General features: G+C 71.7%; 43 protein-coding genes and 1 tRNA gene (1 of these 44 cut by a window edge). 25 read left to right on the top strand and 19 right to left on the bottom strand.

The genetic code is table 11. The features are described from left to right. The first annotated feature begins 168 nt into the window (after positions 1–168). The gene (locus J2S58_RS17160; RefSeq protein ID WP_205256978.1) at positions 169–1,587 is read left to right on the top strand and encodes a flippase; all 1,419 of its coding nucleotides are present in this window, start codon (positions 169–171) and stop codon (positions 1,585–1,587) included. Next, positions 1,584–2,540, top strand: coding sequence for a hypothetical protein (locus J2S58_RS17155; RefSeq protein WP_205256977.1), 957 nt, complete (start codon positions 1,584–1,586; stop codon positions 2,538–2,540). Before J2S58_RS17160 ends, J2S58_RS17155 begins: the two co-directional genes overlap by 4 nt. 25 nt (positions 2,541–2,565) lie before the next feature. On the opposite strand, the gene J2S58_RS17150 is transcribed toward J2S58_RS17155, so the two are convergent. The 4 genes from J2S58_RS17150 to J2S58_RS17135 all read right to left on the bottom strand — a co-directional run bounded on the left by J2S58_RS17150 (position 2,566) and on the right by J2S58_RS17135 (position 9,762). Continuing rightward, complete coding sequence (locus tag J2S58_RS17150; protein WP_306829038.1) at positions 2,566–3,573, bottom strand: glycosyltransferase family 2 protein; 1,008 nt, start codon at positions 3,571–3,573, stop codon at positions 2,566–2,568. A gap of 368 nt (positions 3,574–3,941) precedes the next feature. After that, on the bottom strand, positions 3,942–8,708 hold the full coding sequence (locus J2S58_RS17145) for a PKD domain-containing protein (protein ID WP_240189116.1): 4,767 nt from the start codon (positions 8,706–8,708) through the stop codon (positions 3,942–3,944). Between the two features lie 17 nt (positions 8,709–8,725). Then, on the bottom strand, positions 8,726–9,511 hold the full coding sequence (locus J2S58_RS17140; protein ID WP_205257454.1) for a hypothetical protein: 786 nt from the start codon (positions 9,509–9,511) through the stop codon (positions 8,726–8,728). Then, the gene (locus J2S58_RS17135; RefSeq protein WP_205257453.1) at positions 9,508–9,762 is read right to left on the bottom strand and encodes a hypothetical protein; all 255 of its coding nucleotides are present in this window, start codon (positions 9,760–9,762) and stop codon (positions 9,508–9,510) included. Before J2S58_RS17135 ends, J2S58_RS17140 begins: the two co-directional genes overlap by 4 nt. A 464-nt stretch (positions 9,763–10,226) precedes the next feature. On the opposite strand from J2S58_RS17135, the gene ppc reads away from it, so the two are divergent. The 3 genes from ppc (at position 10,227) to J2S58_RS17120 (ending at position 14,988) form a co-directional block, all read left to right on the top strand. Then, positions 10,227–13,079: a phosphoenolpyruvate carboxylase gene (gene ppc / locus J2S58_RS17130; RefSeq protein ID WP_240189115.1), complete on the top strand. Its 2,853-nt coding sequence runs from the start codon at positions 10,227–10,229 to the stop codon at positions 13,077–13,079. Between the two features lie 92 nt (positions 13,080–13,171). Then, positions 13,172–14,488 (top strand): UDP-glucose dehydrogenase family protein, encoded by a 1,317-nt coding sequence (locus J2S58_RS17125; RefSeq protein ID WP_205257452.1) that lies wholly within the window; start codon positions 13,172–13,174, stop codon positions 14,486–14,488. A gap of 206 nt (positions 14,489–14,694) precedes the next feature. Continuing rightward, on the top strand, positions 14,695–14,988 hold the full coding sequence (locus J2S58_RS17120) for a hypothetical protein (protein WP_205257451.1): 294 nt from the start codon (positions 14,695–14,697) through the stop codon (positions 14,986–14,988). A gap of 147 nt (positions 14,989–15,135) precedes the next feature. Here the strand turns inward: J2S58_RS17120 and mfd are convergent, their stop codons facing one another. The 3 genes from mfd to J2S58_RS17105 form a co-directional block, all read right to left on the bottom strand. Then, a complete protein-coding gene (gene mfd, locus J2S58_RS17115; RefSeq protein WP_205257450.1) occupies positions 15,136–18,747 on the bottom strand; it encodes a transcription-repair coupling factor in 3,612 nt (1,203 codons plus the stop codon). A gap of 174 nt (positions 18,748–18,921) precedes the next feature. After that, complete coding sequence (locus J2S58_RS17110; protein ID WP_205257449.1) at positions 18,922–20,607, bottom strand: right-handed parallel beta-helix repeat-containing protein; 1,686 nt, start codon at positions 20,605–20,607, stop codon at positions 18,922–18,924. 141 nt (positions 20,608–20,748) lie between these two features. Continuing rightward, positions 20,749–20,925, bottom strand: a complete 177-nt coding sequence (locus J2S58_RS17105) for a hypothetical protein (protein ID WP_205257448.1) — start codon at positions 20,923–20,925, stop codon at positions 20,749–20,751. Between the two features lie 406 nt (positions 20,926–21,331). Between J2S58_RS17105 and J2S58_RS17100 the strand changes: the two genes are divergently transcribed. Then, positions 21,332–21,402, top strand: a tRNA-Gln gene (locus tag J2S58_RS17100). Positions 21,403–21,505: 103 nt separating this feature from the next. On the opposite strand, the gene J2S58_RS17095 is transcribed toward J2S58_RS17100, so the two are convergent. Beyond that, complete coding sequence (locus J2S58_RS17095; protein WP_205257447.1) at positions 21,506–23,461, bottom strand: right-handed parallel beta-helix repeat-containing protein; 1,956 nt, start codon at positions 23,459–23,461, stop codon at positions 21,506–21,508. 879 nt (positions 23,462–24,340) lie between these two features. Here J2S58_RS17095 and glmU point away from each other — a divergent pair. Then, positions 24,341–25,846, top strand: coding sequence for a bifunctional UDP-N-acetylglucosamine diphosphorylase/glucosamine-1-phosphate N-acetyltransferase GlmU (gene glmU / locus J2S58_RS17090; protein ID WP_306829028.1), 1,506 nt, complete (start codon positions 24,341–24,343; stop codon positions 25,844–25,846). Beyond that, positions 25,843–26,817, top strand: a complete 975-nt coding sequence (locus J2S58_RS17085; protein ID WP_205257446.1) for a ribose-phosphate diphosphokinase — start codon at positions 25,843–25,845, stop codon at positions 26,815–26,817. Before glmU ends, J2S58_RS17085 begins: the two co-directional genes overlap by 4 nt. A gap of 55 nt (positions 26,818–26,872) precedes the next feature. Here J2S58_RS17085 and J2S58_RS17080 read toward each other — a convergent pair whose 3' ends face one another. Continuing rightward, positions 26,873–28,225: a hypothetical protein gene (locus J2S58_RS17080; protein WP_205257445.1), complete on the bottom strand. Its 1,353-nt coding sequence runs from the start codon at positions 28,223–28,225 to the stop codon at positions 26,873–26,875. A gap of 460 nt (positions 28,226–28,685) precedes the next feature. Here J2S58_RS17080 and J2S58_RS17075 point away from each other — a divergent pair, with 460 nt between their 5' ends. From J2S58_RS17075 to J2S58_RS17050, 6 genes are all read left to right on the top strand, one after another. After that, on the top strand, positions 28,686–30,179 hold the full coding sequence (locus J2S58_RS17075; protein ID WP_306829024.1) for a phytoene desaturase family protein: 1,494 nt from the start codon (positions 28,686–28,688) through the stop codon (positions 30,177–30,179). Beyond that, positions 30,176–30,667, top strand: coding sequence for a hypothetical protein (locus J2S58_RS17070; RefSeq protein ID WP_205257444.1), 492 nt, complete (start codon positions 30,176–30,178; stop codon positions 30,665–30,667). Before J2S58_RS17075 ends, J2S58_RS17070 begins: the two co-directional genes overlap by 4 nt. Continuing rightward, positions 30,664–31,782 carry an HTTM domain-containing protein gene (locus tag J2S58_RS17065; protein WP_205257443.1) on the top strand — a complete coding sequence of 373 codons (1,119 nt, stop codon included), beginning with the start codon at positions 30,664–30,666 and terminating at the stop codon, positions 31,780–31,782. Before J2S58_RS17070 ends, J2S58_RS17065 begins: the two co-directional genes overlap by 4 nt. A 188-nt stretch (positions 31,783–31,970) precedes the next feature. Further along, positions 31,971–33,110 carry a DUF1972 domain-containing protein gene (locus J2S58_RS17060; protein WP_205257442.1) on the top strand — a complete coding sequence of 380 codons (1,140 nt, stop codon included), beginning with the start codon at positions 31,971–31,973 and terminating at the stop codon, positions 33,108–33,110. An 85-nt stretch (positions 33,111–33,195) separates the two neighbouring features. Further along, on the top strand, positions 33,196–34,368 hold the full coding sequence (locus tag J2S58_RS17055) for a Gfo/Idh/MocA family protein (RefSeq protein ID WP_205257441.1): 1,173 nt from the start codon (positions 33,196–33,198) through the stop codon (positions 34,366–34,368). 34 nt (positions 34,369–34,402) lie between these two features. After that, positions 34,403–35,272 (top strand): hypothetical protein, encoded by an 870-nt coding sequence (locus tag J2S58_RS17050; protein WP_205257440.1) that lies wholly within the window; start codon positions 34,403–34,405, stop codon positions 35,270–35,272. Between the two features lie 99 nt (positions 35,273–35,371). Here J2S58_RS17050 and J2S58_RS17045 read toward each other — a convergent pair whose 3' ends face one another. Next, positions 35,372–36,535 carry a glycosyltransferase family 4 protein gene (locus J2S58_RS17045; RefSeq protein WP_205257439.1) on the bottom strand — a complete coding sequence of 388 codons (1,164 nt, stop codon included), beginning with the start codon at positions 36,533–36,535 and terminating at the stop codon, positions 35,372–35,374. Then, positions 36,532–37,272 (bottom strand): CDP-alcohol phosphatidyltransferase family protein, encoded by a 741-nt coding sequence (locus J2S58_RS17040; protein ID WP_205257438.1) that lies wholly within the window; start codon positions 37,270–37,272, stop codon positions 36,532–36,534. Before J2S58_RS17040 ends, J2S58_RS17045 begins: the two co-directional genes overlap by 4 nt. Before the next feature lie 220 nt (positions 37,273–37,492). Between J2S58_RS17040 and J2S58_RS17035 the strand changes: the two genes are divergently transcribed. The 4 genes from J2S58_RS17035 to J2S58_RS17020 all read left to right on the top strand — a co-directional run bounded on the left by J2S58_RS17035 (position 37,493) and on the right by J2S58_RS17020 (position 42,425). After that, positions 37,493–38,857, top strand: coding sequence for a DUF6421 family protein (locus tag J2S58_RS17035; RefSeq protein WP_205257437.1), 1,365 nt, complete (start codon positions 37,493–37,495; stop codon positions 38,855–38,857). Further along, a complete protein-coding gene (locus J2S58_RS17030) occupies positions 38,854–39,576 on the top strand; it encodes an SDR family oxidoreductase (protein WP_205257436.1) in 723 nt (240 codons plus the stop codon). Before J2S58_RS17035 ends, J2S58_RS17030 begins: the two co-directional genes overlap by 4 nt. 59 nt (positions 39,577–39,635) lie before the next feature. Continuing rightward, entirely contained in the window at positions 39,636–40,691 is a 1,056-nt protein-coding gene (locus tag J2S58_RS17025) for a threonine aldolase family protein (protein WP_240189141.1), read from the top strand. Positions 40,692–40,874: 183 nt separating this feature from the next. Beyond that, positions 40,875–42,425: a metallophosphoesterase gene (locus J2S58_RS17020; RefSeq protein ID WP_205257434.1), complete on the top strand. Its 1,551-nt coding sequence runs from the start codon at positions 40,875–40,877 to the stop codon at positions 42,423–42,425. Positions 42,426–42,519: 94 nt separating this feature from the next. Here the strand turns inward: J2S58_RS17020 and J2S58_RS17015 are convergent, their stop codons facing one another. Next, positions 42,520–43,080, bottom strand: a complete 561-nt coding sequence (locus J2S58_RS17015) for a hypothetical protein (protein ID WP_205257433.1) — start codon at positions 43,078–43,080, stop codon at positions 42,520–42,522. A 204-nt stretch (positions 43,081–43,284) separates the two neighbouring features. On the opposite strand from J2S58_RS17015, the gene J2S58_RS17010 reads away from it, so the two are divergent. Continuing rightward, complete coding sequence (locus J2S58_RS17010; protein WP_240189140.1) at positions 43,285–43,731, top strand: acyl-CoA thioesterase; 447 nt, start codon at positions 43,285–43,287, stop codon at positions 43,729–43,731. A 69-nt stretch (positions 43,732–43,800) separates the two neighbouring features. On the opposite strand, the gene J2S58_RS17005 is transcribed toward J2S58_RS17010, so the two are convergent. After that, a complete protein-coding gene (locus J2S58_RS17005; RefSeq protein ID WP_205257432.1) occupies positions 43,801–44,802 on the bottom strand; it encodes a sugar phosphate isomerase/epimerase family protein in 1,002 nt (333 codons plus the stop codon). Then, positions 44,799–45,998 carry a Gfo/Idh/MocA family protein gene (locus J2S58_RS17000; RefSeq protein WP_205257431.1) on the bottom strand — a complete coding sequence of 400 codons (1,200 nt, stop codon included), beginning with the start codon at positions 45,996–45,998 and terminating at the stop codon, positions 44,799–44,801. Before J2S58_RS17000 ends, J2S58_RS17005 begins: the two co-directional genes overlap by 4 nt. Before the next feature lie 100 nt (positions 45,999–46,098). Here J2S58_RS17000 and J2S58_RS16995 point away from each other — a divergent pair, with 100 nt between their 5' ends. Beyond that, a complete protein-coding gene (locus tag J2S58_RS16995) occupies positions 46,099–47,127 on the top strand; it encodes a LacI family DNA-binding transcriptional regulator (protein ID WP_205257430.1) in 1,029 nt (342 codons plus the stop codon). Positions 47,128–47,146: 19 nt separating this feature from the next. Here J2S58_RS16995 and J2S58_RS16990 read toward each other — a convergent pair whose 3' ends face one another. Both J2S58_RS16990 and J2S58_RS16985 read right to left on the bottom strand, forming a co-directional pair. Then, positions 47,147–48,154: a LacI family DNA-binding transcriptional regulator gene (locus J2S58_RS16990; protein ID WP_205257429.1), complete on the bottom strand. Its 1,008-nt coding sequence runs from the start codon at positions 48,152–48,154 to the stop codon at positions 47,147–47,149. A 91-nt stretch (positions 48,155–48,245) separates the two neighbouring features. After that, complete coding sequence (locus tag J2S58_RS16985) at positions 48,246–49,259, bottom strand: LacI family DNA-binding transcriptional regulator (protein ID WP_205257428.1); 1,014 nt, start codon at positions 49,257–49,259, stop codon at positions 48,246–48,248. A 135-nt stretch (positions 49,260–49,394) separates the two neighbouring features. Between J2S58_RS16985 and J2S58_RS16980 the strand changes: the two genes are divergently transcribed. Further along, on the top strand, positions 49,395–50,423 hold the full coding sequence (locus J2S58_RS16980) for a Gfo/Idh/MocA family oxidoreductase (RefSeq protein WP_205257427.1): 1,029 nt from the start codon (positions 49,395–49,397) through the stop codon (positions 50,421–50,423). Then, a complete protein-coding gene (locus J2S58_RS16975; RefSeq protein WP_205257426.1) occupies positions 50,420–51,205 on the top strand; it encodes a TIM barrel protein in 786 nt (261 codons plus the stop codon). The genes J2S58_RS16980 and J2S58_RS16975 overlap by 4 nt, the downstream gene beginning before the upstream one ends. Before the next feature lie 18 nt (positions 51,206–51,223). Here J2S58_RS16975 and J2S58_RS16970 read toward each other — a convergent pair whose 3' ends face one another. After that, positions 51,224–52,201, bottom strand: coding sequence for a LacI family DNA-binding transcriptional regulator (locus tag J2S58_RS16970; RefSeq protein ID WP_205257425.1), 978 nt, complete (start codon positions 52,199–52,201; stop codon positions 51,224–51,226). A gap of 181 nt (positions 52,202–52,382) precedes the next feature. Here J2S58_RS16970 and J2S58_RS16965 point away from each other — a divergent pair, with 181 nt between their 5' ends. From J2S58_RS16965 to J2S58_RS16955, 3 genes are all read left to right on the top strand, one after another. Continuing rightward, complete coding sequence (locus J2S58_RS16965) at positions 52,383–53,561, top strand: Gfo/Idh/MocA family protein (RefSeq protein WP_205257424.1); 1,179 nt, start codon at positions 52,383–52,385, stop codon at positions 53,559–53,561. Position 53,562: 1 nt separating this feature from the next. Further along, complete coding sequence (locus tag J2S58_RS16960; protein WP_205257423.1) at positions 53,563–54,561, top strand: Gfo/Idh/MocA family oxidoreductase; 999 nt, start codon at positions 53,563–53,565, stop codon at positions 54,559–54,561. A gap of 64 nt (positions 54,562–54,625) precedes the next feature. Continuing rightward, on the top strand, positions 54,626–56,041 hold the full coding sequence (locus J2S58_RS16955; protein WP_205257422.1) for a sugar porter family MFS transporter: 1,416 nt from the start codon (positions 54,626–54,628) through the stop codon (positions 56,039–56,041). Positions 56,042–56,219: 178 nt separating this feature from the next. On the opposite strand, the gene J2S58_RS16950 is transcribed toward J2S58_RS16955, so the two are convergent. Both J2S58_RS16950 and J2S58_RS16945 read right to left on the bottom strand, forming a co-directional pair. Next, a complete protein-coding gene (locus J2S58_RS16950) occupies positions 56,220–57,035 on the bottom strand; it encodes an ATP-binding cassette domain-containing protein (protein WP_205257421.1) in 816 nt (271 codons plus the stop codon). Between the two features lie 2 nt (positions 57,036–57,037). Continuing rightward, on the bottom strand, positions 57,038–57,671 hold the 3' portion of the coding sequence (locus J2S58_RS16945) for an ABC transporter permease (RefSeq protein WP_205257420.1). 443 nt of this gene lie beyond the right edge of the window; the window shows 634 of its 1,077 coding nt (coding positions 444–1,077); its start codon lies off the right edge, out of view — the gene reads right to left on this strand; the stop codon is at positions 57,038–57,040.

The raw sequence follows: 57,671 nt of genomic DNA, 5'->3' as shown, positions 1-57,671 counted from the left end.
ATCCGCTGAGCGTCAGGCCCCGAACCGGGCACCGGCGCATCAGGGATCATACCCGGGGCGGTGTAGGAACGACCGGAGACGGGAAGCCGGTCCGACGGCCGCGCCGCGAGCGAGAACGACGGAGGTGGCGGGGGCGGTGCACGACCTGATGAGAACAGGGGCGACCCGATGACGGCCCGGGGGCGCCGCGCCCGAGCCGGCGCGACCGGATCCGCCGGCGGCGAGGCCCTCCCGACGACCGCGGACCCGATCGGCGCGGGTCCCCCGGTCCCCGCGGCGAAGGACCGGGCCGGCGATGTCGCCGGCAACATGCTGGCCACCCTCGTCGGAAACTTCTTCCCGCCGCTGGCCATGCTGGTCACGGCCCCGATCCTGGCCCACGCCCTGGGCGTGGTCGGTCGCGGTGAGGTCGCCGCAGCCACCGCTCCCCTGCTGCTCGTGCTGACCGCCGCCACCTTCGGGGTCCCGCAGGCGGCCACCTACGTCATCGCCCGGTCCCCGGCGGCCACCCGCCGGGCCACCCGGATGTCCCTGCTGCTCATCCTGCTGGCCGGTGCCGTCGCGACCACCGCGGTGATCCTGGCCGCCGGGTGGCTCTCCGGCGGCAGCGCGTCGATCTCCCGGCTCATCGTGATCGCGTCGCTGGCCGTCATCCCCAGTCTGCTGGTGGCCGTCCTGCGCGGGGCGGCGTCCGGGCTGCACCTGTGGCGTTCGGTGGCCACCGAACGGTTCATCTCCGCGATGTCCCGGGTCGCCGCCCTGGTCCCGCTGGCCATCACCGGCCACCTGAACCCGTTCACCGCCACCCTGGTCATCGCGGTCGGCCCACTGCTCGGCGCGCTGGCCTACATCCGGATCTTCCGCCACGCCGACTCCCTGCCCGACGACGGCAACGTGGCCACCGACGCCCGCACGATCCTGAGCTACGGCCTGCGCACCTGGATCGGCGCCATCTCCGGCATCCTGCTGTCCCGGTTGGACCAGACGCTGATGACCCCGCTGGCCGGGGCCTACGCCCTGGGCCTGTACGTGGTCGCGGCCACCATCGCCGACATCCCGCTGATCATCAACAGCGCGGTTCGCGACGTCACCTTCTCCGCCGACGCGGCCCACGCCACCGACAAGCGCCTGGGTCAGTCCGCCCGGATCTCCAGCACCGCCTGCTTCGTGGTCGGGCTCATCACCGCCGTCTCCATGCCGTGGTGGCTCCCGTGGCTGTTCGGGCACGAGTTCGCCCCCGCCATCCCCGTCGCCATCGTGCTCATCATCGCCGCCGTCCAGGGCACCCCGGGCTCCATCGCCGGCGCCGGCCTCGCCGCCCGCGGCCGCCCCGGCCTGCGCAGCATCTCCCTGGTCGTGGCCTGCGTCATCAACGTCGGCCTGCTCTTCGTGCTGGTCCCCGACCACGGGGCGATGGGCGCGGCCATCGCCACCCTGATCGGGTCGTTCATCGCCGCCAACAGCAACATCGTGTTCCTGTGGAAGCTCTACGGCGTCCCCCCGAAGGAGTTCTACGGCTTCCGCCGCGACGACTTCCACACCGCCCTGCGCTTCGCACGGCGCATGCTGCGAAAGGCCCGCCCGTGACCGGCACCTCCCGCCGTCCCCTGACGGCCCTGCCCGCCCGGATCGTGCTGGGTCTGGCCCAGGGGGTGGACCGGCTCACCGGCGTCCCCTTCACCGAGCCCTCCGGGCGGATCCGGCGCACGGCCAGCTGGTACGGCCGGCGGCTGGTGTCCCGGGCCACGGTGCCCCTGCTCGCGCTGGTGAACCGCAGGTCCACCCGCAGCGTGCTCGGGGACGGCCCGCCGGTCTCCCTGACCTCGCACGGCGCCCGGACCGCGGGGGCCTGGGCCACCGTCGAGAGCATCGGGGCGGGTCGGCTCCGGCCCTCCCGGTTGGTGCTGTGGTTGAACAGCCAGGGCGAGATCGACGCCCTGGACATCCGATTGCGCCGTCTGCAGCGTCGCGGGCTCACCGTCGCCCTGGCGCCGAACTTCGGGCCGCACACCAAGTACCACCCGTACGTGACGACCGTCTGGGACGGTCGGTCGCCCCTGGTCACGGCGGACGACGACCTGCTCTACCCGCCGGGGTGGCTCGCCGACCTGGTCGCCGGGTCCGGCCCGGCCGACCAGATCACCTGCCACCGGGCCCACGAGATGGGGATGTCGGCCGGAGCGATCACCCCCTACGGCTCGTGGCAGCCCTGCACGACCGACGCGCCGGGCGTGCGGCACTTCGCCACCGGCCTGTCCGGCGTGCTGTACCCCCCGGCCTTCCTGGCCCGGCTCAAGGCGCGCGGGGACGCGTTCACCGCTGTCTGCCCGCGCGCGGACGACGTGTGGCTGCACTTCGTCGCCGTGGCCGACGGGTTCGTGATCCGTCAGCTCCGACCCCGGTCCCGGCACTTCCCGGTCGTCCGGGGGTCGCAGGTGCACAAACTGCAGACGTCCAACGTGGCCGGCTCCGGCAACGACGACCAGATCGCCGCCACGTACACCGCAGCGGCCCTGGACCGGCTCGTCGCCGCTCGCTGACCGCCGGGGAACCCCCGGGACCAGCTCAGCCCACGGGCGTGGACGGGGCGACCGGGGTGCGGGCGTACTCGGTGTAGGTGCTGCCCACCGCGCCGCGGACGAACCCGACTCCCTTCATCACGGTCCGCAGCCCGCGGGCGTTCAGCCGGGTCGACCGGGTCACCGCGGCGATCCCGAGCCGGATCCCGCCACCGACCACCCGGGCCGCGCCGCGGCCCACCATCCGGGCGCGGACCAACGTGCGGTCGACCGGTCCGCTGGCCAGCACCACCGAGGTGCGGCTCCACGAGTTGCCGTACCGCATCGCGCGCATCAGCACCCACCGCCGGGTCATCCGGCTGAGCGGGACGTGGTCGACCACGATCGCCTCGTCGCACCAGACCATCCGCGCACCGCTGCGGGCCAGCTGCCGGGTGAACAGGGTGTCCGAGCCGCCACTCAACCCGAAGTCGGCATCGAACCGCAGGCCCAGAGCGCGGATCTGGCGCAGGTCCAGCAGGAGGTTGTTCGTCGCGGCCACGTCGATGGCCGTCCCGGTGGGCATCCGGCGGCGTTCGAAGAACCCTCCGGCGGTGATCCACTCCGGCACCTCGTCGGCGTACTCGGACACCACCGGCCCGACCACGGCCGCCGGCCGATCGCGGGCATAGGTGCCGAGCAGGCCGGTGAGCCACCCCGGCCGGGGGGTCTCGTCGTCGTCGATGAAGATCAGCAGATCGTCGTCCGGTGCGCTGTCCAGCGCGCGGTTCCGCGCCGCGGCGATGCCCGGGCGGACCTCCTGCACGTAGGCGACCCGAACGTCCCCCAGGGCGTCGACGACCGGGCGGGCGGTGCCCTCGGGGTCGTTGTCGACCACCAGGACCCGCCCGGGCCAGGAGGCCGTCTCCAACTGCTCGAGGATTAACGGCAGGGTGTGCGCCAACTCGTCGGCCCGGCGGTAGGACGCCAGGGCGACGACCACGGCCGGGTCCCGCCCGTCGTCCCCGCGGGCTCCGGGCTCCCCCGCGCCGATGTTCCCCGTCGTCCTGTCCACCGTGATCGGCTCCCTCGTGTCGGGCCCGTCGTGGCGGGCCTCCGGTGCGCCCCCTGCGCGCCGGGTCGATCCGATCGTCCCGCCGGATCCCGTCTGCCGTCCCCCGGACGTCCGGATGGTGCTCGTGTCCGCCCGCTGCCCGACCTGTCCCGACCGGGACGATCACCGGACAGCGTGCCAGGTCGGCGGTGAGATCGGGGCTGCGCGAGGTCGGCGCGATGAGCGACGACTGCCTCGGGCTCCGGCCGGGCAGCCGGGGCGGGAACGCGGTCCGCACACGACCCGGCCGGCTCGCCTGATCAGCGAGCCGGCCGGATCGAACCCGGACGGGCCCGCCGACCCCCGAGGGGGGCGGCGGGCCCGGTTCCTCACGGAGTGGGGAGGGTGCCGATGGTCAGGTTGTCGAAGCTGGCCACGACCGGTGCGTTGGTCGCGGAACCGGCCAGGTAGGTCTGCACCCCGACGGCGCCGGGGCCCTGCAGCTCGGCCTGGGTGTCGGTGACGGTGGCCTGCCACGCGGCCGGCTCGGCCGTCCCGACCTTCCATGCCTTGGCCGAGAGGACGGTGGAACCCGCACCCTGGGCCTGGAAGGCCAGCCGCAGAGTGTCGCCCGGCGCCCAGGTCATCCCGGCGATCGTCTGGGTGCGCAGGGTGGTCTCCACGCCGTTGACGACCTTGCTGAGCTGCACCTGGACCGAGGTGGGCTGGATCCGGACCTTGAAGCGGTAGTCCGAGGTCCCCACCCGGCGGACGGCGACGCTGGTGTACGTGCCGCCGCCGGTGGCCGCCTTGTCGTAGGTGAAGTCCACCGAGCCCTTGAGGTCGGCGGCCGACACCGTGTTCAGCCAGGCCAGCGGACCGGACCCCGCGGTGTTGATCTTCAACCTGGCCTGCCCGCCGTTGACCGCGAACTGCGCGGCGGTGCCGTTCAGGGTCCAGACCCCGCCGGTGTCGGCGGAGCCCAACCCGTTGACGACGGCCCGCTCGAACAGGTCGGTGGCGTAGGCGGTCGGGGTGGCCGGGTTGGTCACCGTCACCGCCTTGCTCACCGTGTTCGTGGCGCCGGCGTTGTCCGTCACCGTCAGCGCCACGGTGTACGTCCCGGCCGCCAGGTAGGTGTGCTGGGTCGTCGCGCCGGAGCCGTTGGTGTTGTCGCCGAAGTCCCAGGCGTAGGACGCGATGGTGCCGTCCGTGTCCGTGGACGTGCTGCCGTTCAGCGCGACGCCGAGGTTGGTCACCGTCGAGGTGAAGGCGGCCGTGGGGGCCACGTTCGCCGGCGGGGGCTTGACCACGGTGATGGTGGCGGCCTTGCTGGTGCTGGCCCCGCTGTTGTCGGTCACGGTCAGGGTGACCGTGTAGGTGCCGCCGGCGGTGTAGGTGTGCACCGCGGTGGCATCGGTGGAGGTGCCGCCGTCCCCGAAAGCCCAGGCGTAGGACGCGATGGTGCCGTCGGTGTCGGTGGAACCGGTGCCGTCGACGTTGACCGTCAGCCCGGCGACCGCCGAGGTGAAGGCCGCGGTCGGCGGGACGTTCGGCGGCGGCGCGGTGACCGTCACGGACTGCGTGGTGCTGGTGGTCGCGCCCTTGTCGTCGGTCACGGTCAGGGTGACGGTGCGGGTGCCGGTGGAGCCGTAGACGTGCGAGGTGGTCCGACCGGTGCCGGTGGCACCGTCACCGAAGTCCCAGGCGTAGGACGCGATGGAGCCGTCCGGGTCGCTGGAGCCGGACGCGTCCGCGGACAGGGTCAGGCCCTCGCTGCCGGTGGTGAACGAGGCCACGGGGGCCACGTTCGCCGGCGGGGCGGTGACCGCGACCGTCTGCGTGGTGGCGGCGGTCGCGCCCTTGTCGTCGGTGACGGTGAGCGTGACCGTGTAGGTACCGGCCGCGGTGTAGGGGTGGGTCACGGTGGCGCCGGATCCGGTGGACCCGTCACCGAAGTTCCAGGCGTAGGACGCGATGGTGCCGTCCGTGTCACCGGATGCCGTGGCGTCGAAGGACGCCGTGAGCCGACCGCCGGTGGCGGCGAAGGACGCCGTCGGGGCGGAGTTGGGCAGGGCGCCGGTGGTGCCCAGCGACCAGTGGTCGGCGACCGTGCCGGCGGAGAGCACCGTCGGGTAGATGGAGACCTCGTCCAGGGTGCCGTCGAGGTAGTTGCTCGACGAGCCCCAGGTGTTGTCCCCGCCCACCTTCCAGTAACCGGTGTAGTTCTGGGCCTGGGTCTGCGGGTTGGTGCCGACCAGCTGACCGTCGACGTACAGCTTCATCCCGTCCGGGCCCTGGGTGGAGACGGCCTGGTGCCAGGTGTTGTCGTTGTAGGAGCGCGGGCTGGTGATGGTGTTGAGCTGCCCGGTGTAGGTGCCGAAGACGAGCTGCCCGTTGTCCTGCATGTAGATGTGCCGGTCGTAACCGGACGAGCTGCCGTTGGCGTTGTTCCCGAAGCCGATCAGCTTGCCGCCCCGGTTGGTCGCCGTCTTGAACCAGATCTCGTTCGAGTAGACCGTCGGGTTGTCGTAGGCCGCATCGGAGGAGACGAAACCGTCGGCTCCGTTGAAGGTGGCTGCCGTGCCGGCGTAGCCGTTCAGCGCACCGGGAGCGCCCAGGGTGTAGCCACCGTGGAAGGTGCCGGAGTTGAGATCCGGGCCGGTGTCACCGGCGGTGCTGCCCGAGGACTCGTCCAGCCGCCAGTACGAGGTGGGCTGGGCGGCGCGGACGGCGGCGCCGTAGGCGTCGGTCGGGTTCGGCGGGACCGGGGAGGTGCGGCCGGAGGCCACGTACTGGGCGATGACCTGGTCCCGGGTCAGCACGGTCGGGTAGATCGCGACCTCGTCGATCGAGCCGGCCAGGTTGTTGCTGTTGGGCTGGTAGCTCCACCCACCCAGGTTGTCCCCACCGACCTTCCAGTAGCCCTGGTAGGGGTTGCCCTTGACCACGTCGGCGCGCTGGCCGACCCGCAGGCCGTCCACGTAGAGCGCCATGCCGTCCGGCCCGAGGGTGCTGACGACCTGGTGCCACTGGCCGTCGTTGTACGCCTTGGCCGAGCTCACGGTGCGGACGCCGTTGTCGTACACACCGAAGCTGATCTGGCCGCTGTTCTGCATGTACAGGTGGCGGTCGTAGCTCGAGGACGTGCCGGCCTGCGAGTTGCCGAAGCCGATGATCTTGCCGCCGTTGGTGGACGTGGTCTTCACCCACGCGGAGGTGGTGAAGACGTCCGGCGACGTGCCGATGGTCGGGAAGGTGACCCGACCGCTGTCCGAGCCGTCGAACGTGTCGGCCAGGTTGGTGTCGCCGATCACCGCGCCGTCGGTGGCCTGGGAGACCCCGCTGCCGACGATGCCGTCGTTGTAGCCGACCCAGTCGTAGGCCGCGGTGCTGCCGGCCGGCTCACCCAGGCGCCAGTAGGTGCTGGGGGCCGCGGCGATGACCGACTTCTGGTAGTTCGACGGGCTGTAGCCGTTGGCCGGCACGGTGATCGTGGCGGTGTCGCCGGCGACCTGGTTGCCGTCCTTGTCCAGCACGTACAGCCGGTAGCGGTAGTCACCCGGGGCCAGGTTGCTGTCGGTGTACCCGAGGAACGGACGGTTCCAGTAGGTCGAATCGGCCGTGGTGGTGTAGATCGGTGCCGCCGTGTTGCTGTTGCGGACGATCTTGTAGGTCAGCGACATGTCGTCGCGGTCCCAGTTGGTCTGGAAGGCGATGCGCACCGAACCCTGCGAGAGGGAGACCAGCTTGGGCGTGAACTTCGACCCGGTGAGGACCGGCCCGGACTTGCCCGGTGCCGGCGGCTTGGTCGCGAAGCGCACGATGCCCTGCTGGCCGACACCGTTCACCTGGGGGAACTCCCCGCCGACGACGACGTACTTGTCGTTGCCGGTGACGGTCCAGCCGGCCTGGTTCTGGCCGGTGGCGGTGCCGGTCTTGAAGTCCGGGAACCAGTTGATCAGCGACGGGGAGGCGTTGCCGGCCCAGTTGAAGTAGCCGTACGGGTCGTTGCCGACGGTGCCGGTGGCGTTCTTGGAGAAGGCGAGGGCGAAGCGCTGGTTGGTCGACCACGGATCGGACTGGAAGAACCCACCGATGTTGCCGCAGTAGTGCGCGTGGCTGACGGTGTAGACGGCGGACGGGGATGCCCAGGCCGAGTAGGTGTCACCGTGGCAGTCCTCGACCCAGTTCATGGAGCCGGTGGCCAGGTCGGACTGGAAGGTGCCCTCCAGGTTGCCGCCGGGGCCGTAGACGTAGCCGGTGCCGTACAGCGAGGTGCCGTCGCTGCTCAGGCTGGTGATGGCGGCGTTGGCGCCGCTGTTCTGCACCTTGCTGCCGGTCGCGAACGGCAGCAGGTCGCCGGTGGTCGCGTCCACGGCGGCCAACCCGTAGGCCGGGGACCCGTTGATGCTGGCGAAGGCACCGCCGACGTAGACCTTGGTCTTGTCCGGGCTCAGCACCAGTGCATTGACGGTGTTGTCGGCGACGGGCGCCCAAGCGGTCAGCGCACCGTTGGCGGCTGCGTATGCGGCGAGCCGGGTCCGGGTGACGCCGTTGGCGGAGGTGAACTGCCCGCCGACGTACACGGTGTCGTTGGTGGCCACGATGGCCTTGACCCGCGAGCCGATGTTCACGTTGAAGGTCGTGATGAGGGCGCCGGTGGTGGCGTCGAAGGCAGCCACCCGGTTGCGCTTGGTGTTGTCCCCGACATTGGTGAACTCGCCGGCGGCGTAGATGCGCTTGCCGTCGGGCGATGCCGCGACGGCGAGCACCTGCCCGTTGAGGGCCGGCGGCGCGAAGGTCGTCTTGAGCACGCCCGTGGTGAGGTCGTAGGCGAGCAGGTTCGCCCGCGGGGTCAGGTTCGTCCCCGCGGCAGCACCGGCCGGCCGGGCGTTGGCGAACTTGCCACCGGCGAAGACCGTGTTGCCCACGATGGCCTGCGACCAGACGACACCGTCCACCTGCACGGTGGGCAGCGCGTCGGCGGTCGCCTGGTCGGCGGTCGGGCTGAGCACCGGGCTCAGCCCGGGCGGGACGTCGGCGGCGGCCGGGGCGGCAGCGGCGACCGTGACGACGAGGCCGGCGGCCACCACGGCCACCGCCGTGGTCAGGGACGCCAACCGGCGGCGCAACGGGGTGGGGCCAGAGCGCATGATCGTTCTCTCCTGGATCACTGTGCGTCACCCGCGAAGAGCACGATCGGTGCCGAGGCGGAGTAGGCGAGGCTGAGGGTGGCTGGTGCGGTGTAGTCGGACGGCAGGGTGAAGACATATGTGGCCGAGACGGTCTGGCCGGGGGCCAGCGTGCCGGTGAAGGGGACGGCCGGGTCGTTGTCGATCGGGCTGAACGGGGTACCCGCGGCGTCCTGCACGTTGACGCTGACCAGGCTCAGGTCCAGCGGGACCTGCGTGCCGTTGGTCAGGGAGAGCTGGTAGGACAGCGCCGGGCCCGACTGCTCGCCGGGGCCGCGACCGACGGCGTCGATGCGTTGCAGGGATTCCACGGCCGCGGTGACCCCGGTACCGAAGTCCGCGGCCTGGTCCACCGGCACGGGCGGCAGGGTGGTGACCGGCTGGTCGGCCACCGTCTGGTCGATGTTCCCCGCGGTCGGCGGCGCGACCGGCTGGGTGGCGACCGGCGGGGCCGGCGTGCTCGACTCCGGGGCGGTCGTGGTGGAGGGATCGGTGCCGCTCGCTGCCGCGCCGTCGGGTGCGGACGACGGAGTCGCGCCGGGTTCGGCGGGCTCGTACGAGCCGGTGTCGGACGCGGGCTGGTCGGTCGCGACGGCGGGCTGTCCGGACGAGGACGGCGCCACGCTCGCGGGGGTGACCGCGGACTCGGTGGTCCGGTCGCCGCCGGTGGAACACCCGACGAGGACGACCGCGGCGGCCAGCGCCCCGGCGAGCAGACCGGTGGCGCGACGGCGGGGTCGACCGGTGGATCCGGCCCGGCTCACGCGCGCGCGCCGTCGACCGGCGCGACCGCAGCGGTCGGGACGGACCGGACGGGACGGGGACGCCGCGAGGCGACCAGACCCACGCTGGCGGCGACGACACCGGCCAGCAGCCAGAGGGCCGCGGCGAGCGGCACCCCGAACAACTGCAGAGCGGGGCCGGCCGCCGCGGTGCTCACCCCGGCTCCGGTGACCTCGTACGCCGAGGAGACCGACGCCCCGACGAGGAGCGCGAGCACGACAGCGGCCCCCACCGCTGCCAACGACGACGCGGCACGAGCAGGACGCCGTGATCGGATCGGTTCCGGATGACGCATGATTCCCCCCTGAGAAATGACTGTGAGTAGCAGCCGAGCCAAGAACTCCCCCGAGTTCCCCGTGATCCACGCCGGGTGCTACGGGCCGAACAATAACAGCAGGTGACCGTTCTGGGCGAGACAGAGTGAACAAGTCGGGCCAAATCACCCAGACGTGACCCGATCGTGACTCGTCCGCATGACTCAGGGTGACGGACACCGGCAGTGCGGGCAGGCGAGAAGTCCCGGGAGGCCATCACCACCGGGTGACACGGACCCCAGGTGTCGACCTGGGATCTGCCTCTCTGTCGCCGCCGGCCCCCCGTTCGTTACCCGACCGGGTCACCGGTGTCCCGGGGGGTGATGTCCCGCTGGGGAGACCCCGTCATCTGCCTGTCATGGGCATGGGTGAGGATCGGCGCATGACCGATCTGATGACCCCGTCGCCGACCGACGACCTGGACTCCGGCGACACCGTGGCCGCCGGTGCCCACCCCACCGCCGGGGATGGCGGCGCCGCCTTGCGCGCCGACGTCCGCCGGGTGGGGGCACTGCTCGGGCAGACCCTGGTCCGTCAGCACGGGCAGGACCTCCTCGATCTCGTCGAGCAGGTCCGCGGGCTCACCAAGCAGTCGCGCGAGGCCGATGCGCCCGCCGATCGGGAGTCGGCCACGACCGCGGTGCGCGAGATCCTCGCCGGGTTGCCCATCTCCCGCGCCACCCAGCTGGTGCGCGCTTTCGCGTCCTACTTCCACCTGGCCAACGCGGCCGAACAGGTCCACCGGGTCCGGGCCCTGCGGGCGCGGCCGGCGGACCAGGGGCACCTGGCCACGGCCGTGGCCGAGGTCGCCGCGGCGCTCGGGCCGGACGAACTGACCGCCGCCATCGCCGGGCTGTCGGTTCAGCCGGTGTTCACCGCGCACCCCACCGAGGCGAGCCGCCGGTCGGTGCTCACCAAGCTCCGTCGACTGGACGACATCCTGGCCGTCCCCACCGAGCCGCGGACGACCGCACGCGCCCGGCAGGACCGGGAGCTCGCCGAGCTGGTCGATCTGATCTGGCAGACCGACGAGCTCCGGCAGTTCCGCCCCACCCCGGTCGACGAGGCGCGGAACGCGTTGTACTACCTGCGTTCCATCCTCGCCGAGACCCTTCCCGAGGTCACCTCGGACCTCGCCGCCGAACTGGCCGAGCACGGGGCGGCCCTGGGCGCCGAGGCCACCCCGCTGTCGATGGGCACCTGGATCGGCGGCGACCGGGACGGAAACCCCAACGTCACCGCCGCGGTCACCCACGACATCCTGCTGCTGCAGCACCGGGTGGCCATCGGCATCGCCATCGAGGCGATGGACGAACTGATCATGACGCTGTCCATGTCGACGGACATCGTGCCGGTCTCCCCCGCGCTGATCGCCTCGGTCGAGGAGGACCTGGCCAACCTGCCCGGGCTGGATCCGCGGGTGAAGGAGCTGAACGCCCCGGAGCCGTACCGACTGAAGCTGACCTGCGTCAAGGCCAAGCTGATGAACACCCGCGCTCGGGTCGAGGGTGACCGCGCGCACGAGGCCGGCCGGGACTACGCCGACCGGGCCGAACTGCTCGCGGATCTCGCGGTCGTGCACGACTCGCTGGCCGAGCACGCGGGCCTGCTGGCCGCCGAGGGCTCGCTGGCCCGGGTCCGGCGCACCATGGCGGTGGTCGGTCTGCACGTGGCGACGATGGACGTCCGGGAGCACGCCGACGCCCACCACCACACCGTGGGCGTGCTCGTCGACCGCCTGCAGGAGAGCGACACCGCGTACGCCGACCTCGAGCGCGCCGCCCGGCGCGATCTGCTGTCCGCCGAACTCGGCGCACGACGTCCGCTGGCCGGCCGGTCCGCGAGCCTGGACGCCGAGGCCGCCCGGACGTTCGCCGTCTTCACCGAGATCGGCGCAGCCCAGGCCACCTACGGGCCGGAGGTCATCCAGACCTACATCATCTCGATGACCCGCGGCAGCGACGACGTGCTGGCCGCCGCCGTGCTGGCCCGGGAAGCGGGGCTGCTGGACCTGCACGGCTCCGTGGACGGCCCGCCGGCGTTCGCCGCCGTCGGTTTCGCTCCCTTGCTGGAGACGGTCGAGGAGCTCAAGCGCTCGGGCGAGGTCGTCGACGAGCTGCTCTCCGACCCGCACTACCGGGAGATCGTCCGGCTGCGCGGCAACGTGCAGGAGGTCATGCTCGGCTACTCCGACTCCAACAAGGAGGCGGGCATCACCACCAGCCAGTGGGAGATCCACAAGACCCAGCGGGTGCTGCGCGACGTGGCGGCCAGGCACGGCGTCTCGCTGGTGCTGTTCCACGGCCGGGGCGGCTCGGTGGGCCGCGGCGGCGGGCCGACCTACGACGCCATCCTGGCCCAGCCGCACGGCGTGCTGGACGGGGCCATCAAGTTCACCGAGCAGGGCGAGGTGATCAGCGACAAGTACGCCCTGCCCGAGCTCGCCCGGGAGAACCTCGAGCTCACCCTGGCCGCGACCCTGCGTGCATCGGCGTTGCACCGGGAGCCACGGCTGACCCCGGCCCAGCTCGACACCTGGGACGCCACCATGGAGACGGTCAGCGACGCCGCCTTCGCCAAGTACCGCTCCCTCATCGACGACCCGGATCTGCCCGCGTACTTCGTGTCCTCCACCCCGGTGGAGCAGCTCGGCTCCCTCAACATCGGCTCGCGCCCCGCCCGCCGGCCCGACTCCGGTGCCGGCATCTCCGGTCTGCGGGCCATCCCGTGGGTGTTCGGGTGGACGCAGTCGCGGCAGATCGTACCCGGCTGGTTCGGGGTGGGTTCGGGTTTGCGCGCGGCGCGCGAGGCCGGCCACCAGGACGTGCTCGCCGAGCTGCACGGCAGCTGGCATTTCTTCCGCACGTTCCTGTCGAACGTGGAGATGACGCTGGCCAAGACGGACATGGGGATTGCCGCGCTCTACGTCGAGGCCCTGGTACCGCCGGAACTGCGGCACCTGTTCGACCTCATCCGGGAGGAGCACGCGCTGACCCTGGCCGAGGTGCTGCGACTGACCGGAGGCGAGCACGTGCTGGACGGCCAGCCGGTGCTCAGCGGGACCCTCTCGGTCCGCGAGCCGTACCTCGCGCCGATCTCCTACCTGCAGGTCGATCTGCTGGCCCGGATCCGCGCCCAGGAGTCCGGCGGGACGGACCCGGTGGATCCTGAACTGCAGCGTGCGATGCTGCTCACGGTCAACGGGGTGGCGGCCGGGATGCGGAACACCGGCTGATCCCCCGGCATGGTGGCAGAGAGTCACCCCGTGTGACTTAGGATGACCATCCCGGGTGCGACCTGCACCCCTGCCTCGGCTGGAGCGATCACATGACCTCGATCTCGGTGATCGGCTGCGGGTACCTCGGTGCCGTACACGCGGCCTGCATGGCCCAGCTGGGGCACGACGTGGTCGGCATCGACGTCGACGAGCGGAAGGTCGCGTCGCTGCAGGAGGGCCGCACGCCCTTCTACGAGCCGGACTTCCCCGAGGTGCTCACCCGGGCGCTGGAGACGGGGCGGCTGACCTTCACCAGCGACATGTCCGCCGCCCGTGGTCGCTCGGTGCACTTCGTCTGCGTCGGCACCCCCCAGAAGCGCAACGAGTACGCGGCGGACATGGCCTACGTGGACGCCGCCGTCACCGCACTGGCGCCGTTCCTGTCCCCCGGGGATCTGGTGGTCGGCAAGTCGACCGTGCCGGTGGGCACGGCGGCCCGGTTGGCCGAGCAGGTCCGGGAGGTGCAACCGGGGGCGATCCTGGCCTGGAACCCGGAGTTCCTGCGCGAGGGATTCGCCGTGCAGGACACCCTGCACCCGGACCGCTTCGTCTACGGACTACCGGCCGGTGACGACGGAGTGGCGGCCCGCGCCCGACTGGACGAGGTCTACGCGACACCGCTCGCCGCCGGTACACCCCTGGTGGCCACCGACTACGCGACGGCCGAGCTGGTGAAGGCGGCGGCCAACTCCTTCCTGGCCACCAAGATCTCGTTCATCAACGCGATGGCAGAGGTGTGCGAGGCCAGCGGCGCGGACGTGACCCAGCTGGCCGACGCCATCGGTCACGACACCCGGATCGGCCGGCGGTTCCTCAACGCCGGACTGGGTTTCGGCGGCGGCTGCCTGCCCAAGGACATCCGGGCCTTCATGGCCCGGGCCGGTGAACTCGGCGCCGATCAGGCGCTGGCCTTCCTCCGGGAGATCGATTCCATCAACATGCGCCGCCGGGTCCGCATGGTCGACCTGGCCCGGGAGGTCTGCGGCGGATCGATCGTGGGTCGACGGGTGGCCGTGCTCGGGCTGGCGTTCAAGCCGGACAGCGACGACATCCGCGACTCCCCCGCCCTGAACGTCGCGGCCCAGATGCGACTGCAGGGTGCGTCGGTGGTGGTCACCGACCCGAAGGCGGTGGAGAACGCCCAACGCATCTGGCCGGACCTGACCTACGCCGAGACGGCGGAGGAGGCGGCCACCGGCGCCGACCTGGTCCTGCTGCTCACCGAGTGGAAGCAGTACCGGGATCTCGACCCGACGGCCTTCGGCTCGATCGTCACCCAGCGCCGCATCCTGGACGGCCGCAACGCCCTGGACCCGGCCGCGTGGCGCGCGGCCGGCTGGACCTACCGCGCCCTCGGCCGCCCCTGAGCCTTCCGGGTGTGCTGGTCCTCGCTCCGACGAGCGGACGTCACCCGACGTGGTCGTCAGGTCCTCGGGCAGGGTCTCGTCCCGGTGAAGTGAGGGCCGTTCGGGAGGTTCACCCGTTCGATGTGACTGTCGGTGATAGTTTCCTGAGCGTCATCCGGCGCGGGCAGCGGTTTCCGTCGCCTGTCCGAGCTACGCGAAGGAATCCCATGCGCACGGTCCTCGTCCCCGTCCTGATCGGCGCCGGCCTCCTGCTGGCCCCGGCCGTCGCCTCCGCCGAGCCCACGGCCTACCCGGCCCCCGCCGTCTCCGGTTCCGCCGGGTCCACGACGACGGGCACGCCGGCCGCATCCGGCACGTCCGGCACCTCCACCGTCGCCGACGCCTCCCTGGCCTCGACCGGAGCCGGAAACCTGGGCGCGGTGGCCCTGGGCGGTGTGCTGGTGCTCGGCGCCGGCGCGGCCCTCACCGTGGGCTCGCGGCTCGCCCGCACCCGCGGCTGATCCGCACCCGCCGGGCCCCGTCCGGCCCTCGACCTCCGACCGCCCGTCGATCCCGACGGGCGGTCGTGTCGTCCCCGGACCCGGCTCACTCCAGGCGGGCCGCGCCGGGTCGGGCCGCGCCGCGCCGGGTTGCCCGACGCGGCGGACTCAGCCCACCGGCACGGGTGCGCCGGCCGGGGCGAGGTCGTCGACGACCTGGGTGCAGAAGTCCAGCAACGCCTGGTCCCGCAGGGTGGCGGCGCCGATGCGATCGGACTCCAGCGGGGGCCGCAGCGTGAGGGTGTGGGTCAACTCCCGGTAGCGCGAGCCCGGGTAGAGCCGCCCCACCCGCATCTGCGCGGACTCCGCCAGCACGATCGGGGAGATCTTCAACCCGGCCGAGCCCAGGCTCAGCTCACCGATCCCGGCGGCCCGGCAGCGCTGCCGCAGCAGGGCCACCCCGAGCAGGTTGCGGACCTGGTCGTCGAACTGGCCGTACCGGTCGACGAGTTCCGCGGCCACCGCGTCGATGTCGGCGGGAGTGGCGGCGGAGGCGATCCGCCGGTAGGCGTCCAGCCGCAGCCGTTCGGCCGGGATGTACTCGTGCGGCAGGTTCGCGTCGACCGGCAGCTCGACCCGGACCTCCAGGGGTTCCTCCTCCACCGCGTCCTGCGATCCGGAGGCCTTCTTGAAGGCGTTCACCGCCTCGCCGACCAGCCGGATGTACAGGTCGAAACCGACACCGGCGATGTGGCCGCTCTGCTCGGCGCCGAGAATGCTGCCGGCACCGCGGATCTCGAGGTCCTTCATGGCGACCGCCATTCCGGAGCCCAGGTCCGAGTTCTGCGCGATGGTGGACAGCCGGTCGTGGGCGGTGGTGGTCAGCGGCTTCTCCGACGGGTACAGGAAGTAGGCGTACCCGCGTTCGCGGCCACGACCGACCCGCCCGCGGAGCTGGTGCATCTGCGACAGCCCGAGGATCTCGGCGTGGTCGACGATCAGCGTGTTGGCGTTCGAGATGTCCAGCCCCGTCTCGACGATGGTGGTGCAGAGCAGCACGTCGTAGTCGCGCGCCCAGAACCCGTCGATGACCTTCTCCAGCAGTTCCTCGTTCATCTGGCCGTGGGCGATGGCCACCCGGGCCTCGGGAACGGCCTCGCGCAGGCGGGTGGCCACCGCGTCGATGTCGGACACCCGGTTGTGCACGAAGAACACCTGGCCCTCGCGGAGCAGCTCGCGGCGCACCGCGGCGCCGACCAGCTTGTCGTCGAACGGGCCGACGTAGGTCAGGATCGGGTGGCGCTCCTCCGGCGGGGTGGTGATGGTCGACATCTCGCGGATGCCGGCCAGGCTCATCTCCAGCGTCCGCGGGATCGGGGTGGCGGACATGGTCAGCATGTCGACGTGGGCGCGGAGCGCGGTGATGTGCTCCTTGTGCTCCACGCCGAAGCGCTGCTCCTCGTCGACGATGACCAGACCGAGATCCTTGTAGCGGATGGTCGACTGCAGCAGGCGGTGGGTGCCGATGACGATGTCCACGCTGCCGTCGGCCAGACCCTCGACGGTCTGCTTGCCCTGCTTGTCGTCGGTGAACCGGGACAGCCCGCGGATGACCACGGGGAATCCGTTCATCCGCTCGGTGAAGGTCGAGAGATGCTGCTGGGCCAGCAGTGTGGTCGGGACCAGGATCACCACCTGCTTGCCGTCCTGCACGGCCTTGAACGCCGCGCGCACCGCGATCTCGGTCTTGCCGTACCCGACGTCCCCGGAGATCACCCGGTCCATCGGGACCGGACGCTCCATGTCCGCCTTGACCTCGTCGATGGCCGAGAGCTGGTCGGCGGTCTCGGTGAAGGGGAAGGCGTCCTCGAGTTCGCGCTGCCACGGGGTGTCCGGGCCGAAGGCGTGCCCGGGCGAGGATGCACGGGCGGCGTACAGCTGGACCAGCTTGGCCGCGATCTGCCGGACGGCCTTGCGGGCCCGGCCCTTGGTCTTGGCCCAGTCCGAGCCACCCAGCTTGTTCAGCGTCGGGGTCTCCCCGCCCACGAAGCGGGACAGCAGGTCGAGAGAATCGGTGGGCACGAACAGCCGGTCACCGGGCTGGTTGCGCTTGCTCGGCGCGTACTCCACGACCAGGTACTCCCGGGTCGCGCCGCCGGACGTCCGCTGGACCAGGTCGACGTAGCGGCCGATGCCGTGCTGGGAGTGCACGACGTAGTCACCCGGCTTGAGGGAGACCGGGTCGACGGCGTTGCGGCGGCGGGTGGGCATCCGGGCCGGCGCCACGTCCACGGCGCCACGGCCGCCGGTCAGGTCGGCCTCGGTGAGCATCGTCAGCCCGGACGCGGTCAGGGTGAAGCCGTGCTCCAGGCGCCCGCAGGCCACGGTGACCACGTCGGAGCGGAGCGGGGTGTGCAGCTCACCGCTGCCCTCGCCGGCGATGCTCGCGCCGACCTCGGCCTCGGCCAGGCGCTCCTGAGCGCGCTGGGCGGTGCCGGCCCCGGCCACCACCAGGACGACCGGGTGCGACTGCGCGAGCGCGGCGCGGGCGTCACCGACCGCGGCGGCGAACTCCCCGCGGTACTCGGTGGCCGGCAGTACGGCCGGGGCCGCACCCGGGTCGTCGGCGGCGTCGGGCAGGCCGGTGTCGAACGGGGTGACGCTCCAGATGGGCAGCTCGGCGTCCCGGATCACGTCGAAGGTGTCCTCCAGCGTCCGGTAGGCCGACGAGCCCAGGTCGATGGGGGCCCGACCACCGGTGGCCGCCGCCATCCAGGACGCGGCCAGGAACTCGTTGCCCGTCCGCACCAGGTCCTCGGCGCGGGTGCGGACCCGTTCCGGATCGGCCAGCACGACATGGGTCCCGCGGGCCAGCAATTCCGGGAGCAGCGTCAGCCGCCCGGTGACCAGCACCGGGATGAGCGATTCCATGCCCTCCACCGGGACGCCGGACGCGAGCTTGGCCAGCATCTCCGACAGCGTCGGGTCGCCGGTGTTCGCGGTGGACAGACCCTCCGCACGCTCGCGTACCTCCGGGGTGAGCAGGATCTCCCGGCACGGCGGGGCGACGACGACGTCCACCGCCTCCAGCGAACGCTGGTCGGTCACCGCGAAGGTGCGCAGATCGCTGATCTCGTCGCCGAAGAACTCGACCCGGACCGGGTGCGCCGCGTTCGGCGGGAAGATGTCGAGGATCCCGCCGCGGACGGCGACCTCACCCCGCTTCTCCACCATCTCCACGCGGCCGTAGGCCATGCCGACGAGCTGCTCGACGAGGTCGGAGAGATCGACCTCCTGCCCGACCCGGAGTTCGACCGGCGTCATCTCGCCGAGCCCGGGGGCCATCGGCTGGATGAGGGACCGCACGGTGGTGACGACGACGGCCGGGTACCCCGCGGGGTCGCGCTCGGGGTGGGCCAGGCGGCGCAGGGTGGCGAGCCGGCGCCCGACGGTGTCGGCCCGCGGCGAGAGCCGTTCGTGGGGCAGGGTCTCCCACGAGGGGAACAGGCACACCCGGTCGTCGCCCAGCAGGTCACCGATCGCCGCCACGGCCATCTCGGCCTCGCGGCCGGTCGCGGTGACGAGCAGGACCGGCACCCCGGCCCCGGCGGGGGCGGCGGAGGCGAGGGCGGCGCACACGAACGGACGGATCGCCGGTGGGCCGACCACCCGCCGTGTCGGACGGCCGGCCGCGCCGACCAGGTCGGCGAAATAGGGGTCGGTCAGTGCGGCGGCCAGCAGACCGTCCAGTGATCCGGCGGTCGTCGTGTCGGCAGACATGGCACTGCTCCGTTCGTCCGAGCCGCGGGGCCGCCGTCGCCGGCGGTGGGCCCGGGACATGCCCGGGAACCCACCCGCGCCACACCAAGAACCCCTCGCCGGGTTCGACGAGGGGTTCAGGGCTGATGCTACGCCGGTCGTCGTGGGTCGGGGGCGGCCCCGCGACGCCCGGGGTCAGGAGCCTTCGTACCGGATCCCGAGGTCCTTGCCGACGGCCAGATTGACCCCGTTGTCCATCCACTTGTTGCTGGTCAGACCGGAGACCGAGGCCCGCGAGGGGTAGTAGATGCGGATCGTGTACCGGGAGTTGCCGTTGTAGACGAACTGGTCGCGGCCGAACAGATTGTTCTGCAGCGTCAGCGACACCCGGCTGAACTTGGCCGGCTGGATGCTGACCGTGTTGCCGCCACCGTCGAGCCAGTTCTTCTCGATGACGAGGTTCTTCACCGGGGTCACGTTCTGCACGACGATGATCGCCGCGCCGGCCTGCCGGCCGAGGATGCCCAGGGAGTCGCCGGCGACGACCGACCCGATGATGGTGTTGCCGACGATGGCGATGTTCTCGCCGCCCTGGATCTCGATGCCGTCGTTGTGGGTGCCGTCCGAGTGGTACGGGCTCGAGCTCCACCGCGTCATGTCGTGGATGTAGTTGCCCTCCACCCGCACGTTGGCGGCGGACGAGCCGCCGGGACGGTTGAAGATGCCGATGCCGTCGTTGGTGCGGGTGATGTGGTTGTACCGCGCGGTGAACTCGTGCCCGACGATGCCGTCGCGGGTGGCGCTGGGCCGGTCGGGCTTGATGGTGTTCCGCTCGACCGTCAGGTTGTAGACGGCCGCGCTGTTGGCGTCGACGCATCCACTGTTGCCGGCGGTCACATCGGAACCGCAGTGCAGGTAGGAGTTGCGGATGGTCACGTTCCGGGCCTGGATGCGCAGGTCCCCGTAGACCTCCTTGCCGTCGATCACCGTGCCGTCCTGGGTGATGGTCAGCGGGCCGGTGTAACGGCTCAGACTGGTCCCCGAGGGGACCCCGGTGTTGCTCGCGGACGGCTTGCCACTGCTCGACGCGGGCGCGGCCGCGGCCGGGGTGGCGGTCGAGGTGCCGTCGAGCGAGTCGGCCGAGACCTCCCAGATGCTCAGGTCGACGGGCGCCGAACTGGAGGAGTAGTTCCAGACGCCGACGGCACCGGCGCTGCTGATGCGGGCGGAGTCGGAATCGGAGTACTCGTACTGCCAGGACGGGGTGCTCGCGCCGTCCGGCCAGGCCCGCACCTGGATCTTCACCGGGTTGGTCCCGGTGACCTGGCCCTCCAGGCGGACGGCCTGCCCCTCCACGACGGTGGCCGGCAGGGTGATGCCACCCAGCAGGGTCTCGTCGTTGCCGGCGGTCCGGCTGACGCTCACCGCGAGCGCACCACCTCCGGTGACCCGGACACGGGCGCGGTAGGCCGATCCGTCGGACTTCTCCCGCAACTCGAGCGCGTGGTAGAGCTTCAGCCCGCCATCGGCGACACCGACCACGGTCGTCTTGGAACGCGCCACGGTGTTCAGGGACGACACCTGGTTCAGGCTCCCGCCCGCCGCGGTCGACGGCTGGAGGCCGTCGATCGTCCAGGCGCCGTCGGACACGTCGTTCACGCCGGCGGACACAGCCGGATTGACCGTCCATCCACCGCCGAGCGGAGCGGAACCCAGGGCTCCGGACACCGACCGGTCGAAGCTGTCGGCGGCGACCGGGCCGGCGTCGGCCGCCCAGGCGGGGGCGGCCGGCAGGACGGTCACCGTGGACGCGGCGAGCGCGATCACGCCCGCCAGGATGCGGACGCGGGCCGGTCGGCCCGAGGGGTGCAGTGCACTCACGAAAGAACTCCTTCTGGACACCGGGCGGGGGCGCCGGGCGTCGATGCACGGGTCATCGCAGGCCACTGCATGCAGCGGCCGGTCGAATCGACATGAGGTGGAACACGAATACCGGCCCGGGTCGGACCGGGTCCGCGTCGATCACCGGAAGAACGCGGCGGTGCGCATTTTCCGGTCCCCGGACATTTCCGGGGAATCGGCGGACTCGACCGGACCATATCCGGAGGAAACGCCGCCGACCAGAGCCGCAGCCTGCCGCCCGGGACGATGCGAGGCGGCCGTCCGACGATGGAACCCCGCGCGGACCAGCGCGAACATCTTCGTAGCGTGACCACGACGAACGCCTCCGTCACGATCGGCCGCCGGATGCGCGCGCACAGACCTGTGCGGCCGGCGTATCGGGAGAATTATTGGGCCGGATGAGTGAATTGCGAACCGCTACCCGCGGGACCGGACCGAAATGCCTCCGCAACACTGGTGACAGAGCTCACGTTATGGTTTCGAGATTGGTCGGGTCCCCGCCGCGGGTACGGCGCCGTCGGCGCGAACGGGTCCCGGAGCCGGTCGGTCGGTCGGCGGTCGTCCGGGTCGGAGAGCGCCGTCACGCCGACGCCGGCGCCGGTCGGGTGCACCGGCAGGTGCGGGTACGGGCGCAGGTGGGTTCACTCCATCGATCCCGGACGGCCGTCGTGAGAGGATTCGTCGCGGGACGGTGTCCGCGCGATCCGCCGTGGTGTAACGGCAGCACCTCGGATTTTGGTTCCGATGGTTCAGGTTCGAATCCTGGCGGCGGAGCGAGGCACTCACGGTCCGGAGTGCCACCACCTACGTCGAAGGCCCCGGATGCCGATTCGGCATCCGGGGCCACCGGTGGTGCGACGGGCGAACGCCCGGGGGATCAGGAACCGTTGTAGCGTATCCCGGAATCCCGGCCCACGGCCAGGTTCCTGCCGTTGTCCATCCAGGTGTTGCTCAGCAGGCCGTGCACGGTGCTGCGCGACTCGGAGTAGATCCGGATCTGGTAGGTCGAATTACGCGAGTAGACGTACTGGTTGCGGCCGAACTGGTTGTCCTGCATGGTCAGTTCGACCGTGGCGAACTTGCCCTGCTGGATGCAGACGGTGTTCTGGGCGTCGTCGAGCCAGTTCTTCTCGATCACCAGGTTCTTCACCGGCGTGACGTTCTGCACCACGATGATCGCGGAACCGGCGTGCAGGCCGAACACCCCGAGCCCGTCGCCGGCGACCGCCGACCCGATGATGGTGTTGCCGACGATGGCGATGTTCTCGCCGCCCTGCACCTCGATGCCGTCGTTGTGCGTTCCGTCAGTGTGGTAGGGGCTGTCGTTCCAATGAGTCAGGTCGTGGATGTAGTTCCCCTCCACCCGGACGTTCGCCGCGGACGAACCACCGGGCCGGTTGAAGATCCCGATGCCGTCGTTGGTGTGCAGGATGTGGTTACCGCGGGCGGTGAACTCGTGACCGACGATGCCGTCCCGGGTGTAGCTGGGGCGGTCCGGGTCGATGGTGTTCCGGTCGATGGTCAGGTTGAAGACGTTGGCGTGGTTGGCGTCGATGCACCCACTGTTGGTCGGAGTGACATCGGAACCGCAGTGCAGATAGGAGTTGCGGATGACGACGTTCCGGGCCTGGATGCGCAGATCGCCGTAGACCTCCTTGCCGTCGATCACCGTGCCGTCCTGGGTGATCGTCAGCGGACCGTCGTAGCGGCTCAATCGCGTCCCGACCGGGACGCCGGTGTTGCCGGCGTCCGGCTTGCGGGCACCACTCACCGGGGGCGTGCTCACCGGCGGAGTACTCACCGGCGGAGTACTCACCGGCGGAGTGCTCACCGGCGGAGTGCTCACCGGCGGGGTCGTCGGCGGGGTGATGGCCGAGCTCGTCGGATCGATCATGGTGATGGTCGGCGACGGGGGGGCCGGAGCGGTGGTGGCCGGGGCCGTCGTCGCGGGGGCGGTGGTGGCCGGAGCCGTCGTCGCGGGGGCGGTGGACGCCGGGGCCGAGGCGGACGCCGGGGCCGAGGTGGCGGTCCGGGTCACCGGCGCGGGGCTGCTCACCGGCGGGGTGGCCGGAACCGGAACGTCGGCCGAGCTCACCAGGAGATCGTCGGTCAGCACCGCCGCACTGCCGCTGATCGAGGCGTACTCCCAGGTGCCGGCCGAGCCGGCCCGGACGATGCGCGCGGGATCGGAGTCCCGCACCTCGGTCTGCCAGTACGGCATCGCGGTGCCTTCCGGCCATGCCCGCCCGTTCACGGCCACCGGGTCCGTGCCGCCGGCCTCGAACTGCACGACGATGCGCTGACCGGCCCGGAAGGTCCCGGGGAGATCCACGGACTCCAGGGCGACCTCCCCGGCCGGCCCGACCCGGTTGACGCTGAGCGCGGCGCGGCCGTCCTGGTTCATCCGGATCCTGCCCCGGTACACCGATCCGTCGGCCTGCCGGCGCATCTCCACGGCCTGGTAGACCGTCCACGTCCCCGTGCCGATGCTCGGGAACGACGTGGTGATCTGCACCCGGACGTCCCGCGCGGAGACGGCGGGAAGTGTTGCCTGGAAGGACTTCCCGGACGGGAGCGCAGCCACCGAACCGGCTCCGCCGGACACCTGCACGGCGGCCTTGCCACCGTTGGTCAGCGCCCACGGGCCGCCCTTCTCGGCGGTGCCCCATCCCCCGGCGACCGACCGGGCGAAGGAGTCCTGGGCGACCACGGTCCAGTCGGGGGCAGCGGAGGCGGCCGGGACGCAGACCAGGGTCAGGCCCACGCACAGGCTGGTGGCGGACAACAGACCGGCGGTGAGTCGGTGGCCGGGTCGGGCGGGGCGTCGCTTCATCGGGAATCTCCTCGGGGACGGCAAGGGGTACGGGCGGTCCGGGGACCGGTGCGGGATGGGGCGGCTGCGCGGGACCGGGACGGCGGCACGGCGCCGGCGGGACGGGCACAGGTGGCACGGGGCACGTCCGGAACCAGCCGGGTCCGTGCGGGACGGGGTGCCGCATCGACGGCGCACTCCCCGGTCCGGCGGTCCGCGTCCACCGCGGGCGGATCGAGCGCCGGGGTGACACCCGCGGCAGCAAGGCCGGGGATCGGGACCTCCGCGGTGCCAGGCACTCGCGGTAGACACAGAGTAAGAGGCCAGACACTGCGGGCAACATCCCCCGAACGGTCCCCGCGGTCGTCACCCCGCCCGGGAGGCGGGTCGGCCACCTGCGGAGATGGCGTCGCCGGTGACCGGACACGGTCCCCGACGGGTGGGGATCCCCGGAGTCGTCACCCGTCGGACGCCGGACGGGCACCCGCCGTACGCCTCCCACCTCCCCGTCGGGGCGCGGTGGCCGCGATCGTCGGTCCTGGCCGTGTGAGCCAGGTCACCCTCTGCAGGACGGCACGGGCCGGGACGGGATGTCGCACCGACTACCGGGACGGCTCGTCACACCGGAAAGGGGAGCCCGTGACGGCCTGCGTCGCTCCGCGACCGGGACGCGGTGACCTTGGGTGACCCGGCGCCGTCGGGCCGCGCACTAGCATCACCCGGGTCCCACGGCCCCGCACCGGGCCCGGTGGACCTCCGGCCCGGCAGCCTTCCCGGCGGGCGGAATGCGCGAGATGCCCTGGAGGAGCTGTGCCGTTGTCCTCGCCCCAGCCGACGCGACCCGCAGTGGAGGGCGACCCGTCGGAGCCCGTCGCTGCGCACCCGCCCGCCGATCCGGCCGTGACTGCCGTCATCGTGCTGGCCGCCGGGGCCGGCACCCGGATGCGTTCGGCCCTGCCCAAGGTGCTCCACCCGCTGGCCGGCCGGCCGCTGGTCTGGCACGCGGTCCGGGCCGCCGCCGCCCTGACCCCGCGCACCCTGGTCGCCGTGCTCGGGCACGGCCGGGAGGCGGTCGGGGCCTACCTGGACGGGGCCGGGGACGAACTGCCGTCGATCGTCCGGGCGGTGCAGGCCGAGCAGCGCGGCACCGGACACGCGGTGGCCTGTGCGCTCACCGCGACCGGCGGGCTGACCGGCACGGTCGTCGTCACCTACGCCGATGTCCCCCTGCTCCGCCCGGAGACCCTGGGCGAACTGGTCCGCGCCCACCACGACGGTGGTCACGCGGTGACCGTGCTGACCGCCGAGGTGGACGACCCGACCGGTTACGGCCGGGTGATCCGGGACGCCGACGGCACCCCGGCGGCGATCGTGGAGCACAAGGACGCCGACGCCGACCAACGGGCGGTGCGCGAGGTCAACTCCGGTGTGTACGCCTTCGACGGGGAGCTGCTGGGCGAGTCGCTCGCCGCGCTGTCCACGGACAACGCCTCCGGCGAGCTGTACCTGACCGACGTGCTCGCCGGGGCCCGCGCCCGCGGCCGCCGGGTGGGTGCCGTCCGCGCGAGCGACCCGGTGGAGACCGAGGGGGTCAACGACCGCGTCCAGCTCTCCGAGATGGCCGCCCGGCTGAACGCCCGTCTGGTCCGCGATCTCCAGTTGGGCGGGGTCACCGTCCTCGACCCCCGCACCACCTGGGTGCACGCCGACGTGCGGGTCGACGCCGACACGGTGCTGCTGCCGGGCACGTCGCTCGAGGCGGGCACCGTGGTCGGGTCGGGCTGCACCATCGGCCCGGACACGACCCTGAGTGCATGCCGGGTCGAGAGCGACGCCTCCGTGGTCCGATCGCACGCCTCCGGCGCGGTGGTGGGCCCCGGCGCCACGGTGGGGCCGTTCAGCTTCCTGCGGCCGGGCACCGAACTGGGCGCCGGCTCCAAGGTGGGCGCCTACGTCGAGGTCAAGGGATCGACCCTGGGCGAGGGAGCCAAGGTCCCGCACCTGTCCTACGTCGGTGACGCCGAGATCGGGCCGGGCAGCAACATCGGTGCCGGCACCATCACCGCGAACTACGACGGGGTGCGCAAGTCGCGCACCGTGGTCGGCCGCGACGCCTTCGTCGGCACCAACAGCACCCTGGTCGCCCCGGTCGTCGTCGGGCCGGGCAGCTATGTCGCGGCCGGTTCGACGGTCACCGCCGACGTGCCGGCCGGCGATCTGGCCGTGGCCCGGCAACGTCAGCGCACGGTGCGCGGCTGGGTGCTGCGCCGCCGGCCCGGCACGCCGACCGAGCGTGCCGCCCTGGCCGCCGGCGCCGGTGCCCCGGCCGGTCGGGACGCCGACGGCGCGCCCGTAAGCTCACCGGGTACCCCCGCTCCCACCGCCGAAGGGGACCTCACCGCGTGAGTGCCATCTCCATCACCAACAGCAAGTCCCTGATGCTGTTCTCGGGACGCGCGTTCCCGGAACTGGCCGACGAAGTGGCCCGGTTCCTCGACGTCGAGGTCACCCCGCAGGACGCCTACGACTTCGCCAACGGCGAGATCTTCGTCCGGTTCAAGGAGTCCGTCCGCGGCACGGACGCCTTCCTGATCCAGTCGTGCGGTCCGCCGCTGAACACGTGGATGATGGAGACGCTGATCATGATCGACGCCCTGAAGAGGGCCTCGGCCAAGCGGATCACCGTGGTGCTCCCGTTCTATCCCTATGCGCGCCAGGACAAGAAGCACCGCGGCCGGGAACCGATCTCCGCGCGTCTGGTCTCCGACCTGCTCAAGACGGCCGGCGCTCAGCGCCTGATGACCGTCGACCTGCACACCGACCAGATCCAGGGCTTCTTCGACGGCCCGGTGGACCACCTGTTCGCCCAGCCCCTGCTGACCCGCTACATCGCGGACAAGTACATCGGCGACGATCTGGCCGTCGTCTCCCCGGACTCCGGTCGCGTGCGGACGGCGGAGCGCTGGGCCGACCGCCTCGGCGGAGCGCCCATCGCGTTCATCCACAAGACCCGCGATCCGAACAAGCCCAACCAGGTGGTGGCCAACCGGGTGGTCGGCGATGTCAGCGGCCGCACCTGCATCGTCGTCGACGACATGATCGACACCGGTGGGACCATCTCCAAGGCGGTCGGTCAGGTGCTCGACGCCGGAGCCAGCAAGGTCGTCGTCGCCGCAACGCACGGCGTGCTGTCCGACCCGGCCGCCGAGCGGCTGGCCGCTTCCGGGGCGTGCGAGGTCGTGCTGACCAACACCCTGGCCATCCCGCCGGCCCACCGGTTCGAGCAGCTGACCGTGCTGTCCATCGCGCCGCTGCTCGCGCAGGCGATCCACGAGGTCTTCGAGGACGGATCCGTCACCAAGCTGTTCGACGCCTGACCGGACTGTTCGACAGTCGATCCGGGAGCCGGGCGGGATCCCGCTCCGGCGGAGTTCAGCCCCGCAGGCCCCGGACCCTGTCGGCCACGACCGCGGCCGGCTGCGGTCGTACGGCAGGCGGGCTGTTCACCGTCGTCGGCGTCCGGCCGGCTGCCGCGGTCAGGGTTGCCCGATGGGTGGTCATCGCCGCGACCATGCCCAGGACGACCCAGAGGAACGGCCCGGCGATGGTCTGCGCGTTCAGGGCGTTGTAGGTCTGCGGGACGATCACCATGACCGCCCCGGTGAGCGCCAGGCCGGGGAGCGGCGGACGTCGTCCGATCCCGCGGACGACGATGGCCGCCTGGATCCCGAAGTAGAGCAGTGCGAAGACCACACCGACGTCGACCGCGTAGATCAGGATCGAGCTCTCCAGGCTGGTGGTCAGGCCGCCCAGTTCGGCGACCCGACTGGCCGAGCCGATACCGCCTCCGGTGAAGAGGAAGTCGCTGCCGTGGTCGGCGAAGAACTGCAGGGCGGCCGTCCGGGCACCGGTGGAACCGGTGTCGTTGGCGAGCCGGTCCGCCACCCCACTGCTCAGCGACGAGGTGGCCGCGTACCCGGCCGCCACCGCGACCACGACGACGGACACGATCTTCGCCAGCGGACGGATCCGCGAGGCCAGCACGACGTAGGCGATGCCCAGACCCGCGACCGCCAACCCCGTCCGGGACTGGGTGGCCAGCATGCCGCCGGCCAGGAGCATGAGCAACGGCAGTTGGACCGCGGCCGAGCGGAAGCCCGCGAGCAGCGGGATGGTCGCCCCGATGAGCAGCGACAGGGTGAGGGGATGGTCCAGCGTGCCCATCCAGCGCGGGAAGTTGATCTCGTCGAACCAGTAGTTGGTCTGGTAGTAGGCGCGGTAGAGCAGCACGCCCCCCTGGGCCCACTCGACGAGGGCCAGCGCGGCCTGGACCGCGACGATCCCCACCACCCACGCCCGCAACCGGTGGATCAGGGCGGGATCGCGGTCCAGGGCGATCTGGATCAGGACGAACAACAGGATCGGCGCCACCATCTGACTCAGGAAGAGCACGAGACCGCTGCCGGTCCGGCTGGTCTTCGTGGCGAGGAAGGCGACGGCCAGGAACAGGCTCAGCCCCAGGTAGGTCAGGATGCGGCGGGCGATCTCCCGCAGCACCGCATGGACGTCGTGGAGCACCTGGAAGGCGAACGACAGCAGGATCAGCCAGGTCGCCGGGTGGAAGGCCAGCGAGCTGCCGCGCGGCTGCCCGGTGATCATGGACGACGCCACCCCGGGAACCGCGGCCCACAGCACCAGGGCCACGAGCACGAGCACGATCGGGCGGCTGCGGAAGAAGTAGGCCAGCACCGTGCAGATGCCGATCCAGCCGACGAGTTGGACCATCGACACCTCCCCCGGGCCCGCCTGCGACCCCCAGCACACATCGCCACCGGACCGAACGGCGCACGGTCCCGACGAGCCTACCGAGCGTGAGCTCGATCCGGTCCCCCACGACCGGCGGCGCGGGTCGGTCGAGCGCCACGAGGGGTTCGGCGTCACGGACGGCACCGTCGATGGTCGACGGAGGGTGATGTCGGCTGAACCACCCTGATCGGAGGGTGACGCCGTCGCCCGTCGGGAGGAGATCGTCGCCGCCGTGGTCTCTGTCCGTTATATTCACCGGTGGGGAGTGCCGACGGTGAACACCGGGGACAGACACCCGCCCGCGCGATCTCGGGGGAGATCCTTCGCGGAGTGGGCCGCCGTCGGTCGTACGAGGGGGAGACATGCGAGCACCGAACACCGGCCGGGCGTCCGGGACGCCGTGGGTCGTCAGGTCGAGCGCAACGGTCGGATCGACACGGTGAGCCTCCCCGACGTCTGTGTCGTGGGCAGCGGCCCGAACGGACTCGCGGCGGCCGTCACCATGGCCCGGGCCGGACTGTCGGTCCAGGTCTTCGAGGCCAACGACACCCTCGGGGGTGGCGCCCGCACGGCCGAGATCACCGTGCCGGGCTACCACCACGACCTCTGTTCGGCCGTGCACCCCATGGCCCTCGCCTCCCCCTTCTTCAAGGCCTTCCAGTTGGCCGACCGCGTGGACTTCGTGACGCCGGACGTCTCGTACGCCCATGCCTTCTCCCCGGGTCGCGCCGGGGTGGCCTACCGCGACCTGGAGCGCACGGCGGTCGAACTGGGCGCCGACGGCAAGGGCTGGCGTGACCTCTTCGCCCCGCTGGTCCGCAACATCGACGGCATCGTCGACTTCGCCACCGATCAGCTGCTGCGCATCCCCCGCCATCCGGTGGCCGCGGCCCTGATGGGCCTGCGGACCCTCGAACAGGGCTCGCCGCTGTGGAACGCCCGGTTCGTCGGGCAGGTGGCGCCGGCCATGCTGACCGGCGTCAACACCCACTCCCTGGGCATCATGCCCAGTCTGTCGACGGCCGGCGCCGGCCTCCTGCTCGCCACCCTCGCGCACAGCCACGGCTGGCCCGTCCCCATCGGTGGCTCCCAGGCGATCGCGAACGCCCTGGCCGACGATCTCCGGGCGCACGGCGGCGAGATCCACACGGGGGTCCGGGTGGACGACCTGGGCGAACTGCCGCCGTCACGGGTCACCCTGCTGGACACCTCGGCGCGGGCCCTGCTGCTGCTGGCCGGAGACCGCCTGCCCGACCGCTACCGGGCCGCGGTCGGCCGCTTCCGGTACGGCGACGGAGCCGCCAAGGTCGATTTCGCCCTGAGCGAGCCCGTGCCGTGGACGGCGAAGGCCCTCCGCGACGCGCCGACCATCCATCTCGGTGGGAGCCGCCGGGCTCTGGCCGCGTCCGAGGCGGACGTCGCCCGCGGTCGGTACCCCGCGGAGCCCTATCTGTTGATGTCGCAGCCGAGCCTGCTCGATCCGACCCGGGCCCCGGCCGGTGGTCACGTCCTGTGGGCCTACACGCACGTGCCGCGGGGCTCACGGCGGGACATGCTCACCGAGATCACCGACCGCATCGAGACCTTCGCGCCCGGTTTCCGCGACGTGGTCGTCGGGTCGGCCTCCAGTTCGGCCGCCGGTCTGGAGGCGCACAACGCCAACTACATCGGCGGGGACTTCAGCGCCGGGGCGGTGACGGCGTTCCAGCTGGTCAAGCGTCCGGTGATCTCCGCCCACCCCTGGCGCACCCCGCTGCCCGGGGTGTACCTCTGTTCGTCCTCGACCCCGCCGGGTCCGGGGGTCAACGGGATGGCCGGCTGGCACGCCGCGCGCCTGGCCCTGAAGGACCTGGGCCTGCCCAGCCCGGATCTCGCACCGGCCGTCCCCCACCGGGGTCACACCCCGGCCGTCGTGGAGGGGACGAGCCGATGAGCACCCGCGAGAACCTCCCGACCCGGACGGCGGTCCGCCTGCGCGTGCTGTTCCTGGCGCTCCTGCTCGTGGTGCCGGCCGGCCTGGCGATCAAACGGCAGGCCGGGGTCGAGCCCTACCCGGCGATCCTGCTGCCCAGCTTCGGCCCGGTCCTGGAACGGGACGGGGTGGTGCGGTTCCGGGAGTCCGAGGTCATCGGGATCACGGCGGACGGTCGGCAGACCGTGCTCGACCCGGCCGAGGTCATGCCCGGGGCGAACGACGGCTACTCCGTGGTCTTCGGGGCGATCTTCTCCGACGAGGCAAAGGTGACGGCCCCCGACTCGGTCGCGTGGCTGCGCCAGCAGTTGGCCCGTTCCTACCCGGACCAGCAGTTCACCTCGCTGTCGGTGCGCTGGGTCGACAGCCTGTACGACTCGCGGACCGGGCAGCGGACGACCGACGACGACCAGGTCTCGTACACCATCGATCTGCAGGGGGCGTCGTGAAGGCCCTGGCCCGGTTCGACGCCTGGGTCCTCCGGGGGCCGTTCACCCCGCGCGACCTCGGCCGCTTCCGCATCGTGTTCTGCCTGCTGCTGGTCCTGCTGGTGCCGCAGCTCGACTGGCTGGCGCCCTACCCGAACTCCTTCTACGAACCTCCGTGGGGTCCGTTCGCGCTGCTGTCGGGGTTCCCGTCCGCACCCGTGCTCACCGTCGTCGAGATCGTGGTCTTCCTGTCCCTCGCCGCGACCCTGCTGGGGCTGTTCACCACCGCCTCGTCGATCGCGCTCACGCTGTCGCTCGTCGTCGACTTCGGCCTGAACTTCAGCGTCGGCAAGGTCGACCACTCGATGGTCATGGTGATGGTGCCGGCCGTGCTCGCCTTCGCCCGCTGGGGCGACACCTGCTCCCTGGACGCGATCAGGCGCCGGCGCCGTGGGCTGGACCCGGTGGATGCCGACACGGCCCGGGCCCGGCTGCAGTGGCCGATGCGGTTCCTGGGCCTGGCCATCGGACTGGCCTTCGTCTCGGCCGCGGCCCCGAAGGTCCTGGGTGGCTGGCTCAGCCTGTCCAGCCAGGCCAGCTACGGCTACCAGGTCCGCAGCGACGTGCTCTCTGGGCGGTCGAGTCTGCTGTCCTCGTTCCTGGTGGATCTGCACGTGCCGGCGGTCTGGGAGGCGCTGGACTGGGCCACCGTGGCTCTCGAGGCCGGGGTGGTGCTCTGCCTGGTGACCTGGCGGAGCTGGCGCATCGGGCTGGCGGTGCTGGCCCTGTTCCACGTGGGTATCGGCCTGTCCCTCGGGATCTGGTTCGCCAGCAACGTGATGGCCTACGGCGCCTTCGTCGCCTGGGGCCGGTGGGCGCTGCCGTCGGTGACCCTGTCCGAACGCACCCGGCGGACGGTGAGCCGGGCGGCGATCCCCCTCACCGTCGGGGTCGGCCTGCTGCTGTGGTGGGTCTCCGGCCTGATCAGCCCGGCCATCGAGACGTTCCGGATGCTCATCGTGCTGGCCGGTGCAGCAGTGGCCCTGGTCTACCTGCTCGCCCAGGTCCGCGGCCTGCTGACCCGGCGCCGCGGCCGGGTCCCGGAGACCCTGCACAGCACGTCCCCGGCCGGCTGACCGGGTCGGCGGCGGGGCCGCCCCCCGGAGCGGACCTCACCGGGACCCGGCGCGGGTCACCTACCATCCGAGACCGGGCACGGTGCGTGATCAGGGGCGATCAGGACGACGCCGCACCGACCCCAGCAGAACGCCGTCCCGGACCCCGCCGGTTCGGACGAACACCGCGACAGACCCGAGAACAGGAGGTGCCCGTTCCGATGGCGCCCCGCCGACCCACCGGTGACCGACCCACGGTGCGGATCCTGGGCACCCATGGTGTCCCGGCCGCCTACGGCGGGTTCGAGACCGCCGCGGAGAACGTCGCCCTGCACCTGCGTGACCACGGCTGGCGGGTGATCGTCTACTGCCAGGAGACCGGTGACGGGCCGACCCGCGAGGACACGTGGAACGGCCTGGAGCGGGTGATCGTGCCGGTGTCCCGGGAGGGCTGGCTGGGTACGTCGTCGTTCGACCTGAAGAGCATCCGGCACGCCGTCCGACACCGGGACGTGTGTCTGACGTTCGGGTACAACACCGCCGTCTTCAACATCGCCCAACGCCTGCTGCGGATCCCCAACGTCATCAACATGGACGGCATCGAGTGGTCCCGTGCGCGGTGGGGCAAGGCCCGCCAGGCCATCCTGTGGACGAACGAGCGCATCGCCTGCTTCGTGGGTGACCACCTGATCGCCGACCACCCGAGCATCGAGGTCTACCTGACCACGCGGGCCCGGCACAGCAAGATCTCCACCATCACCTACGGCGCCAATGCCGTCACCGACGCCCCCACCGGCCCGGTCACCGACCGGGGCCTCACCCCGGGGAAGTACCTGACACTGATCTGCCGGCCCATCCCGGAGAACTCGATCCTCGAACTGGTGCAGGGCTTCTCGGCCCGCCCACGCGGCGTGGACCTGGTCGTGCTCGGCAACTACGACGGCGAGGCCGACCCGTACCACCGGGCCGTGCTGGACGCGGCGGGCGACGAGGTGCGGTTCGTCGGAGCGATCTACGACCCGGCGGAGGTGGCCGCGCTCCGCTTCCACGGCGCCGGGTACCTGCACGGTCACACCGTCGGTGGCACCAACCCCTCGCTGGTCGAGGCGATGGCCGCCGGCAACCCGGTGATCGCCCACGACAACGAGTACAACCGGTGGGTCGCGGCCGACGGCGCCCGCTACTTCGCCACCGCCCAGGACGCCGACGAGCGCATCACCGAGCTGCTCGCCGACGACGGACAGCGGGCGGCGATGGGCCGGGCCAGCCGGGACCGGCATGCCCGGGAGTTCACCTGGGAACACGTCGCCGGCCAGTACCGCACCCTGCTCGAGCGGTACCTCCGGTGAGGCCCGCACCCGCCGCCGGCGCCACCGGCCCGGTCACGAACGGATCCGCCACCCGCGGACCCCGCATCACGGAAGAGGACCCCACATGATCAAGGTCGGCATCGTCGGACTGGGCAAGATGGGGCTCTCGCACGTCGCGATGATCCGGGCCCACCCCGACGTCAGCGTGGAGGCCGTCGTCGACTCCACCGGGTACGTGCTCGACGTGCTGAGCAAGTACACCGGGCTGCGCACGTTCAGCGGCATGCAGGAGATGCTCGACGCGGTCGAGCTCGACGCGGTCATCATCGCCACCCCCACCCGCCTGCACGCCGGCATGGTGCGCACCGCGTTGGAGGCCGGGGTGAGCGTGTTCTGCGAGAAGCCGCTGACCCTGACGTCCGCGGAGTCCGTGGAGCTGGCCGAACTCGCCCGCAGTCGTGGCCTGGTCACCCAGGTGGGCTACCACAACCGCTTCGTCGGAGCCTTCCAGGAGGTCAAGAAGCTGCTGGACGCCCAGGCCATCGGACGGGTCACCCACGTGCTGGCCGAGGCCTACGGGCCGGTGGTCCTCAAGCCCAAGGGGTCGACGTGGCGAAGCCAGCGGTCCGAGGGCGGCGGCTGCCTGTACGACTACGCCGCGCACCCGATCGACCTGGTCACCTGGTACCTCGGTGCCCCGACCGGGGTCGGCGGCACAGTGCTCGGCTCGGTGTTCTCCGCCGAGACCGAGGACGAGGTGTTCAGCACGCTGTACTTCCCGGACGGCGTCAGCGGGCAGGTCTCCGTCAACTGGTCGGACGAGTCCTACCGCAAGATGACCACCCGGATCACGCTGTGGGGCACCCAGGGCCGGATCCACGCCGACCGCCAGGAGTGCCAGGTCTACCTCCGTGAGGAGGCGACCGCACCCGAGGGGTACGAGCCCGGATGGAACGTGCGGTACACCACCGAGCTCACCGACGAGGTGTGGTTCTACCTGCGCGGCGAGGAGTACAGCGCCCAGTTGGACGCCTTCGTCAAGCGGGTGCAGAACCGAGATCTGGACGGCACCAACAGCTTCGCCAGCGCGGCGGTCACCGACCGGGTGCTCGAGCTGATGGTCACCGATGCCGCCGCCGGCCCCCGCACGCTGGCCACCGGCGACGCTCCGGTCCCCGTCGCCCCGGCACCGGCACGCACCCGTGCCGGCACCGCCGTGGCGCTCCTGCAGCACGGTCTGCAGGTGGCCCGAGCCGGTGGTCGCACGCTCGTCGCCCGGCTCCGCAAGAGCTCCTGAACCACCTCCCCCCTTCCGTCAGGAGTCAGACACCATGGATCGCTTGCTGTTCGGTGACAACCAGTTCTTCGGCGTCAACCACATGTCCGAGGAGAAGGCGCGGGCCCAGGCCATGCGCTTCCAGGACATCGACGCCGTCATGGGGGTGCTCGACGCCGCCTACGACGAGGGCATCACCACCTTCATGTGCACCACCCACGGCCGGATCGCCCAGGTCTGCGACCGGGTGCGCGCCAACCCGGAGCGGTACAAGGACTTCACGTTCTTCCCGGGGATGCCGTACGCGCACAAGTACGCCGACGCGATCACCGAGAACGGCATGCTCGGCGCCGTCCGACAGTTCCTGCCCGAGGAGGGCCTGGTCAACGCGGCCCTGCGCGGGGGGCGGTCGTTGGCCAAGAAGGACATCGAGGGCCTCACCACCCTGCTGGTGGACGCCGAGATGGCCATGTTCCGTGGGCTGCGCACGCCGGTGATCTGGCTGCAGAACGTCGTGGTGGACCTGCTTCTCGGGCTCGGCTTCGACGACGCGTTCGTCATCTTCGCCGAGCACGTCCGCAAGCGGTACGACGCCGAACCGGGCTTCATCACGATGAACCTGCCCCGCCTGCTGGACACCCTCGAGCGGGTCGGGGTGGACAACCCCATCGTCTGCTCCAACATCAACAAGATCGGGTTCCGGATGTCCGGCGGGATCCAGGGCTACCAGGAGGCGTTGCAGGGCAGGCGGTTCCGGGCCGTGGCCATGTCGGTCTTCGCCTCCGGGGCGATCCCGCCCCGGGAGGCGCTGGAGTGGATCTACGCCCAGCCCAACATCGAGTCCGTGGTGTTCGGTGCCTCCTCGCGCGCCAACATCCACAACACGGCGATGCTGGTCGACGAGTTGGCCCCCGCCCGGGCCTGAACCCCGCACCACCACGAGCGCCGCATCCGGACCCCCGGGTGCGGCGCTCGGTCGTCCCCGGGAGGCATCCCGTCCTGCAGCCCAGGACCGCCCGGCCCGTCAGCGACGGGTGGCCGCCCGGGTGAGCAGCTCGACGACCTCGCGGCGGTACCGGGCGATGGAGAAGCGCCGCAGCGCCTCGGTGCGACCGTGCTCGCCGAGTCGGCGGGCCAGGTCGGCGTCGTCCAGCAGGCGGGCGGCCGCCGCGGCCATCGCCGTGGCGTCCCCGGGCGGAACGAGCAGACCGGTGGAGTCGTCCTGCACGGTCTCCAGATGTCCCAGGGCGGCCGCGGCGACGACGGGCCGGGCCGCGAGCTGGGCCTCGACCACCGCGTTGCCGAACGGCTCCCGCAGCGACGGGGCCAGGACGACCTCGGCCCGCTCCAGGGCCGGCCAGACGGGGTTGACGTAGCCGGAGAACGTGACCGCCCCGGCCAGGTCGGGTTGCCCGGCGCGCGTGTGGAGCTGGTCCACGAACCACTCGTAGCCCTCGAACGCCGTGCCGCACACGTCGAGCACCACGTCCCGGCCGTCCGCGCGCAGGGCGGCCACCGCCTCCAGGGCGACATCGGTGCCCTTGCGCGGCGAGAGCCGGCCCACGATGGCCAGCCGGCGGGGACCGGCACCCGGTGTGGACGCGGTGATCTCGCCGGTGGGCTCGGGCACCCCGTTGTAGATGAGCTGGGACCGCGCGCGCAGGCGCGGCACGGCATCGCCCACGGCCTGCAGGGCGGGCTCGCTGATGACGATGAGCCGGCGGGCGAGCACCAGCGGGCCGATCAGGGCGGTGCGGACGAGCCGACTGTCGTCCATCTCGGCCTCGTGCACGTGGCACACCACCGGCACCCGCAGCAGCCGGGTGACCAGCAGCCACCAGGGCAGGGTGACGGTGTTGACGTACACGACGTCCGGCCGCACCCGCCGCAGCGTCCGCACGATGGTCAGGGCCCCGGGGACCAGGGACAGCAGGAGCTTCACCATGCCGGTGGCCGACGCGTTCTCGCGCCGCAGCACGGGGTAGTCGACCCGATCCACGACGGCGCCGCGCGCCTGCATCATCGCGATGAGCGGCCCGTCGTCGGGGGTGGTCACCACCACCCGCCACCCGGCCTCCACCACGGCCGAGATCGTCTCCAGCATCTGCAGGTCCGAGCCGTAGACGTCGGACGACGGGTTGGCGATCAGCAGGGTCCGGGTCGCCGACGCCGGCGTGCGGCCGGTCATGCTCCGGCCGCCGGGCTCAGCGTGTTCATCTCCTTCCACCAGCGCAGGAGTGCCACGGACAGGACGGCCAGGTTGGCCGCGAACATCAACGAGTACAGGACGGCGAAGCCGCTCACCCAGCCGAAGATCAGGAAGCAGACGCACAGCACCCCGTAGTCGGTGGGCGCGGCCAGGAAGGTCTGGGCCAGACCCCGCCCGGTGGCGCCCTCGGCGGCCCCGCGGTGGATGCCGCGCCCGGCGCCCTTCCGGAGCTTCTCCACCAGGATGAAGGTGAAGAAGAAGACGCAGGACACCGCCTGGTAGCCCAGCGGGATCAGCAGTGTCCACCGGGGCAGATCGGTGAACCGGTAGAAGGAGATCAGCACCGCCGTGTGCAGCAGGCAGTTCTTGGTGGCGTCGACGACGTGGTCGAGCCACTCCCCCGCGATGCTCCCGCCGCCCTGCAGGCGGGCGAGCTGACCGTCGGCCGCGTCCAGCGCGTACCCGATGACCAGGAGCAGGCCGACGAGCAGACCGAGCCACCAGCGGGGCGAGATCAACGCGATGCAGGCCACCCCGGTGAAGGTGAAGGCTGCGCTGGTCAGGGTGACCTGGTTGGGGGTCATCCCCCGCAGGTAGGCCGCGGCCGCGAACTGTCGGCCCAGGCGCCGGTTGATCCACCGGGAGTAGGGCGGCGCCCCCCGTCCCGGCTTCTGCGCCGCGCTGAGTCGCGCGACCGCCTCGCTGTGCCGACTCACGGGCGGCCCCCGTCGCTGGACGCGACCCCACCTCGGACGTTCTTGCGCATTGTCGGAGAGTAGTCGGTTCCGACCCGGATGCTGCGCTCCGTGATGACGGACTCAGGTCGGTGCCGACCCTGCCTCTTTGCCGGATCACATGCGGCCGGACGGCGAGTTGACCGTCGTCCGCGTCGTCTCTACCCTTCTGGAGAGGAAATATTACGGCTGAGGGGCTGACATGACGGAAATCTTGGATGCGACGACCGCATCGACGATGTCGCTGACCGACGAGCCGGGCCCGGTCGCGCAGTCGCCGGCCTGGAACGCGCTGACCGTGGCGGTCTCCCGCATCCAGCCCCTGCAGGCCACCGACGGCTCGATCCCCGACCCGGCCGATCACCGGGTCGCCGGGGAGCTCGTCCGCGAGATCCTGGACGCCGTCACGGCTCTCGCCCCACGTTTTCCGCACGACGCCGGCTATCTCGACGCCCTGGCCGTGGACTTCGACCGCTGGCGCGACGGCGGCTTCGGGGTGCCCGATTTCCTGGACTCGCTCCAGGCGTTCCGTCCCGAGCTGCACCGGGTGGACGGCTTGGAGCACCTCGTCGTCTTCCCGATGACCACCCAGAACGGCAGCCCGGACCGGCACGTCGAGGCCGTGCTGGTCCAGGTCATCTGGCCCGAGTTCCTGGCCGAGCTGGAGGCCGGCGAGTACTCCAACAAGCTGTTCGTCCCGGTGCGCTTCCTCGGCTTCACCGCCGGGTACGACACCCACTCCGCGGTGCTGTTCCCGGAGACGGTGGCCATGCGGGAGGTCCCCAAGTTCACCTGGGGGGCGATCTTCGCCGACCGCGAGGCCGCCCGGTTCCGCGCCGTGGTCGGCGCGGCGGCCGGCATCACCGGCCTGGAGCTGCCCGCCCACGTGGCCGAACTGCTGACCGATCAGCAGCTCACCGAGCAGGCGTTCGTCCTGTGGGACCTCATCCACGACCGCACCCACATGCACGGCGACCTGCCGTTCGACCCGTTCATGATCAAGCAGCGGATGCCGTACTTCCTCTACTCCCTGGAGGAGCTGCGCTGCGATCTCACCGCGTTCCGGGAGGCCGTCGCCCTGGAGAAGCAGGGCGTGCCGCAGGCCCGCCTGGTGCAGGCGGCCATCGTGCTCGACCGCATCTTCCGCTTCCCCGTCACCGGATCCCGGGTGCGCAACTACGACGGACTGGGCGGTCAGCTGCTGTTCGCCTGGCTGCACCAGCACCACGTGCTGCACTGGACGGACAACCAGCTGACCCTGGACTGGGATCAGCTGACCGGCCCCGTGCTCGAACTGGGCCGGCAGATCGAGGATCTGTACTGGCGGTCCATCGACCGGCCCAAGGTGGGTCACTGGCTCGCCGCGTACGCCCTGGTGTCGGCCACCCTGGAGCCGCACCCGGCCTCGGTGTGGAAGCAGGGCCCGGCCGCGCTCCCCGTCCTCGGCCCGCCCAAGGGACTCACCGACGCCGTGCTGCCCGACGAGTTCCCGCTGTCCATGTTCTACGAGGCCCTGCAGCGCAAGCTGTCCGGCGTGGTGGCGGACACGGCCGGGATCACCGGATGACCGCGGGCCCGCTCGCCGGGCTCACCGTCGTGGTCGCCGGCGCCACCGGCCTGGCCGGGCCGGCCGTGGCCCGGGCGCTGCTCGACCAGGGCGCGACCGTGGTGGCCCTGGGTCACGACAGCGACCGGCTCGAGGCGTTGTCAGCGTCGATGCCCGGTCTGCAGACCGACACCGTCGACCTCGCCGACAGCACGTCGGTCCGCCAGCTGGCCGGACGACTGCGCGAGCGGCACGGCCGGATCGACGGTCTGATCCACCTGGTCGGGGGCTGGCGGGGCGGGAAGTCGTTCACCGGAAACACCGACGCGGACTGGGCGTTCCTGTCCACCGCGTTGGTCGACACCCTGCGCGCGACGACACTGGCCTTCCACGACGATCTCCGCGCCTCCCCCGTCGGCCGGGCCGTCACCGTGTCGGCCACCGCGGTCGACCGACCCACCGGCGGGAACGCCACCTACGCCGCCGCCAAGGCGGCCGCCGACAGCTGGATGCGCTCGCTGGCCCACTCCCTGGGCCGGGTGGCCACTGAGGCGGAGGGTGATCTGCGTCCCGCCGCGGCCGCCACCGTCTTGGTCGTCACCGCGCTGACCGACCGCAGCCGGCCCACGCAGCCACCGGCACCCGCGTCGTTCACCGATGTCACCGCCCTGGCCGATCGGATCGTCGGCCTGTTCACCACCCCCGCCGCGGACGTCAACGGCGCCCGGCTCCCCGCCTAAGGGACCGGCGCCGAGCCTGCCGCACCCCCGAGTTGAGGAACACTGCTGACGTGAGCACCCTGGAGACCCTGCACGACCCCGACCGCCGCGGATTCGCCTCGGACAACTACGCCGGCATCCATCCGGAGGTGCTGGCCGCACTCGCGGCGGCCAACGGCGGGCATCAGATCTCCTACGGCGAGGACGACTACACCGCCCGCCTGCAGGCGGTGTTCGCCCACCACTTCGGCGAGGGCGTCGCCGCCTTCCCCGTGTTCAACGGGACCGGGGCGAACGTGCTCTCCCTGCTGTCCGTCCTGCCGCGGTGGGGTGCGGTGGTGTGCGCGGAGACCGCCCACATCAACACCGACGAGAACGCGGCCCCGGAACGGGTGGGCGGGCTCAAGCTGCTGACCGTGCCGACCCCCGAGGGCAAGCTCACCCCGGAGTTGGTCGACCGGCAGGCCTGGGGCTGGGGTGACGAGCACCGCGCGCAGCCGCTGGCCGTGTCCATCACCCAGAGCACCGAGTTGGGCACCGTCTACTCCGTCGACGAGGTCCGTGCCCTGGCCGACCACGCCCACGAACGCGGCATGGTCCTGCACATGGACGGTGCGCGGCTGGCCAATGCCGCGGCGAGCCTGGACGTCCCGCTGCGGACGTTCACCCGCGACGCGGGCGTGGACGTGCTGTCGTTCGGCGGGACGAAGAACGGCCTGATGTTCGGCGAGGCCGTGGTGGTCCTGAATCCCACGCTGGACCAGGCGCAGGCCGCGCTGCCGTACCTGCGCAAGATGACCATGCAGTTGGCCTCCAAGATGCGTTTCGTCTCGGCGCAGCTGCTCGCGCTGATGGACGGCGATCTGTGGTTGGAATCGGCCCGGCATGCCAATGCCATGGCCGCCCGGCTGGCCGCCGGCGTCGTCGATCTGCCCGGGGTGCGGGTCACCCGGCCCGTGCAGGCCAACGCGGTGTTCGCCGTCCTGGACCGGGCGGTCGCCGATCGCCTCCGCGCCCGCTTCCGGTTCTACGACTGGAACCAGGCCACCGGGGAGGTGCGATGGATGTGCGCGTTCGACACCACCGCGGCAGACGTGGACGCATTCCTGCAGGCGTTGCGGGAAGAACTCGGCTGAGAACGTCCTGCATTCGCAGCGAAGCCCGCTCCCGCCCATCTGTGGGAATGCGCGGGAGCAGTCTTGGAATTACTTGAGCGTTCACCGCATACTGACGACGTTCTGACGGCCCGAGCCCCGGTGGTCTCCCGACGGGGCCGTCGTCACCGTTGCCGGTCCCCCGACCCAGGGAAATGTGGCTCCATGTCTGCTGTTCCGTCCCGCCCCCTCGGGCCCGGTCGCGCCCGGTCCGCACTGCTGCGCCGTGCCCGGTGGTGGACGCTCCCCCTCGCCGCCGTCCTCACCGTGTCGCTGGCCCCGGTGGCCCAGGCCGCCGGGACCGTCGGATCTCAGACCGCCGCATCCCGGCTGGCCGCCGCAGCGGTGGACTGCGCCGCCCTGGACGTCCCGGTGCTGCGCCGGGTCGACCCCGACTCCCGGGTCAACCTGATCACCACGTCCGCGCAGGAAGCCACGGCCGCCGCGGCCGACGGGTTCACCCAGGACGAGGGGTCGCCCTTCCGGGTCGCCCCGCTGGACACCCCGGGCCTGACCGCGGCGCACCGGCTCACCAACCCCCGGACCGGCAACCTGGTCTGGATGGCCGGCGCCACCGAGATCACCAACGCCGTGGCCCGCTACGGGTACGTCGATCTGGGCGGAGACTTCGCCGTCTCGACCACCGCCCAACCCTGCCTGGAGCCGGTCTACCGGTTGCGGCTGGCCGGGGTGCACTCGCAGGTGGTGGGCACCGGGGCTCGCGACTCGCTGGTCGCGCAGGGCTGGACGTACGAGAAGATCGCATTCTGGGTGGCCCCGGCCGGTGCCGCCCCGGCGCCCGGACCCACCCCCGCCCCGAGCCCCGGCGGCGGTGACACGGACACCAGCTTCACCATCGCCGTCATCCCCGACACCCAGCAGGAGGTGCTGTCCGGCCTGGACGGGCGCTTCGCGCAGCGGAACTCCTGGCTCGTCGACCAGCGCAGCGCGCTCGATCTGCGGTACGTCCTGCACACCGGGGACCTGGTCAACTGGGACACCCCGGACCACAGCCAGTACGCCATCGGCAGCGACGCCATGCAGGTGCTGGACGACGCGGACATCCCGTGGGCGGCAGCCATCGGCAACCACGACACCGGCGCGGTCTGCGCCGGCGGCAGCGCCTGCCCGGGCAAGCGGGTCCGCACGGCCGTCCGGGACACCTCGACCTACAACCATTACTTCCCGACCAGCCGCCACGACGATCTGCAGGGCACCTTCGAGGCCGGCAAGATCGACAACTCCTGGTCCTCGTTCCAGGCCGGCGGCAGTGATTTCATCGTCATGACGCTGGAGCTCTGGCCCCGGGCCGAGGTCGTCCGGTGGGCCGAGCAGGTCATCGCGACCCACCCCGACGACAACGTCATCATCGTCACGCATTCCTACCTCGACGGCAGCGGCGGCATCTACGGCGGCGCCGACTACGGCGTGACCAGCCCGCAGGGTCTGTTCGATTCCCTGGTCAACCGCTACGACAACGTCAAGCTGGTCTTCTCCGGCCACGTCGGAACGGCCGACGCCCGCCAGGACGTCCGTGCCGACGGCACCACCTCGGCCGCCTTCCTCGGGGCGTTCCACTCGAACGTCACGAACCCGGTGCAGCTGATCACCATCGACACCGCCGCGGACACGGTCAGCCGCCGATTCACCGCACCGTGGACCGGCGACCTGTTCCCCGGCCTCGAACTGACCTACACGAACATGGGCTGGGAGTAGCACCCGGCGCATCGCGCGCTGAACGCGGAACGGGCCGGCTCGATCTCGAGCCGGCCCGTTCCGCGTCTGGGTGCCGGGTCGGGAGGCGGAGGGTTCAGATCTGCTCGACCAGCGCGGCCTTGCGCAGCGCGAACTCGTGGTCGTCGATGACCCCGGCGTCGTGCAGGGCACGCAGCTCCCCCAGCGCGACGAGCGGGTCGACGGCCGGGGCGGCCGGGTGACGGGAGTTCTCCACCGCGAGCACCAGGCGCTGCCCCTGCTCGCCGAGGATCTTGTCGACGGTGTGGGTCCGCCCCTGCGCCTGCACGAGGAGCGACTGGGTCATCCGTTCCTGCCGGACGGACAGGTCGGTCACCTCGTCCAACGGGATGTCCAGCACGAACGGACCGGGGTGCCGGTGCCGGCGGAACACCAGCCGCGCCGAGGTGAGGGCGAGCAGCCCCAGGTGCCGCTCGAACCGGCCCTCGAGCAACGACACCAGGGTCTCGGCCCGGGTCAGCCCCTGCTCGAGGCCGGTCAGTTCCGCGTCGGCGCGCGGGTCGAGCGCGGCGGACAGGGCGACGGTGATCGTCGACGGCTGGAGGCCGAACCGGCCGAGCCGCTCGCGGGGGGACGTCGGCCGGAAGAACGACCGGAACGAGGACTCACCGGGCATCGGGGCACCCCTGACTGTGCGGGACCGGGACATGCCCCGGCTGCCGTCCAGTCTCCCACGACCCCACCCGGCTCTCCCGGGATCGAGGACGGTCGACCGGCTTCGCACCCGACCGGCAGGTGTCCACCGCCACATCCGCGGATCGGCCCGGCGCGGCGAGAATGTTCACTCATCCGTACCCCGAGGGAAAGGGCATTCGTGACGATGCAGGAGTCGACACCGCAGTCGACGCAGGAAGCGGCGGCCGAGATCACCTTCCGGACGCGCCGGTGGGTGCGCCCGGAGGATCTGAACCCCAACGGCACCCTGTTCGGCGGCAGTCTGCTCAAGTGGATCGACGAGGAGGCCGCGATCTACGCGATCCTGCAGCTCGGCAACGACCACGTCGTCACCAAGTACATGTCGGAGATCAATTTCGTGGCCTCCGCCCGCCAGGGTGATCTCGTCGAGATGGGCCTGCGCGCGGTGCACTTCGGCCGCACGTCGCTGACCATGCGCGCCGAGGTCCGCAACATGATCACCAAGGACAAGATCCTTACGATCGACCGGATCGTCTTCGTCAACGTCGGGGACGACGGTCGTCCGGCGCCGCACGGCTATTCCGAGATCACCCTGACCCGCGACCGGATCCCGGCCCGGCTCAGTCGGTGACGTCGAACCGCCCACCCCGCTGTCGTGCGGGGTGGGCGGAGCGCGGCCACGGAGGACGCCGGTCGGGAGTCAGCCGGCCAGCGCCGCGTCGGCCGCCAACAGCACGGCGGCCGCCACCTCGAGTCCCTCGATGCGACCGAGCTCGACGTCCTCGTGCTCGATGTTGACCAACATGTCCGGGTCGACCTCACGCAGGGCACGGAGGAAATCCGTCCAGAACCCCACGTCGTGCCCCTTGCCCAGGGCGACGAAGTCCCAGGCGGCCGGTCTCGGCCACTCGTTCGCCCACTCGTCGCCGCCCAGGTTGGTGCGGGCCTCGTCCGGGGCCAGCCGACGGAACCGGTTGTCGAGAACGCCGTAGAGCGCAGCCGTCTCGGGGTTGACCCGGACGTCCTTGGCCGCGGCCTGGAGGACCAGCGGGCCCAGTGCCCGCACGACGGCGACCGGGTCCATCTGCTGCCAGAACAGGTGGGAGGCGTCCAGTTCCACTCCGACGTGGGTGGCACCGGTCATCTCGATCAGCCGATGGACGTCGGCGGTGTTGAAGACCAGGTTCTGCGGGTGCAGCTCCAGGGCGACCTTCACGTCGTGGTCTGCGGCCAGCGCGTCCATCTCCTTCCAGAACGGGGCGGCGATGCCCCACTGGTGGTCCAGCACGTCCAGCGCGGCGGAGTTCCAGGCGTTGACGATCCAGTTGGGCCGGGTGCCGCCGGGCTCGCCGGCGGGCAGCCCGGACATGGTCACCACCCGGTGCTGACCGAGCCGCTGCGCCAGGCGGATCGAGCGGCGGATGTCCTCGGCGTGCTCCTCGCCGATGGCCGGGTCCGGGTGCAGCGGATTCCCGTTGCAGTTCAGGCCGGCGACGGCCACCCCGGTGCCCTCGAACTGGCCCAGGTAGTCGTCCCGGGCGGTGTCGCTGACCAGGATGTCGTCGAAGGTGGGGATGTGCACCGGCGGCAGGAAGCCCCCGGAGTTGATCTCGATTCCGGTCAGCCCGAGTCCGGCGATGACCTCCAGGGCCTCGGGCAGACTCCGGTCGTGGAGGATCGCGTTGTAGACGCCGAGTCTCATGCGTTCGCTCCGATCGTGCTGGTGCTGACAGTGGCGCCGTTGTCGGCGGCGGACCGGGCGACCGCGGCGAGCAACTCCATGTTGTGCACTCCGTCGTCGCAGGTGGCGCACCGCGGCAGGCTGTCGGCCTCGGCGATGCCGGCGACCTCCTCGAGGAAGGCGCGGGCCTGGTAGGCGAAGGCGTCGTTCTGACCGAAGCCGACGCTCGGTGCGTCCATGGCCAGACCACCGGCGATGTAGGGGTGTTCGGGACCGAGGATGACCTGGCGGTAGCCGTTCTGCGCGGACCTGCCCTCGCGCAGGAACAGCTGGATCTCGGCCGGGCGGCGCTGGTCGAAGCTCGCCGCACCGTTCTCGCAGAACACCTCGAAGGTCAGGCTGTTGGCGTGGCCGGCCGCGACCCGGGAGACCTCCAGCGCGCCCACGCCGTTCTGGAACGTGGCCGAGAAGGCGGCGTAGTCGTCGTTGGTGACCGGCTCGAACACGTCGGAGACCTCGGCGTGGTCGTGCCCCATGACCGCGCCCAACGGGACGGGGCGCTCGGTGATCACCGTGGACAGCTGTCCCCCACTGACCGATGTCATGTCCCCGCACAGGAACTCGGCGACGTAGGCCAGGTGACTGCCGACGTCGGCCAGTGCGCCGGAGCCGGGCTCGCCGGCGAAGCGCCAGCTCATCGGGCCGTGCGGATCGCAGCCGTAGTCGGTCCAGTAGCGGCCGGAGAAGTGCAGCACCTTCCCCAGCTCGCCGGAATGGATGAGGTCGCGGATGAAGGCGATGCCCGGGGTGCGACGGAAGGTGAAACCGACCTTGGCCACGGTCGCGGCGCTGCGTGCGGCGTCGGCCATGGCCCGGGCGTCGACCAGGGTGTCGCTCAGCGGCTTCTCGCACAGCACGTGCTTCCCGGCCGCCAGCAGGCCCTCGACGACCTCGCGGTGCAGGGAGTTGGCGATGACCACGCTGACCACGTCGATCTCGGGGTTCTCGGCGATGGCCTGCCAGGAGGAATCCCACTGCCGGTAGCCGAACCGTCGCGCGGCCAGGGTGCCGAACCGCTCGTTCACGTCACCGATCGAGACCAGCCGGATCTCCGGCAGGGTGGGGCTGTAGAGCGCCGAGGCGGTTCGATACGCGGCGGCATGGGCCTTGCCGGCCATCCCCGCTCCGATGACGGCGACTCCGAGACTGTCGACCACGGTCTGCTCCTCTGCGGACGTGACGAGTGATGGAGCGCTCCAATGGAGCGCTCCACTATGCTCACACGGACCGCATGTCCTGTCAAAGAATCGAGGCGTGATGACGGACGACCGGACCACGCAGTCCCGTCGACCCACCATCTACGACGTTGCCGCACGGGCCGGGGTGTCGAAATCGCTGGTGTCCCTGGTGCTGCAGCGCTCCCCCCGGGTCAGCGAGCCACGCCGGACCGCCGTGCTGGCCGCGATCACCGAACTCGGGTATCGCCCGAGCGAGGCAGCCACGGCGCTGGCGGGCGCCCGCACCCGCACGGTCGAGCTCCTCATCGACACCTACCGCAACCTGTCGTTCGTGGGCCTGGTCGAAGGCATCCGCCGGGAACTGGACGAGCGGGACTTCCGGCTGACCGTCACCGAGATGCATCAGCCGGGCACCGCCGGCCCGGCCACCTGGTCGACCGCGGTCGACGGGCGCATCCTGGCCGGTGAGCCGACGGCCGGCCTGCTGGCCGGCTGGGCCGCCTGCCCGATCGTGGTTGCCGGACACCGACTCTCGGTCCCGGCCGGTTCCGACGTGGTGGCCAGCGACGACCGCGCGGGAGCCCGCGCGGTCACCGAGCACCTCCTGGGTCTCGGCCACACCACCATCGCCCACCTCACCGGATCGGGTGGTGCCGCGCAGTTGCGCCGGGAGGGATACGAGCAGGCCGTGCACGCCGCGGGGCTCCCGGCGTCCGTCGCGGGCCGGCGATCGGGCACAGCCGAGCAGGACGGCTACGACGCCGCCCACCGGATCCTGACCCGCCGCTCGGAGACGACGGCGATCGTGGCCGCGAACGACCTGATGGCCCTGGGTGCCCTGGCCGCCGCCCGCGACCTGCGCCGAGCCGTGCCTGCGGACCTGTCGGTGTTCGGGTACGACGACTCCCCGCTGGCCCGGTCCCGTTATCTCTCCCTGAGCAGCGTCGACGACCGCAGTACCGAGGTCGGCGCCCGGGCGGCGCGGGTCCTGCTGGCCCGGATGGACGATCCGGACGCCGCCGTCGCCACCCCGGCCGTCCTCCCTGTCCTGGTCCCCCGGGGGACCAGCGGCCGCCCGGGGCGGCCGCCGGTGCCCGCCGCCGAGTGAGCCGAGCCGAGCCTGCGGGTCAACGGACGCGGGGCGGTCCGGTGCTGGTGCGCACCACGAGCTCGGTCTCCACGACCATGGTCTGCGGCGCCAGGGCCGGTGCATCCGCCCGACGCACCGCCGCGCTCACCGCGGCGGCGCCCATCCGGCCGGGGTCCTGCCGCACGGTGGTCAGGTCGAAACAGGACAGCTGGGCGACGCGACTGTCGTCGAACCCGCTGACCGAGACGTCCTGCGGCACGCGCACCCCGGCCCGGGCCAGAACGCCCAGCATCCCGATCGCGGCCTGGTCGTTGGCGGCCATCACGGCGGTGGGAAGGGTCGCCCGGGCGAGGAGACCCCGGGCGGCGGCCGCGCCGGCCTCCTCGGTGTAGTCCGGCCCCCGGGTGGTGATGATGTCCGTCGCCAGCCCGTGCGACCGCATCGCCCGCAGATGGCCACGCCGACGGTCCGGCGCGACCGGCAGGCCCGGACTGTGCACGTACGCGATGGCACGGTGCCCCAGCTGCACCAGATGGTCCGTCGCGCCGGACAGGCCGTGCGCTCCGGTGGACCGGACGACGTCGAACCGCGGATCGGGGGCGGCGGTGCCGACCACGACCAGGGGCACGCCGCAGCGCTCGGCGAGGTCGGCGAGCTCCCCGGCGGACAGGTCGGACCCGATGACGATGATGGCCGCGCACCGGTAGGTCATGAGTTCCTCGACGCACTCGCCCGTCGTCCGGGAGCCGGTCTGCGCGCTGAGTACCACCTGGTATCCGAGTGCGGCGGCCGCCGGGTACATGGCGGCCACGACGTCCGGTTCGGTGGGGTGGACCGGGACGAAGGAGACCCCGAGCTGACGGGACCTGCTCTGCCGCAGGGTCCGGGCGCCGAGGTTGAGGCTGTAGCCCAGTTCCCGCGCCGCGTCGGTCACCCGTCGCCGGGTGGCGTCGCTGGCCCCGGGCATGTCCCGCAGGACGATGCTCACCAACTGACGGGACACCCCGAGGTGCGCCGCGATGTCGGCCATGGTCGGTTCGCGCACCCGGTCTCCGTTCCCACCCGCTCCCGCTCAACCCTGCCACGGTTTGCGGCCCGGCAGAGCCACGGTTGCGATGCGGACGACGGCACGGGCATCAGCTCACCGGCGCGCCTGTGGTCGACCGGACGACCAGGGTCGGGGGCACGATCTGTTCGCGACGCCCGGTGATCTCCACCCCGGCCGCCCGGTCCATCGCCCGCTCCACGGCCAGCTCGCAGAGCCGGTCGACGTCCTGCGCGACGGTCGTCAGGTCCACGAAGGTGATCCGGGCGAGCCGACTGTCGTCGTACCCGGTCACGCTGATGTCGAGCGGGACCTGCAGACCGGAAGACCGCAGGGCCTGCAGCGCCCCGGTGGCGCACCGGTCGTTGAAGACGGTCACCGCGCTCGGTCGGCCCCCGGACAGCACCTCCCGTGCCGCCCTCGCGCCGTCGTCCTCGGTGGGGCCGCCCGAGATCACCCGGACCTCCCCGTCGAGGCCGTTGCGCCGCATGGCATCCCGGTATCCGCGACGGCGCTCGGCCGCCCCCGGCGCCCGGCCGCCGTCGATGTGCGCGATCCGTCGATGGCCCAGGGCGACGAGATGATCGACCGCGAGGGCCACCCCCTGCGCCTCCGCCGTGCGGACCACGTCCACGGCCTCGTGACGGACCGCCCGGGCGACGACCACGACAGGGACGATCCGGGCCGCTGCGGACAGGTCCGCCGGAGGGAGCTCGGAACCGAGCAGGATCACCGCTGCGCAGCGGTCCCCGAGCAGGTCGTCCACGGCCACCCTCTCCGGGCGGTCCGGCGTCGTGGCGCTCAGGGTCAGCCGGTGGCCGACCGGACCGGCAGCCCGGTACAACCCGGCCACCAAATCTCCGTGGAAGGCGTGCTGAACGCCGAACACGACACCCAGCATCCGACTGTCGTTCTGCCGCAACAGGCGTGCCCGGGTGTCCGGCCGGTATCCGAGCTCCGCGGCGACGGCCAGGACGCGCTGCCTGGTCTGCGCCCCCGCTCCAGGCGCGCCCCGCATGACGATCGACACCAGCGACTGGGACACGCCCGCCCGCGCGGCCACGTCCATCATGGTCGCGCGTCTCGTCGCTCCGGCGTGCCCCATGGCGCGAGGATACTCCTGAAGTTCTGGTACGTACCAGTGGATATGTCTTGACAAAATTCTCCACCGGTCGCACCGTTGACTGCAACGTACTAGTAGCTGGGCGGCCGGCCCGGTGGCGAGCTCGAGGAGGAGCGCATGGGTGCAGCAACCGAGGACGACCGGGTCCGGGTGGCACTGATCGGATCGGGACGGATGGGGGCCTTCCACGGGGCGACCCTGGCCGCCCGCCTGCCGAACGCCCGACTGGTGACGGTGGTCGATCCGGCCCCCGGGGCCGCGGAACGACTGGCCCGCGAGTTCGGAGTCGACAGCTCCACCGACATGGCGGCCGTCCTGGCCGACGACGGGGTGGACGCGGTCGTCATCGCGGCGCCGGCCCGCTTCCACACCGAACTCGTGGTCGCCGCCGCCGCCGCCGGCAAGGCGGTGTTCTGCGAGAAGCCGATGGCGGTGAGCCTGGCCGACGCCGACCGGGCCATCGCGGCGGCTCACGCCGCCGGGGTGCCCCTGCAGGTCGGCTTCAACCGTCGGTTCGCACCGGACTGGGCCGCCGCCCGTGCCCTGCTCGACGACGGGACGGTCGGGACCCCCCGCCTGCTGCGCTCGGTGACCCGGGATCCCGGCGGCTTCGACCCCGGCCGCGTTCCCGCCGACACCATCTTTCTGGAGACCCTGATCCACGATTTCGACACCTTGCTGTTCCTCAACCCCGGCGTCGAGCCCGTCGAGGTGCACGCCACCGCCGACGCCCTGGTCGAGCCGGACTGGAAGGATCGCGGGCTGCTCGACACCGCAGTCGTTACCGTCACTTTCGCGAACGGGTCCATCGGGGTTGCCGAGGCGTGCTTCCAGGCCACCTACGGTTACGACGTCCGCGGCGAGGTGTTCGGGTCCGGCGGCATGGCGACGATGGGCGACGGCCGCACCAGCGGGATGACCTTCTCGGGGCCTGCGGGCCGGGTCACCACGACCGTGCGCAGCGACCAGGAACTGCTGGCGGGCGCCTACGTCGCCGAGCTGGCCGCGTTCGCCGAGGCTGTTCGCCGCGGCACCGAGGCCGTCGTCACCGGGGTGGACGCCCGGCGCGCACTGTCCATCGCCCTGGCCGCCGCGGAGTCGGTCCGCACCGGCCGGTCGGTCCGCATCGCCGACCCCACCCCATGAGCACCTTCCGGCTCGCCGCCTCGGCCGAGATGCTTTTCCTCGACCTGCCTGTCGCCGAACGGGTCCGGCGTCTGGACGACCTCGGGTTCGAGGTCGAGATCTGGGACTGGACGCGGAAGGACGTCCCCGCACTGGCCGCGACCGGCGCCACCTTCTCCTCGATGACCGGGTACATCACCGGGACGCTCGCCGACGAGGACGGCGCGGCAGAGCTCCTCCGCAGCGCCGAGATGTCCCTCGCGGTCGCCGAACGGCTCGACTGCCCGCGCCTCAACATCCACGGCACCGGACTGGACGGCGCCGGCCTCCCGGTGCGGCCGTGCTCGACGGTGACACCGGCCATGTGGCTCACCGCGGCCCGGACGCTGGACCGCCTGGCCGCGTTGGGCGCGCGGGCCGGTCGCGTGTTCACGCTGGAGAACCTGAATCTGGCGGTCGATCACCCGGGCACCCCCTTCGCCCGCGCCGCGGACACCCTGACGCTGGTCCGCGCGGTCGACAACCCCCACCTGCGGATGAATCTCGACCTCTACCACGCCCAGATCGGGGAGGGGAACCTCATCGACCTGCTCGAGCGGTCGCTGCCGTACGTCGGGGAGATCCAGGTGGCCGACGTACCCGGGCGACAGGAACCGGGAACCGGCGAGATCCACTATCCGGCCGTCGCCCGGGCCCTGGACCGACTGGGCTACGACGGCGTCGTGGGGTTGGAGGGGTGGGCCTCCGGCGACCCCGAGCTCGCCCTGCAGCGCTTCCGGGAGGCCTTCACCACCGGGGCGTGACCCGGTGGGCCGGTCGCGTCAGGTTCGGGGTGAGGCCGTCGTCCCCCGAACCACCAGCCGAGTGGGCACGATGAACCGGCGCGCGGGCAGGGAGGGATCGGCGATCCGTTCGACGAGGAACCGCCCGGCCTGCGCCCCGACCGCGAAGTTCCCGTTGTCCACACTGGTCAGCGACAGGTGCCGGATCTGGGCCAGCGACGTGTCGTCGTACCCGACCACGGAGAGCTCCTCCGGGACCGCGATGCCGAGATCGGCAGCTGCCGACATCGCCCCGACCGCCGCGATGTCGTTGAAGGCGAGGATGGCGGTGGGCCGCGGCGACCCGGTCAGCAACCGTCGGGCCCCGGCGTAGCCGCTCTCCTCGGTCCGGCCGCCGGCGTCCACCCGGTGCCCGGCGGTGAGTCCCCCGTGGTCCACCGCCTCGCGGAAGCCCTGGAGCCGCAGGGCGCCGATGTCGCCGGGACCGCGGAGATGGGCCAGCCTGCGGTGCCCCAGCTCGATGAGGTGCTCGGTGGCCGATCGAGCCCCGGCGACATCGTCGTTCACCACGACGTCGCCGAGCGGCAGCCGGGGCTCGGTCGTACCGGCCAGGACGACCGGGAGGTCCGCGGCCACCGCCAGCACGGCCGCCTCCTCGCTGGTGGTGCCGACGACCACCAGCCCGTCGACACCGCAATCGACCAGGGCGCGGACGGAGGACCGACCCACCCGCTGCATGGTGAGGCTGTCCGACAGCAGAGGTGTCGACCCGCCGCCGTCCAGCGCGGTCGTCAGTCCCTCCAGCAGATCGACGAACCAGGGGTTGCGCAGGTCGTTGAGCACCACCCCCACGGTACGACTGCGCAGGGCCGGGGCCACCTGGGCGGGTCGGGTGGGGCGGTACCCCAGATCGGCCACCGCGTCCAGCACGGCCCGGCGGCGCGCCTCACCCACCTGGGCGGATCCCTGCAGGACCAGCGAGACCAACGACTTGGACACCCCGGCAGCGGCCGCCACGTCGCGGATCGTCACCGGACGCCCGGTCTCGGCCCGTGGGACCACCATCGCTCCCCCGTTCCCGCCGGTGCGCTCCACCCACCGTCCGACATTGCCCGAGCCAGCCTAGTCGGCTAGTTTTGGACACGTCCAAGCTGTCCAAACTGTCCAGCCAGGGTGGGCGGACGTCGAAGGAGTCGCGATGGGTGCAGCAGGCGACGGACGACTCCGGGTCGGCATGATCGGCGGTGGCCCGGGTGCCGACATCGGCCGCACCCACCGGTTCGCGATGCGGTTGGACGACCGGTACACCCTGACCGCCGGCGTCCTCGGGCGCGATCCGGGCCGCTCGGCCGAACTGGCCGCATCGCTGTGGATCGCTCCCGACCGGGTGTACCGCGACTTCGGCGAGATGGCGACCGCGGAGGCGCTCCGTCCGGACGGCATCGACCTGGCCGTGGTGGCGACCCCCAACGACAGCCACTTCCCGATCGCCCGGGCCTTCCTGGCCGCGGGCATCGCCGTGGTATGCGAGAAGCCGTTGACCGGCGACGTCGCCTCCTCCGCGGAGCTGGTCCGCCTCGCGGCCGAGCAGGACGTGCTGCTGGCCGTTCCGCACTGTTACTCGGCGTACGCCATGGTCCGGCACGCCGCCCGCCTGGTGCGGGACGGCGACCTGGGGCGGATCACCTTCGTCGACGTCGAGCACGCATCCGGTTGGGCGGCCACCCCGCTCGAACGGACCGGGCACAAACAGGCCGCCTGGCGCACCGATCCCGACACCGCCGGCTTTCCCAGCGTGGTCGCCGATCTGGGCACCCACGCCTACCACCTGGTCCGCTACGTGACCGGCCTGCAGGCCCGGCAGGTCTCGGCCCAGCTGCACACCCTGGTCCCCGACCGACGCGTGTTCGACAACGCGACGGTCGCGCTGCGGCTCGACGGGGGTACCCCCGGCCGACTCTGGGCGGGGATGGCGGCGACCGGCCATGACCACGGCCTGCGCATCCGGGTGTTCGGTGATCGCGGCAGCCTGGAATGGCAGCACGAGGACCCGCACCATCTCTCCGTCAGCGACCTGACCGGGCGGACCACCGTGCTCGCCCAGGGCATGACGCTCTCGCCGGACGCCGACCGGCTCACCCGGGTCGGCCTCGGTCACCCCGAGGGCTTCCTGGAGGCGTTCGCGAACTTCTACCGCGACCTGGCCGACGAGCTCGCCGCCCGGCGGGACGGGCTCACCGGCATGCCGCGCGAACTCTCCTTCCCCACCGGGGTCGACGGCCTGCGGGGCGTCGAGTTCGTGGCCGCCGTCGCCGGATCGCACGACCGCGACAGCGCCTGGACGCCGGTCCATCCGCCGATCGGGACGGAGCACTGACGTGCAGCGCATCGCCCTGATCGGGGCCGGCTTCATCGGTTCCGTGCACGCCGGCAATCTCGCCGCCCACCCCGACGTCGATCTGGTCGCCGTCTACGACGTCGACCACGCCCGGGCCGCCGCGCTCGCCGCCACCCACGGCACGCGGGCAGCCGGCGACCTCGCCGAGGTGTTCGACGCCGACCTGGTTGACGCGGTGTACATCGCGTCGTCCACCGACACCCATGCCGAGCACCTGCGCCGCGCCGTCGACGCGGGAGTCGCCGCCCTGTGCGAGAAGCCCATCGACCTGGACCTGGCCCGGGCGGCCGACGTGGTCGCGCACGCCCGCGCACGGTCCGGCCGCGTCATGGTGGATTTCAACCGGAGGTTCGACACCGACTACCTCGAGGTCAAGCGGGTGGTGGACAGCGGGGAGATCGGCACCGTCGAGCTCATCACCCTGACCAGCCGGGGGCCGGCCATGCCACCGCTGTCCTACATCGCCGTCTCGGGCGGCCAGATGCGGGACCAGGCCGTCCACTTCTTCGATCTCGCCCGGTGGATCGCCGGCCTGGACCCCACCGAGGTCTTCGCGGCCGGCGCCGCCCTGGCCGAGCCCCGGCTGGCCGCCTACGACGACGTGGACACCTCGGTGGCCACGCTGCGTCTGCCCGGCGGCGCCCTGGTGCAGATCGACAGCGCCCGCCGCACCGGATACGGGTACGACGAGCGCCTCGAGGTGCTGGGTTCCGAAGGGATGGTGCAGGTGCGGGGTCACCGGACCGGGGCGGTCTCCCGCCACCATGCCGGCCGCATCGTCGACGACGGGCTGCATCCCGGGTGGTTCGAACGGGTCCGCCCCACCTACGCCGCCGCCCTGGCCCACTTCGTCGTGACCCTGGAACGCGGCGGTGATCCCACCCCGTCGCTGGCCGACGGGCTCAAGGCCCAGGCGATCGCCGAGGCCGCGGTGCGATCCCTGCACAGCGGGCGGAGCGAGCCGGTCCGCTACCCCTGAGCCCGGACCGCCCGTCACCCCCGCGGTCGCACACCCCGCCGGAACCGCAGACAGGAGCTCGTCCATGAGCAGCACATCACCGGCGAGAACCGGTTCCCATCACCGCTTCCTCACCAGACTGACCATCATCTCCACCCTGGGCGGACTGCTGTTCGGCTACGACACCGGGGTCATCTCCGGGGCCCTGCTCTACCTCAAGGACGATCTGGACCTCACCACGTTCTCCGAGGCCGTGGTGGTCAGCTCCCTGCTCTTCCCGGGTGCCGCGGTCGGTGCGTTGCTGGGCGGCCGGCTGGCCGATCGGCTCGGGCGCCGCGGGACCCTGCTCATCTGCGCCGGTCTGTTCCTCCTCGGCGCCCTGGTCTGTGCCCTGGCCCCGAACGTCCAGGTCATGGTCGTCGGCCGGATCATCCTGGGCTTCGGAGTGGGGGCGGCGGCGGCCACCTGCCCGCTGTACCTGGCCGAGATGGCCCCGCCGGAGCGGCGCGGCCGCATGGTCACCATCAACGAACTGATGATCGTGACCGGCCAGTTCCTGGCCTTCGCCATCAACGCCCTGCTGGCCCGGCTGATCACCGACCCGCACGTCTGGCGCTGGATGCTGGGTGTCGCGATGGTCCCGGCGGTCGCCCTGTTCGTCGGCATGTTCTTCCTCCCCGACTCGCCCCGCTGGCACGCCATCCGCGGCCGGCTGGCCGAGACCCTGCGCATCCTGAAGCTCATCCGCTCACCCCAGGACGCCGACAGCGAGTACGCGGAGGTGGCCGAGCACGCGGGACGGGACGCCCGGGAGCAGAAGGGCGCAGCGATACGGGAGCTGCGGGCGCATCCCTGGATGCGGCGAATCCTGTGGATCGGGTGCGGGCTGGCCGCGGTGCAGCAGGCCACCGGCATCAACACCGTCAACTACTACGCGCCGACGATCCTGCAGTCGACGGGACTGGCCGCCGACGCCGCCCTGGTCCTGACCATCACCGTCGGGGTGGTGGCCATCGTCGGCACCATCACCGGGATCGTCCTCATCGGGTTCCTTGACCGGCGCACGCTGCTCATCACCGGGTTCATCGGAGTGGCCGCCGGCCACGCCCTGCTCGCGCTGTCCTTCCGGCTCCCGGAGTCCACGTTCCGCAGCTATCTCATCCTCGCCGCGATGCTGCTGGTCGTCGCGTTCGTGCAGACCTTCATCGGCACCCTGGTCTGGCTGCTGCTGTCCGAGATCTTCCCGATGTCGATCCGCGGCTTCGCGATGGGCATCGCCGTGTTCGTGCTCTGGACGGTCAACGCGGCCATCTCCTTCGCCTTCCCACCCCTGGTCGAGGCGCTCGGCGACAGCCTGACGTTCGGTCTCTTCGCCGTCGTCAACTGCGGCTCGCTGTGGTTCGTGATCCGCAACGCCCCGGAGACCCGGGGCCGCAGTCTGGAGGAACTGGAGGACCAGTTCCGGGAGGCGCACGGCGCCATCGGATCCGCCCGGTCCTGACCCCCATCGCACCGACCCCCATCGCACCGACCCCGATCGGCACTCCGACCGCCCCGTGAGGGGCGCTCACGGTGGCCCCGCCAGCCGGCGGGGCCACCGCCTGGTGGCCCCCCACAGATGCAGGAAGAGCGCGCCACCCCTCCCGGGGTGACGCGCTCTCCTGATGCCGGGGACCGCCTCAGCGCTGCAGTTCGTGGGAGAGCTCCTCCAGCTCCTGACCGCCGGCCATCTCGGCCGTCAACTCGTTCAGACCCACCTCGTCGCGGTGCTTGTCCAGCACCCGCTGGCCGAGCTTGAGGATGACGAAGTGGTCGCCCACCAGGTAGGCGTGGTGCGGGTTGTGGGTGATGAAGACGACCCCCAGACCCGCGTCCCGGGCGGCAGCGGTGTACTTGAGCACCACCCCGGACTGCTTGACGCCCAGTGCGGCGGTCGGCTCGTCCAGGATGAGCACCCGTGCCCCGAAGTACACGGCCCGGGCGATGGCCACGCACTGCCGCTGCCCGCCGGACAGCGTCCCGATGGGCTGGTTGATGTCCTTGACGGTGATGCCCATCTTCTTCAGTTCCTCGTCGGCGATGCGGCGCATCTCGTTGATCCGCAGCGGCGCACCCGGCCACCGGCCACTGCGCAGCTCGGAGCCGAGGAAGAAGTTCCGCCACACCTCCATCAGGGAGACCACGGCGAGATCCTGGTAGACGGTGGCGATCCCGTGGTCCAGGGCCTCGCGCGGAGAACCGAAGCGGACGTCCTCGCCGTCCACGCGCAGGCTGCCCTCGGAGTGCGGGTGCAACCCGGACATGATCTTGATCAGGGTGGACTTGCCGGCGCCGTTGTCGCCGAGCACGCACGTCACCTCGCCGGCGTTGACCCGCAGGTCGATGCCCTCGAGGGCGCGGATCGACCCGTAGACCTTGCCCACGTCCTGCATCTCGATGAGCGGCGCGCCCTTGCGGAGGGTGGAGTCCGCGTGTTCTGCCAGGGTGTCGGTCATGGCTAGACGCTCCTCCGGGTGGTGGCCAGCTTCTTGACGTACAGGTTGACCGCGACGGCCAGCAGGAGCATCACGCCCAGGAAGGCCTTGAACCAGTTGGGGTCCCAGCCGGCGTAGACGATGCCCTGCGACACCATCCCGAAGATGAAGGCACCGATGGCGGTGCCGATGGCCGAGCCGAACCCGCCGGTGAGCAGCGTTCCGCCGACCACCGCGGCGATGATGTAGATGAACTCCTGACCCACACCCTCGCCGGCCTGGATGGTGTTGTAGCCGTAGAGCCGGTGCTGGCCGTAGAACCAGGCCAGGAAGCCCACGGCCATGAACAGACCGATCTTGACCTTGTTCACCGGCACGCCGACGGCGCGGGCACTGGGGGCGTTGCCGCCGACGGCGAAGATCCAGTTACCGATCCGGGTCCGGGCGAGGATCCAGGTGGCGATGGCCACGAAGAGCACCCACCACAGCACGGTGATCCGGAAGTTGGCGCCGAACAGGTTGATCTTGGTGTCGAAGATGGCCTTGAGGGATCCGAAACCGTCGATGTCCGAGACGTTCTGGGTGGCCACCGAGCCGGTGACCAGCTTGGTGATGCCCAGGTTGGCACCCTGCAGGATGAAGAACGTCCCCAGGGTG

It is taken from the genome of Nakamurella flavida (assembly GCF_030811475.1).
Lineage (GTDB): Bacteria > Actinomycetota > Actinomycetes > Mycobacteriales > Nakamurellaceae > Nakamurella > Nakamurella flavida.
Note: the sequence above shows the minus strand (reverse complement) of the source record. Positions and strands in the feature narration are given on the sequence as shown.

Coding starts and splice junctions, on each gene's coding strand:
- J2S58_RS17160 (WP_205256978.1), top strand. CDS start 169: ATGACGGCCCGGGGGCGCCGCGCCCGAGCCGGCGCGACCGGATCCGCC.
- J2S58_RS17145 (WP_240189116.1), bottom strand. CDS start 8,708: ATGCGCTCTGGCCCCACCCCGTTGCGCCGCCGGTTGGCGTCCCTGACC.
- ppc (WP_240189115.1), top strand. CDS start 10,227: ATGACCGATCTGATGACCCCGTCGCCGACCGACGACCTGGACTCCGGC.
- J2S58_RS17125 (WP_205257452.1), top strand. CDS start 13,172: ATGACCTCGATCTCGGTGATCGGCTGCGGGTACCTCGGTGCCGTACAC.
- J2S58_RS17120 (WP_205257451.1), top strand. CDS start 14,695: ATGCGCACGGTCCTCGTCCCCGTCCTGATCGGCGCCGGCCTCCTGCTG.
- mfd (WP_205257450.1), bottom strand. CDS start 18,747: ATGTCTGCCGACACGACGACCGCCGGATCACTGGACGGTCTGCTGGCC.
- J2S58_RS17105 (WP_205257448.1), bottom strand. CDS start 20,925: ATGTTCGCGCTGGTCCGCGCGGGGTTCCATCGTCGGACGGCCGCCTCG.
- J2S58_RS17095 (WP_205257447.1), bottom strand. CDS start 23,461: ATGAAGCGACGCCCCGCCCGACCCGGCCACCGACTCACCGCCGGTCTG.
- J2S58_RS17080 (WP_205257445.1), bottom strand. CDS start 28,225: ATGGTCCAACTCGTCGGCTGGATCGGCATCTGCACGGTGCTGGCCTAC.
- J2S58_RS17070 (WP_205257444.1), top strand. CDS start 30,176: ATGAGCACCCGCGAGAACCTCCCGACCCGGACGGCGGTCCGCCTGCGC.
- J2S58_RS17055 (WP_205257441.1), top strand. CDS start 33,196: ATGATCAAGGTCGGCATCGTCGGACTGGGCAAGATGGGGCTCTCGCAC.
- J2S58_RS17050 (WP_205257440.1), top strand. CDS start 34,403: ATGGATCGCTTGCTGTTCGGTGACAACCAGTTCTTCGGCGTCAACCAC.
- J2S58_RS17045 (WP_205257439.1), bottom strand. CDS start 36,535: ATGACCGGCCGCACGCCGGCGTCGGCGACCCGGACCCTGCTGATCGCC.
- J2S58_RS17035 (WP_205257437.1), top strand. CDS start 37,493: ATGACGGAAATCTTGGATGCGACGACCGCATCGACGATGTCGCTGACC.
- J2S58_RS17030 (WP_205257436.1), top strand. CDS start 38,854: ATGACCGCGGGCCCGCTCGCCGGGCTCACCGTCGTGGTCGCCGGCGCC.
- J2S58_RS17020 (WP_205257434.1), top strand. CDS start 40,875: ATGTCTGCTGTTCCGTCCCGCCCCCTCGGGCCCGGTCGCGCCCGGTCC.
- J2S58_RS17015 (WP_205257433.1), bottom strand. CDS start 43,080: ATGCCCGGTGAGTCCTCGTTCCGGTCGTTCTTCCGGCCGACGTCCCCC.
- J2S58_RS17010 (WP_240189140.1), top strand. CDS start 43,285: ATGCAGGAGTCGACACCGCAGTCGACGCAGGAAGCGGCGGCCGAGATC.
- J2S58_RS17005 (WP_205257432.1), bottom strand. CDS start 44,802: ATGAGACTCGGCGTCTACAACGCGATCCTCCACGACCGGAGTCTGCCC.
- J2S58_RS16995 (WP_205257430.1), top strand. CDS start 46,099: ATGACGGACGACCGGACCACGCAGTCCCGTCGACCCACCATCTACGAC.
- J2S58_RS16985 (WP_205257428.1), bottom strand. CDS start 49,259: ATGGGGCACGCCGGAGCGACGAGACGCGCGACCATGATGGACGTGGCC.
- J2S58_RS16980 (WP_205257427.1), top strand. CDS start 49,395: ATGGGTGCAGCAACCGAGGACGACCGGGTCCGGGTGGCACTGATCGGA.
- J2S58_RS16975 (WP_205257426.1), top strand. CDS start 50,420: ATGAGCACCTTCCGGCTCGCCGCCTCGGCCGAGATGCTTTTCCTCGAC.
- J2S58_RS16965 (WP_205257424.1), top strand. CDS start 52,383: ATGGGTGCAGCAGGCGACGGACGACTCCGGGTCGGCATGATCGGCGGT.
- J2S58_RS16955 (WP_205257422.1), top strand. CDS start 54,626: ATGAGCAGCACATCACCGGCGAGAACCGGTTCCCATCACCGCTTCCTC.
- J2S58_RS16950 (WP_205257421.1), bottom strand. CDS start 57,035: ATGACCGACACCCTGGCAGAACACGCGGACTCCACCCTCCGCAAGGGC.